The 56288-nt window shown below is 39.8% G+C and carries 65 protein-coding genes and 2 riboswitches (1 of these 67 only partly in view); of the genes, 48 read left to right on the forward strand and 17 right to left on the reverse strand.

Annotated features, from left to right (window positions below):
* The 8 genes from FS458_RS04640 to sufB form a co-directional block, all read left to right on the forward strand.
* A protein-coding gene (locus tag FS458_RS04640; protein ID WP_144698263.1) for a MetQ/NlpA family ABC transporter substrate-binding protein crosses the window boundary here: on the forward strand, positions 1-244 show its 3' end. Its footprint begins 575 nt before the window's first position; 244 of the gene's 819 nt are visible here — the last part of the coding sequence; its start codon lies beyond the left edge, outside the window; its stop codon occupies positions 242-244.
* Positions 245-516: 272 nt separating this feature from the next.
* Positions 517-897: a carboxymuconolactone decarboxylase family protein gene (locus FS458_RS04645; RefSeq protein WP_144698265.1), complete on the forward strand. Its 381-nt coding sequence runs from the start codon at positions 517-519 to the stop codon at positions 895-897.
* Between the two features lie 276 nt (positions 898-1173).
* On the forward strand, positions 1174-1314 hold the full coding sequence (locus tag FS458_RS20565; RefSeq protein ID WP_186320635.1) for a hypothetical protein: 141 nt from the start codon (positions 1174-1176) through the stop codon (positions 1312-1314).
* A 241-nt stretch (positions 1315-1555) separates the two neighbouring features.
* A complete protein-coding gene (gene sufC, locus FS458_RS04650) occupies positions 1556-2341 on the forward strand; it encodes a Fe-S cluster assembly ATPase SufC (RefSeq protein WP_137791773.1) in 786 nt (261 codons plus the stop codon).
* 19 nt (positions 2342-2360) lie between these two features.
* Positions 2361-3659 (forward strand): Fe-S cluster assembly protein SufD, encoded by a 1299-nt coding sequence (sufD, locus tag FS458_RS04655; RefSeq protein ID WP_144698267.1) that lies wholly within the window; start codon positions 2361-2363, stop codon positions 3657-3659.
* Positions 3659-4879, forward strand: coding sequence for a cysteine desulfurase (locus FS458_RS04660; protein ID WP_144698269.1), 1221 nt, complete (start codon positions 3659-3661; stop codon positions 4877-4879). Before sufD ends, FS458_RS04660 begins: the two co-directional genes overlap by 1 nt.
* Positions 4869-5315 (forward strand): Fe-S cluster assembly sulfur transfer protein SufU, encoded by a 447-nt coding sequence (gene sufU / locus FS458_RS04665; protein ID WP_144698271.1) that lies wholly within the window; start codon positions 4869-4871, stop codon positions 5313-5315. The genes FS458_RS04660 and sufU overlap by 11 nt, the downstream gene beginning before the upstream one ends.
* A 54-nt stretch (positions 5316-5369) precedes the next feature.
* Positions 5370-6767 (forward strand): Fe-S cluster assembly protein SufB, encoded by a 1398-nt coding sequence (gene sufB, locus FS458_RS04670; RefSeq protein ID WP_137791777.1) that lies wholly within the window; start codon positions 5370-5372, stop codon positions 6765-6767.
* 78 nt (positions 6768-6845) lie between these two features.
* On the opposite strand, the gene modA is transcribed toward sufB, so the two are convergent.
* Positions 6846-7640, reverse strand: coding sequence for a molybdate ABC transporter substrate-binding protein (gene modA / locus FS458_RS04675; RefSeq protein WP_144698273.1), 795 nt, complete (start codon positions 7638-7640; stop codon positions 6846-6848).
* A gap of 295 nt (positions 7641-7935) precedes the next feature.
* On the opposite strand from modA, the gene nfsA reads away from it, so the two are divergent.
* Entirely contained in the window at positions 7936-8682 is a 747-nt protein-coding gene (nfsA, locus tag FS458_RS04680; protein ID WP_144698275.1) for an oxygen-insensitive NADPH nitroreductase, read from the forward strand.
* A 24-nt stretch (positions 8683-8706) separates the two neighbouring features.
* Positions 8707-9549, forward strand: a complete 843-nt coding sequence (locus tag FS458_RS04685) for a DUF72 domain-containing protein (RefSeq protein ID WP_144698277.1) — start codon at positions 8707-8709, stop codon at positions 9547-9549.
* A 468-nt stretch (positions 9550-10017) separates the two neighbouring features.
* On the opposite strand, the gene FS458_RS04690 is transcribed toward FS458_RS04685, so the two are convergent.
* Positions 10018-10320 (reverse strand): YunC family protein, encoded by a 303-nt coding sequence (locus FS458_RS04690; protein WP_066397323.1) that lies wholly within the window; start codon positions 10318-10320, stop codon positions 10018-10020.
* Positions 10321-10443: 123 nt separating this feature from the next.
* On the opposite strand from FS458_RS04690, the gene FS458_RS04695 reads away from it, so the two are divergent.
* The 6 genes from FS458_RS04695 (at position 10444) to FS458_RS04720 (ending at position 16438) form a co-directional block, all read left to right on the forward strand.
* Entirely contained in the window at positions 10444-11238 is a 795-nt protein-coding gene (locus FS458_RS04695) for a thymidylate synthase (RefSeq protein WP_144698279.1), read from the forward strand.
* Positions 11235-11711, forward strand: coding sequence for a dihydrofolate reductase (locus FS458_RS04700; RefSeq protein ID WP_144698281.1), 477 nt, complete (start codon positions 11235-11237; stop codon positions 11709-11711). The genes FS458_RS04695 and FS458_RS04700 overlap by 4 nt, the downstream gene beginning before the upstream one ends.
* Positions 11712-11782: 71 nt before the next feature.
* Positions 11783-12622 carry a sporulation protein YunB gene (gene yunB, locus FS458_RS04705; RefSeq protein WP_144698283.1) on the forward strand — a complete coding sequence of 280 codons (840 nt, stop codon included), beginning with the start codon at positions 11783-11785 and terminating at the stop codon, positions 12620-12622.
* 104 nt (positions 12623-12726) lie between these two features.
* Positions 12727-12909, forward strand: a riboswitch (Lysine riboswitch).
* 143 nt (positions 12910-13052) lie between these two features.
* Positions 13053-14642, forward strand: coding sequence for a Na+/H+ antiporter NhaC family protein (locus tag FS458_RS04710; RefSeq protein ID WP_144698285.1), 1590 nt, complete (start codon positions 13053-13055; stop codon positions 14640-14642).
* Between the two features lie 187 nt (positions 14643-14829).
* Positions 14830-16332, forward strand: a complete 1503-nt coding sequence (locus FS458_RS04715; RefSeq protein WP_144698287.1) for a sodium-dependent transporter — start codon at positions 14830-14832, stop codon at positions 16330-16332.
* 1 nt (position 16333) lies between these two features.
* A complete protein-coding gene (locus FS458_RS04720; protein ID WP_144698289.1) occupies positions 16334-16438 on the forward strand; it encodes a methionine/alanine import family NSS transporter small subunit in 105 nt (34 codons plus the stop codon).
* Between the two features lie 152 nt (positions 16439-16590).
* On the opposite strand, the gene FS458_RS04725 is transcribed toward FS458_RS04720, so the two are convergent.
* Positions 16591-17592, reverse strand: coding sequence for a M23 family metallopeptidase (locus tag FS458_RS04725; RefSeq protein ID WP_144698291.1), 1002 nt, complete (start codon positions 17590-17592; stop codon positions 16591-16593).
* A gap of 204 nt (positions 17593-17796) precedes the next feature.
* On the opposite strand from FS458_RS04725, the gene lipA reads away from it, so the two are divergent.
* On the forward strand, positions 17797-18681 hold the full coding sequence (lipA, locus tag FS458_RS04730; protein ID WP_144698293.1) for a lipoyl synthase: 885 nt from the start codon (positions 17797-17799) through the stop codon (positions 18679-18681).
* Positions 18682-18722: 41 nt separating this feature from the next.
* Here the strand turns inward: lipA and FS458_RS04735 are convergent, their stop codons facing one another.
* Positions 18723-19334 carry a YhcN/YlaJ family sporulation lipoprotein gene (locus FS458_RS04735; RefSeq protein WP_144698295.1) on the reverse strand — a complete coding sequence of 204 codons (612 nt, stop codon included), beginning with the start codon at positions 19332-19334 and terminating at the stop codon, positions 18723-18725.
* Between the two features lie 121 nt (positions 19335-19455).
* Between FS458_RS04735 and FS458_RS04740 the strand changes: the two genes are divergently transcribed.
* Complete coding sequence (locus tag FS458_RS04740) at positions 19456-19731, forward strand: YutD family protein (RefSeq protein WP_066397303.1); 276 nt, start codon at positions 19456-19458, stop codon at positions 19729-19731.
* A gap of 54 nt (positions 19732-19785) precedes the next feature.
* Here FS458_RS04740 and FS458_RS04745 read toward each other — a convergent pair whose 3' ends face one another.
* Together FS458_RS04745 and FS458_RS04750 are read right to left on the reverse strand one after the other, a co-directional pair.
* Complete coding sequence (locus tag FS458_RS04745; protein ID WP_260858387.1) at positions 19786-20082, reverse strand: hypothetical protein; 297 nt, start codon at positions 20080-20082, stop codon at positions 19786-19788.
* A 93-nt stretch (positions 20083-20175) separates the two neighbouring features.
* The gene (locus FS458_RS04750; protein WP_144698299.1) at positions 20176-20445 is read right to left on the reverse strand and encodes a DUF3055 domain-containing protein; all 270 of its coding nucleotides are present in this window, start codon (positions 20443-20445) and stop codon (positions 20176-20178) included.
* A 103-nt stretch (positions 20446-20548) separates the two neighbouring features.
* Between FS458_RS04750 and FS458_RS04755 the strand changes: the two genes are divergently transcribed.
* The 3 genes from FS458_RS04755 (at position 20549) to FS458_RS04765 (ending at position 22565) form a co-directional block, all read left to right on the forward strand.
* On the forward strand, positions 20549-20989 hold the full coding sequence (locus FS458_RS04755) for a DUF86 domain-containing protein (RefSeq protein ID WP_144698301.1): 441 nt from the start codon (positions 20549-20551) through the stop codon (positions 20987-20989).
* 81 nt (positions 20990-21070) lie between these two features.
* On the forward strand, positions 21071-21727 hold the full coding sequence (locus FS458_RS04760) for a helix-turn-helix transcriptional regulator (protein WP_260858752.1): 657 nt from the start codon (positions 21071-21073) through the stop codon (positions 21725-21727).
* Between the two features lie 70 nt (positions 21728-21797).
* Positions 21798-22565, forward strand: a complete 768-nt coding sequence (locus FS458_RS04765; protein ID WP_144698305.1) for a TIGR01457 family HAD-type hydrolase — start codon at positions 21798-21800, stop codon at positions 22563-22565.
* An 84-nt stretch (positions 22566-22649) separates the two neighbouring features.
* Here FS458_RS04765 and FS458_RS04770 read toward each other — a convergent pair whose 3' ends face one another.
* A complete protein-coding gene (locus FS458_RS04770) occupies positions 22650-23147 on the reverse strand; it encodes a phosphatidylglycerophosphatase A family protein (RefSeq protein ID WP_066397286.1) in 498 nt (165 codons plus the stop codon).
* A 202-nt stretch (positions 23148-23349) separates the two neighbouring features.
* On the opposite strand from FS458_RS04770, the gene yutH reads away from it, so the two are divergent.
* From yutH to argF, 10 genes are all read left to right on the forward strand, one after another.
* Positions 23350-24372, forward strand: coding sequence for a spore coat putative kinase YutH (gene yutH / locus FS458_RS04775; RefSeq protein WP_186320448.1), 1023 nt, complete (start codon positions 23350-23352; stop codon positions 24370-24372).
* A gap of 344 nt (positions 24373-24716) precedes the next feature.
* Positions 24717-25682 carry a 2-hydroxyacid dehydrogenase gene (locus FS458_RS04780; protein ID WP_144698309.1) on the forward strand — a complete coding sequence of 322 codons (966 nt, stop codon included), beginning with the start codon at positions 24717-24719 and terminating at the stop codon, positions 25680-25682.
* A gap of 11 nt (positions 25683-25693) precedes the next feature.
* Positions 25694-26470: an SDR family oxidoreductase gene (locus FS458_RS04785; RefSeq protein ID WP_144698312.1), complete on the forward strand. Its 777-nt coding sequence runs from the start codon at positions 25694-25696 to the stop codon at positions 26468-26470.
* A 148-nt stretch (positions 26471-26618) separates the two neighbouring features.
* On the forward strand, positions 26619-27653 hold the full coding sequence (argC, locus tag FS458_RS04790) for an N-acetyl-gamma-glutamyl-phosphate reductase (protein ID WP_144698314.1): 1035 nt from the start codon (positions 26619-26621) through the stop codon (positions 27651-27653).
* 18 nt (positions 27654-27671) lie between these two features.
* Positions 27672-28898, forward strand: a complete 1227-nt coding sequence (gene argJ, locus FS458_RS04795; protein WP_144698316.1) for a bifunctional ornithine acetyltransferase/N-acetylglutamate synthase — start codon at positions 27672-27674, stop codon at positions 28896-28898.
* 15 nt (positions 28899-28913) lie between these two features.
* Complete coding sequence (argB, locus tag FS458_RS04800) at positions 28914-29657, forward strand: acetylglutamate kinase (protein ID WP_144698318.1); 744 nt, start codon at positions 28914-28916, stop codon at positions 29655-29657.
* Positions 29654-30808: an acetylornithine transaminase gene (locus FS458_RS04805; protein WP_144698320.1), complete on the forward strand. Its 1155-nt coding sequence runs from the start codon at positions 29654-29656 to the stop codon at positions 30806-30808. The genes argB and FS458_RS04805 overlap by 4 nt, the downstream gene beginning before the upstream one ends.
* A gap of 81 nt (positions 30809-30889) precedes the next feature.
* Positions 30890-31942: a carbamoyl phosphate synthase small subunit gene (locus tag FS458_RS04810; RefSeq protein WP_144698321.1), complete on the forward strand. Its 1053-nt coding sequence runs from the start codon at positions 30890-30892 to the stop codon at positions 31940-31942.
* On the forward strand, positions 31935-35027 hold the full coding sequence (locus FS458_RS04815) for a carbamoyl phosphate synthase large subunit (protein WP_144698323.1): 3093 nt from the start codon (positions 31935-31937) through the stop codon (positions 35025-35027). The genes FS458_RS04810 and FS458_RS04815 overlap by 8 nt, the downstream gene beginning before the upstream one ends.
* Positions 35027-35974 carry an ornithine carbamoyltransferase gene (gene argF / locus FS458_RS04820; protein ID WP_144698325.1) on the forward strand — a complete coding sequence of 316 codons (948 nt, stop codon included), beginning with the start codon at positions 35027-35029 and terminating at the stop codon, positions 35972-35974. The genes FS458_RS04815 and argF overlap by 1 nt, the downstream gene beginning before the upstream one ends.
* A gap of 258 nt (positions 35975-36232) precedes the next feature.
* Here argF and FS458_RS04825 read toward each other — a convergent pair whose 3' ends face one another.
* The gene (locus FS458_RS04825) at positions 36233-36478 is read right to left on the reverse strand and encodes a NifU family protein (RefSeq protein WP_066238880.1); all 246 of its coding nucleotides are present in this window, start codon (positions 36476-36478) and stop codon (positions 36233-36235) included.
* Positions 36479-36636: 158 nt separating this feature from the next.
* On the opposite strand from FS458_RS04825, the gene FS458_RS04830 reads away from it, so the two are divergent.
* Entirely contained in the window at positions 36637-36960 is a 324-nt protein-coding gene (locus FS458_RS04830) for a YuzD family protein (protein WP_144698327.1), read from the forward strand.
* Between the two features lie 89 nt (positions 36961-37049).
* Complete coding sequence (locus FS458_RS04835) at positions 37050-37358, forward strand: LSM domain-containing protein (RefSeq protein WP_186320449.1); 309 nt, start codon at positions 37050-37052, stop codon at positions 37356-37358.
* 40 nt (positions 37359-37398) lie between these two features.
* Here the strand turns inward: FS458_RS04835 and FS458_RS04840 are convergent, their stop codons facing one another.
* Positions 37399-38463 carry an NAD(P)/FAD-dependent oxidoreductase gene (locus FS458_RS04840; RefSeq protein WP_144698332.1) on the reverse strand — a complete coding sequence of 355 codons (1065 nt, stop codon included), beginning with the start codon at positions 38461-38463 and terminating at the stop codon, positions 37399-37401.
* 237 nt (positions 38464-38700) lie between these two features.
* Here FS458_RS04840 and FS458_RS04845 point away from each other — a divergent pair, with 237 nt between their 5' ends.
* Complete coding sequence (locus FS458_RS04845; RefSeq protein ID WP_144698334.1) at positions 38701-38937, forward strand: YuzB family protein; 237 nt, start codon at positions 38701-38703, stop codon at positions 38935-38937.
* Between the two features lie 208 nt (positions 38938-39145).
* On the forward strand, positions 39146-40360 hold the full coding sequence (locus tag FS458_RS04850; RefSeq protein WP_144698336.1) for a NupC/NupG family nucleoside CNT transporter: 1215 nt from the start codon (positions 39146-39148) through the stop codon (positions 40358-40360).
* A 303-nt stretch (positions 40361-40663) separates the two neighbouring features.
* Here the strand turns inward: FS458_RS04850 and FS458_RS04855 are convergent, their stop codons facing one another.
* Positions 40664-41242 (reverse strand): ECF transporter S component, encoded by a 579-nt coding sequence (locus tag FS458_RS04855; RefSeq protein WP_225218677.1) that lies wholly within the window; start codon positions 41240-41242, stop codon positions 40664-40666.
* Positions 41243-41429: 187 nt separating this feature from the next.
* A riboswitch (FMN riboswitch) is annotated at positions 41430-41575 on the reverse strand.
* Between the two features lie 99 nt (positions 41576-41674).
* Between FS458_RS04855 and FS458_RS04860 the strand changes: the two genes are divergently transcribed.
* Positions 41675-41917 (forward strand): hypothetical protein, encoded by a 243-nt coding sequence (locus FS458_RS04860; RefSeq protein ID WP_144698338.1) that lies wholly within the window; start codon positions 41675-41677, stop codon positions 41915-41917.
* Positions 41918-41934: 17 nt separating this feature from the next.
* Positions 41935-42801, forward strand: a complete 867-nt coding sequence (gene dapF / locus FS458_RS04865; protein WP_144698340.1) for a diaminopimelate epimerase — start codon at positions 41935-41937, stop codon at positions 42799-42801.
* A gap of 59 nt (positions 42802-42860) precedes the next feature.
* On the opposite strand, the gene FS458_RS04870 is transcribed toward dapF, so the two are convergent.
* Positions 42861-43244 carry a winged helix-turn-helix transcriptional regulator gene (locus FS458_RS04870; protein WP_144698342.1) on the reverse strand — a complete coding sequence of 128 codons (384 nt, stop codon included), beginning with the start codon at positions 43242-43244 and terminating at the stop codon, positions 42861-42863.
* A gap of 147 nt (positions 43245-43391) precedes the next feature.
* On the opposite strand from FS458_RS04870, the gene FS458_RS04875 reads away from it, so the two are divergent.
* Positions 43392-44066 carry an NAD(P)H-dependent oxidoreductase gene (locus FS458_RS04875; RefSeq protein ID WP_144698344.1) on the forward strand — a complete coding sequence of 225 codons (675 nt, stop codon included), beginning with the start codon at positions 43392-43394 and terminating at the stop codon, positions 44064-44066.
* Positions 44067-44106: 40 nt separating this feature from the next.
* Here FS458_RS04875 and mqnE read toward each other — a convergent pair whose 3' ends face one another.
* Positions 44107-45204 (reverse strand): aminofutalosine synthase MqnE, encoded by a 1098-nt coding sequence (gene mqnE, locus FS458_RS04880; RefSeq protein WP_144698346.1) that lies wholly within the window; start codon positions 45202-45204, stop codon positions 44107-44109.
* 312 nt (positions 45205-45516) lie between these two features.
* Between mqnE and FS458_RS04885 the strand changes: the two genes are divergently transcribed.
* Both FS458_RS04885 and FS458_RS04890 read left to right on the forward strand, forming a co-directional pair.
* Complete coding sequence (locus FS458_RS04885) at positions 45517-45696, forward strand: aspartyl-phosphate phosphatase Spo0E family protein (protein WP_144698348.1); 180 nt, start codon at positions 45517-45519, stop codon at positions 45694-45696.
* A gap of 78 nt (positions 45697-45774) precedes the next feature.
* Positions 45775-46131: a HesB/IscA family protein gene (locus FS458_RS04890; RefSeq protein WP_144703288.1), complete on the forward strand. Its 357-nt coding sequence runs from the start codon at positions 45775-45777 to the stop codon at positions 46129-46131.
* Positions 46132-46183: 52 nt separating this feature from the next.
* On the opposite strand, the gene FS458_RS20570 is transcribed toward FS458_RS04890, so the two are convergent.
* From FS458_RS20570 to FS458_RS04895, 3 genes are all read right to left on the reverse strand, one after another.
* Positions 46184-46345, reverse strand: a complete 162-nt coding sequence (locus FS458_RS20570) for a hypothetical protein (RefSeq protein WP_186320450.1) — start codon at positions 46343-46345, stop codon at positions 46184-46186.
* Positions 46346-46483: 138 nt separating this feature from the next.
* On the reverse strand, positions 46484-46657 hold the full coding sequence (locus tag FS458_RS20575; protein ID WP_156499195.1) for a hypothetical protein: 174 nt from the start codon (positions 46655-46657) through the stop codon (positions 46484-46486).
* Between the two features lie 81 nt (positions 46658-46738).
* Positions 46739-47716, reverse strand: coding sequence for an NAD(P)/FAD-dependent oxidoreductase (locus tag FS458_RS04895; RefSeq protein WP_144698350.1), 978 nt, complete (start codon positions 47714-47716; stop codon positions 46739-46741).
* A 373-nt stretch (positions 47717-48089) separates the two neighbouring features.
* Here FS458_RS04895 and FS458_RS04900 point away from each other — a divergent pair, with 373 nt between their 5' ends.
* The 5 genes from FS458_RS04900 to FS458_RS04915 all read left to right on the forward strand — a co-directional run bounded on the left by FS458_RS04900 (position 48090) and on the right by FS458_RS04915 (position 51411).
* Positions 48090-49289, forward strand: coding sequence for an NAD(P)/FAD-dependent oxidoreductase (locus FS458_RS04900; RefSeq protein WP_066397232.1), 1200 nt, complete (start codon positions 48090-48092; stop codon positions 49287-49289).
* Between the two features lie 79 nt (positions 49290-49368).
* Entirely contained in the window at positions 49369-49857 is a 489-nt protein-coding gene (locus FS458_RS04905) for an NUDIX hydrolase (protein ID WP_144698352.1), read from the forward strand.
* Between the two features lie 225 nt (positions 49858-50082).
* Positions 50083-50214, forward strand: a complete 132-nt coding sequence (locus FS458_RS20580; RefSeq protein WP_171005383.1) for a YuiA family protein — start codon at positions 50083-50085, stop codon at positions 50212-50214.
* 81 nt (positions 50215-50295) lie between these two features.
* The gene (locus tag FS458_RS04910) at positions 50296-50619 is read left to right on the forward strand and encodes a YuiB family protein (protein ID WP_144698354.1); all 324 of its coding nucleotides are present in this window, start codon (positions 50296-50298) and stop codon (positions 50617-50619) included.
* Between the two features lie 117 nt (positions 50620-50736).
* On the forward strand, positions 50737-51411 hold the full coding sequence (locus FS458_RS04915) for a 3D domain-containing protein (protein ID WP_144703291.1): 675 nt from the start codon (positions 50737-50739) through the stop codon (positions 51409-51411).
* A gap of 14 nt (positions 51412-51425) precedes the next feature.
* Here the strand turns inward: FS458_RS04915 and FS458_RS04920 are convergent, their stop codons facing one another.
* The gene (locus FS458_RS04920) at positions 51426-52256 is read right to left on the reverse strand and encodes a cobalamin-binding protein (RefSeq protein WP_144698356.1); all 831 of its coding nucleotides are present in this window, start codon (positions 52254-52256) and stop codon (positions 51426-51428) included.
* A 13-nt stretch (positions 52257-52269) separates the two neighbouring features.
* The gene (locus tag FS458_RS04925; RefSeq protein WP_144698358.1) at positions 52270-52752 is read right to left on the reverse strand and encodes a divergent PAP2 family protein; all 483 of its coding nucleotides are present in this window, start codon (positions 52750-52752) and stop codon (positions 52270-52272) included.
* A gap of 112 nt (positions 52753-52864) precedes the next feature.
* Here FS458_RS04925 and FS458_RS04930 point away from each other — a divergent pair, with 112 nt between their 5' ends.
* The 3 genes from FS458_RS04930 to FS458_RS04940 all read left to right on the forward strand — a co-directional run bounded on the left by FS458_RS04930 (position 52865) and on the right by FS458_RS04940 (position 56282).
* On the forward strand, positions 52865-53242 hold the full coding sequence (locus FS458_RS04930) for a DUF309 domain-containing protein (RefSeq protein WP_144698360.1): 378 nt from the start codon (positions 52865-52867) through the stop codon (positions 53240-53242).
* A gap of 81 nt (positions 53243-53323) precedes the next feature.
* A complete protein-coding gene (locus tag FS458_RS04935) occupies positions 53324-54811 on the forward strand; it encodes a leucyl aminopeptidase (protein WP_144698362.1) in 1488 nt (495 codons plus the stop codon).
* Between the two features lie 151 nt (positions 54812-54962).
* On the forward strand, positions 54963-56282 hold the full coding sequence (locus FS458_RS04940; RefSeq protein WP_144698364.1) for a Na+/H+ antiporter family protein: 1320 nt from the start codon (positions 54963-54965) through the stop codon (positions 56280-56282).
* The last annotated feature ends 6 nt before the right edge of the window (positions 56283-56288 follow it).

Below are 56288 nucleotides of genomic sequence, written 5' to 3' on the forward strand. Positions count from 1 at the left end.
GAACGGTGAAGGCGATGCGGTTCTAATCAACACAAACTACGCGATCGATGCTGGATTAAATCCTCAAAAAGATGCGATCGCATTAGAAGGATCTGACTCTCCATTCGTAAACATTATCGCAGTACGTGAAGGAGATAAAGACAAGAAATCTGTTAAAGCGCTAGTAGAAGCTCTTCGTTCTAAAGAGATTCAAGATTTCATCAAGAAGAAATATGAAGGTGCGGTTGTGCCGGTAACGAAATAATTCTTTAAGAGAACTGACTTTGATGTTAAAGTCAGTTCTTTTTTTGAGTAAAAATTGATCAACAACACTTTATAGACCTTCAAACTAACTTATAGACCATGCAATTCCATTTCTAGACCTTTAAACTTTATTTTTAGGCCTACAAATTTTTTTATAGTCCTTTAAAATCATTTATAGGCTTTTCGACAAAAAACTTACGAATGTTTATTACATAACCCACTTCTGAATAACTCATACTAAACCTGTTTACTATTTTGACAGGAGTGAATGAAATGAAACAAGAAGAGCAGCCGTTACCAGGATCGAACTCAACACAATATCACCTAATCCGCTATAAAGAAGGATTAGGAAAATACAATGAGAACATGCCTGAACTTACACATGCTTATAATGAATTTACCCGCCATTGCTTTAAAGAGGGCGAGATTTCAGAGAAGTATAAGCAGTTGATCGCGTTAGGTATCAGCATCTATTCGCAAGATGAGTACTGCATCATCTATCATACAAAAGGATGTTTAGATCAAGGGTGTTCAGAAAATGAAATTCTTGAGGCTATAGGAGTTTCTGCTGCATTTGGTGGTGGAGCCGCTATGAGTCAAGGTGTAACCCTCGTTCAAGAGTGCATTAAGGAACTAAATAAACCTCGTCATTAATGGAATGTCTAATTTCCACACTTTTCATGTTTTGAAATCATCCTAAGAAGGTAATGGAAGTAATGTAGCGCATTTAGCAGGATAACATAGAACGTCACATCTGTTTTCAATAGGAATCATTATGCACGTGTATGCAGGGTGAATTCACTCGGATAACGGATTGAGCAAAATATGTGTTGCTGATACGCTAACATTAGTAAATAACTTTAACTTTGAAAGGATTGATTCATTATCCACCCCATTAAAGTAAAACATACGTCCGAGATGGAAAAAGCAATGCACCAGTCACATGGCTGTGGTTTTGCAGAGTATGAGAGGGATTTGGAAAAAAGGTTAGACGTTGAGAAGGTGCGAGATAAGGAATACAAAAAAGGATTAGAAATAGCGGCAGATGCAAATAGAAACCATACGCCGTAACATATGAACTTAAAATTACAAAAGGCTGATTCATAAGGTGGTTTACTGCCTCATGAGTCAGCCTTTTTTCAAATAGTAAGACTGATGATCAGATATTATGACAACAATGGAAAAGTAAACAGCTCGTTCCCTTGAACATACATTTCATTTGTTATAAGATTAGAATGAGAATAAATTGAGAATGGCTATTTTGTGCCTTTTATCAAAATCTTGAGAATGATTTCTTAATGGAGGTTGTATTATGTCAGCACCTAATTTAAAGATTGAAGATCTTCGTGTGTCTATTGAAGATAAAGAGATTATTAAAGGTTTAGATCTCGAAATAAATGGTGGAGAAATCCATGCGATCATGGGACCTAACGGAACAGGAAAGTCTACTCTTTCTGCAGCGTTAATGGGACACCCGAAATATGAAGTAACTTCTGGTAAAGTTACGTTCAACGGAGAAGATCTTTTAGATATGGAAGTTGATGAGCGTGCGCAAGCTGGTCTTTTCTTAGCTATGCAGTACCCATCAGAAGTAAGCGGTATTACGAACGCTGACTTCCTACGTTCTGCTATCAATGCTAAGCGTGAAGAAGGCGACGAAATTTCTCTAATGAAATTTATCCGTGAGTTAGATAAAAAGATGGATCATCTTGAGATGGACAATGCGTTCGCTCACCGTTACTTAAACGAAGGGTTCTCAGGTGGAGAAAAGAAACGTAATGAGATCCTGCAAATGATGATGCTTGAGCCTAAATTAGCAATCCTTGATGAGATCGATTCAGGACTTGATATCGATGCTCTTAAAGTAGTTGCAAAAGGTGTTAACGAAATGCGCAACCCTGATTTCGGTTGCTTAATCATCACTCACTACCAGCGTTTATTGAATTACATCACTCCAGATAAAGTACACGTGATGATGCAAGGACGTATTGTAAAATCTGGCGGCCCTGAATTAGCTCAACGTCTAGAAGCTGAAGGGTATGACTGGATTAAAGAAGAGTTAGGAATTAAAGACGAAACTGTTGGTCAAGAAGCGTAAGCATTAAGGGGGACTATACATGTCAGTTGATACGAGCCTAAGATTTGATAAGGACTACGTAACCGGTTTTTCAAACAGCAGACAGGAACCCGCTTGGCTGCAGGAACTTCGTTTGCAAGCATTGGAATTAGCTCAAGAGCTTCCGATGCCTAAACCGGACAAAACAAAGATCGATAAATGGAACTTCACAGAATTCAAACATGAAGCAACTGGCACTCCTGTTGCGTTCAATGAACTTCCTGAAGATGTTAAGGCATTGATCGGTTCTGAAGAAGAAGCGAAAAATGTTCTTGTAATCCATAATGGAACACCAGTTTATTTTGCACTTGAAGAGTCTGTAAAGGATCAAGGTGTTATTTATACAGACCTTCTAACAGCTGCAAAAGAGCATGAAGATCTAGTGAAAAAGTACTTTATGAAAGCTGTTGCGGTTGATGAGAACCGTTTACCAGCACTGCATGCAGCACTTTTCGTTAATGGAGCATTTCTTTATGTTCCAAAGAACGTTGAACTTTCTGCTCCAATCCAAGCTGTGTATTATCAAGACGATGAAGCAGCGATCTTCAACCACGTTATCGTTGCTGCAGAAGATAACAGCTCAGTAACCTATGTAGAAAACTACTTATCAACGAACGATTCTACAGACTCAGTAGCAAACATTGTTTCTGAAGTGTTTGCTGGAAGTGGTGCAAAAGTCGTTTACGGTGCTGTAGATAACCTTGCAAAAGGAATGACAACATACGTGAACCGCAGAGGCCGTGCTGAGAAAGATGCTCGCATCGAGTGGGCGCTTGGTCAGTTTAACGACGGAAATACGGTTTCTGACAACACCACTCACTTGATTGGTGATGGATCTTTTACAGATACAAAGACAGTTACAATCGGCCGCGGTGATCAAAAGCAAAACTTCGTAGCGCAAATCTTTAACCACGGAAAACATTCTGAAGGTTATATCCTTACACATGGGGTAATGAAAGATAATGCTAGCTCTATATTTAACGGTATTACAAAAATTGAGCACGGCGCTACAAAGTCTCATGGTGAACAAACAGAACGTGTACTCATGTTAAGTGAAAAAGCACGTGGTGATGCAAACCCGATTCTTTTGATCGATGAAGATGATGTTACAGCAGGTCATGCTGCTTCAGTAGGAAGAATCGACCCTCTTCAAATGTTCTATCTGATGAGCCGTGGTATTTCGAAAGCTGAAGCTGAACGTTTGATCATTCATGGGTTCTTAGCACCAGTAGTTAGTCAGATGCCTTTAGAATCTGTTAAAAATCGTTTAGTCGAGGTTATTGAAAGGAAAGTGCGCTAATGAGTGCAAACGAATGGAGAAAGCTGTTTCCTATCCTGGATCAGGAAGTTAACGGCAAACCTCTCGTTTACCTTGACAGTGCAGCCACTTCACAAAAACCGATACAAGTTATTGAAGCTTTAGATAAGTATTATAAAGAGTACAACTCGAATGTTCACCGTGGTGTTCATACACTTGGAACTCGTGCTACAGATGGTTATGAAGGTGCACGTGAAAAGGTACGCCGTTTTATCGGTGCAAAATCCACTCAGGAGATTATCTTTACACGTGGTACAACAACTGCGATCAATACTGTAGCAAGAAGCTATGGTATGGCTAACCTTTCAGAAGGTGATGAGATTGTGATTACTCCAATGGAGCATCACAGCAATATTATTCCATGGCAGCAAGTGGCGAAAACCACTGGTGCAACGCTTAAGTACATTCCCTTACAGCCTGATGGCACGATTGATCTTGTGGATGTTGAAAATACAGTTACAGAGCATACTAAGATCGTCTCAGTTATGCAGGTATCGAACGTATTAGGAACGATCAACCCGATCAAAGAGATCGCAGCAATCGCACATAAGAACGGAGCTGTTATGGTAGTGGATGGCGCACAGAGCGCCCCTCACATGAAAGTAGACGTTCAAGATCTCGATTGTGATTTCTTTGCCTTTTCAGCACATAAAATGTGTGGACCTACAGGCATTGGCGTGCTCTATGGAAAAAAAGCACTCCTAAACAAGATGGATCCTGTTGAGTTCGGTGGAGAGATGATTGATTTTGTTGGACTGCAAGAATCAACGTGGAAAGAGCTGCCTTGGAAGTTTGAGGGTGGTACACCGATCATCGCAGGTGCGATCGGTCTAGGTGCAGCGATTGACTTCTTAGAGGACATCGGTCTAGATAACGTTTTAAAACATGAACATGTACTTGCTAATTATGCGATGGAGCGTCTTTCAGAGTTAGATGGTGTTACGATTTTTGGTCCTAAAGAACGAGCAGGACTTGTAACTTTCAACTTAGATGATGTTCATCCGCATGATGTAGCTACTGTTCTTGATTCTGAGGGAATTGCTGTTCGTGCAGGCCATCACTGTGCACAGCCGCTCATGAAATGGTTAGATGTTACAGCAACAGCGCGTGCTAGCTTCTACCTGTATAACACTGAAGATGACATCGATGCTTTTCTTAAAGGCTTAACAACAGCAAAGGAGTATTTCGGTCATGTCTTCTAATTTAGATCAGCTATACCGTCAGGTCATCATGGATCATTACAAAAACCCGCGCAATAAAGGGGTTATTGAGGATAATGCCCTGACGATTAATATGAACAACCCAACATGCGGCGATCGCATCCAGCTTACTTTAAAAGTAGAAGATGGAAAGATCGAATCGGCTAAGTTCGATGGTGAAGGGTGTTCGATCAGTTTAGCATCAGCTTCTATGATGACACAGGCTGTTAAAGGTCTTCCTGTCGAAGATGCTGTAAAGCTTGCAAAGATTTTTTATGATATGATGTTAGGGAACGACTATGATGATGAATCCTATGATCTAGGTGACATCGAAGCTCTTTCTGGCGTTTCCAAGTTCCCGGCTCGCATCAAATGTGCCACACTTGCGTGGAAGGCGATGGAGCAAGGAGTAGGAAAGCCTGAGGAAGAGGAAGATTAAGTTCCTTTTGATAATGAGTAATAGAGTGCCAATCCAGTAAGGAGGGATTCTGTAATGGCTAAGAAAATGCCGGATATCGGCGAATATAAATATGGTTTTAGAGATAAAGACGTTTCCATTTTCAGATCGAAGCGTGGGTTAACAAAAGAGATCGTAGAAGAGATCTCTCGCATGAAGAACGAGCCTGAATGGATGCTTGAATTCCGTTTGAAGTCATTAGAGCAGTTCTATAAGATGCCAATGCCACAATGGGGCGGAGACATGAAGGACTTAAACTTTGATGATATTACGTATTATGTTAAGCCATCTGAGAAATCTGAGAAGTCTTGGGATGAAGTGCCTGCTGAAATTAAAGCGACTTTTGACAAGCTAGGAATTCCAGAAGCTGAACAAAAATACCTTGCAGGTGTTTCTGCACAGTACGAATCAGAGGTTGTTTACCACAACATGAAAGAAGACCTTTCTGACTTAGGAATTCTTTTCACAGATACGGATACAGCTTTAAAAGAGCACGAAGAGATTTTCCGTGAGCATTTCGGAACGATCATTCCGCCAACTGATAATAAGTTCTCAGCACTTAACTCTGCGGTATGGTCTGGTGGATCTTTCATTTACGTACCAAAAGGCGTTAAATGTGATACTCCACTTCAAGCATACTTCCGAATTAACTCTGAAAACATGGGTCAGTTCGAACGTACGCTGATCATTGCTGATGAAGATAGCTCTGTACACTACGTAGAAGGATGTACGGCTCCAGTTTATTCTACAAACTCACTTCATAGTGCGGTTGTAGAGATCATCGTTAAAAAGAACGCTTACTGCCGTTATACAACGATTCAAAACTGGGCAAACAACATCTACAACCTTGTTACAAAGCGTGCTGTAGCTGAAGAGAACGCAACGATGGAATGGGTAGATGGAAACATCGGATCTCGTCTAACGATGAAATATCCGGCTGTTATTATGAAAGGCCGCGGTGCGAAAGGTACGATCCTTTCTATCGCGATCGCTGGTAAAGGACAGCACCAAGATGCTGGAGCAAAAGTATTGCACTTAGCACCTGATTGTTCTTCTACAATCGTTTCGAAGTCGATCTCTAAGCACGGCGGTAAAGTAACATACCGTGGTATCGCTCACTTCGGACGTAAATCTGACGGATCTAAATCCAACATTAAGTGTGATACACTGATCATGGATAACCAATCCACTTCAGATACGATCCCGTACAACGAGATTCTTAACAACAACATCACATTAGAACATGAAGCGACTGTATCCAAAGTTTCTGAAGATCAGTTGTTCTACCTCATGAGCCGTGGTGTTTCTGAACAAGAAGCAACGGAAATGATCGTAATGGGCTTCATCGAGCCGTTTACGAAAGAACTTCCGATGGAATATGCAGTAGAGATGAACCGTCTGATCAAGTTTGAGATGGAAGGTTCTATCGGTTAATGAAGAAAAGCCTTGGTGTTAGAATACACCAAGGCTTTTTTTGTGTTGCGCACTATCAGATACTAAATTTTATGTGACCTATTTTTCGATTTTGCTAAACCCGAACTCCATGAAGGTTTTTAAGACTGCGTCATTTTGCAAATAGTTATAGAATCGTTCTGCTTCTTTCTTATGGGGAGTTTCTTTTAATACACCTACAGGATAAATAATGGGTGCATGTGTATTTTCACTTGCAACGCCTACGACTTTTACTCTAGGTGAGATCATTGCATCCGTTTTATAGACAATACCAGCATCGACATTTCCTGTTTCTACGTATGTAATGACTTGACGAACATCTTTTGCATAAACGATTTTCTTTTCAACTTTTTTCAGGAGGTTTAAATGTTCTAAAGTCTCCACTGCGTATTTTCCTGCTGGAACAGTTTCCGGTGTACCAATCGCCAGTTTCTTTACTTTAGGCAAATCTTGAAATCCGTTAATATCTCGTGTTGAATCTTTCCCAACAACTAAGACAAGTTCGTTTCCAACAAGATCTCTTCCTCGTTCCTTTTCAATAAGTCCTTCTTCAACAAGCTGGTCAAATTTATCTTCTGCTGCTGAGAAGAAAAGATCAACAGGTGCTCCGTTAGAGATTTGCTGTTGAAGAGCTCCAGAGCCTCCGAAATTGTAAGTGATTTTAACATTTGGATGTTCCTTTTCATAATTGCTCGCAATTTTATTCAATACATCTTGCAAACTGGCTGCAGCCGAAATCGTCAATTCTACATTGGATTCCTTGTCTGCTGATTTTGAAGATTCATTTTTTGAGCAAGCAAATAAAATCGTTATACACAAGCAAATTAGAAGTAAGGTTAAATGGATTTTCTTCATCTTTCTCTCCTCACGTATCTTTGTTTTCGTGTGTCAGGTAAGAATATATAGAAAAAAGACGCCCGATTGGACGTCTTTTTTGCGTATATTGCGGCGAGAGACAGCACTCCACATAGTGCATTGCCAAAAAAGGCGCGTCAATCTCGTCTTATGCAATTAGCTCATCGCTAGATTAGTATACCACCACTTTGCATTAATGAGAAGAAGAATTAATGAGACTTCAAATGGTTCGCTTTTTTATAGACGAAAAAGATATAATGCAATCAACTATAACTTTAGAGAAGGAGCATTTGTGATGAACGAGATTATAGAAACGATATTAGCTCATCGATCGATTCGAAAGTTTAAGGACAAGTCAATAGATGAAGAAACGGTTAAAACACTTGTACAATGCGCTCAGGCAGCATCGACTTCAAGTTATCAACAAGTTTGCACGATTATAGGGGTAGAGGACCGGGAAAAGAAAGAACAACTAGCTGAGCTTGCGGGTAATCAATCATACGTCGCAGACAACGGCTATTTCTTTGTTTTTTGTATGGATTACAACCGACATCAGATAGCAGCAGATATGAAAACAATAGATATTCACGAAACGATTCAATCGACAGAAGCGTTTATCGTAGGGACAGTGGATGCCGCTCTTGCTGCACAAAACCTGTCTATAGCAGCTGAGTCGCTAGGACTTGGAATCGTGTACATCGGTGGACTTCGAAATTCTCTGGCAGAAGTGTCAGAGCTATTGGGTTGCCCAGACCATGTTCTTCCGTTATTTGGTGTAGCTGTAGGGTATCCAGATGCAGAGCCTGGGATAAAGCCACGTCTGCCAATGGAAGCTGTTTTTCATAAGAATCAATACCAAAGTAAAGAGGAAACTCAAGATCTCCTTCAACAATATGAAAAAGAAACGGCTGAATATTACTCAGAAAGAACAGGCGGAAAACGTACAGAAGGCTGGGTCACGCAGATTACAGCCTCGATGGCGACTCCTAAACGAACGTATATGAAAGAGTTTGTCCGATCAAAAGGATTAAATAAATTGTAACTCATAGGCAGGTGACTTCAGAGAATGATAAAAATCGGTGTAACAGGCTGGGGAGATCATGATTCTCTTTACCCAGATGGTACTCCTGCAAGAGAAAAGCTCGCTGTATATAGCGGCCACTTTCCTGTTGTAGAAGTTGATTCATCCTTTTATGCGGTACAGCCTGTAAAAAACTATGAGAAGTGGGTAGCTTCTACACCAAAGAACTTTTCATTTGTTGTTAAGGCCTATCAAGGGATGACGGGACATTCAAGAGGCAAGCTGCCTTTTGAGTCGGTTAAAGAAATGTATGAGGCATTTATCGAGTCTATCCAACCTGTTATCACATCAGGCAAGCTTGAGATGGTCTTGTTTCAGTACCCCCCTTGGTTTGATTGTAAGAAAGAGAATGTTCAGATGCTTCGCTATGCAAAAGAAATGATGGGTGATATTCCAGTAGCACTTGAGTTTCGTAACCAAACGTGGTTCAGTGATGAGATGAAGAATAAGACGCTACATTTTATCCGGCAAGAGAACTGGATTCATACGGTCTGTGATGAACCTCAAGCAGGACAAGGCTCCATTCCAATCGTCATGCACACAACACCCGAGAGGACACTCGTACGAATGCATGGCAGAAACGTATATGGCTGGAACAATCAAGGTCAACCGAACTGGAGAGAAGTTCGTTATCTTTATCGTTATAATGAGCCAGAGCTTCAAGAATGGAGTGAGCGCATACAACAGCTTGCTTCAGAAACAAAGAATTTAACGATCCTTTTTAATAATAATTCAGGTGGGGATGCTGCTGATAATGCGAAGCAGATGATTGATCTTCTGGATATTCAATATGACTTTTTGGCTCCAAGGCAATTGGATCTGTTTTGAGTTTTCCTTATATTACAAATCCATTTCAAAAAGAAGGAAACGATTCATTTTTCATTGTAGACTGATATACTAATAGGGTGAATGAAATCAGTTTGCTGGATGAAGAAAGTGGGGATCACTTTGAATTTCAAAAAATTGATTCAGATGATGTACTGCTTACAAATTGCCTTTATCGTCAGTGGCGTTTACCTGCTATGTATCTACATATATATCAATGATGAGAAGCGCATACAGTTCTTATCCTTGGTCTTATGCATTAATCTTATTTCATTAAAAATAACAAGAGATCGTTTTAAAGCATAAAGTGAACACCCTCCGCCATTTTGGCAGAGGGTGTTGTCGTTTTATTGCAAATGTCGATAAATTTCATTTTTCGCCGATAAATTTAGAAAGTTGCCGATATAAATGATTTTCTGCCGATAAATTTCGTTTCTTGCCGATATTTTTCAAATCTCGCCGATAAATGCTCTAGATCATTTTTAAAAGTGCTTTTCGCCCTTGCATACCAACTTCAATACCTTTTTCTTTTGCTTCAAGAGTAATAGATTCTAAAGGTGCATCTAACAGCTGTTCGATCGTTCTAACTCCAACAGCGCGTCCTGCGATAATTTTACGGTCTGCTAACTTTTCGTTCAATAATGCCACGTCTAGTGCTCCACACATGATATATCCATTGTCGTTGAATACAGCCATAAAATTCGTTTTTGGCAAACGAAGGGTGACAGCGGTAAACGGATGTCCTTCGATTAAGATCGGGTTCATCTCTAACATGCTTCCACTCCTTTCTTCACTATTATTTTTATGTGTACAGAAGGGAAAAAGTGTTAGGTGTTGAAGCTATTTTTATGACTTTTCGTATGATACGATTAAAAGAAAAATAGGAGGCGATTAGGGATGAAACAATATCTGGATTTTCTTCAAGATATTCTACATAACGGTACAAAAAAAGAGGACCGGACAGGCACTGGGACCGTTTCTGTGTTCGGACGTCAGATGAGGTTTGACCTACAGGAAGGCTTTCCGCTTGTTACGACAAAAAAGCTGCATTTAAAATCAATTATTCATGAATTACTCTGGTTCTTAAAAGGCGATACGAATATTGCTTATTTAAAGGAAAACGGTGTACGCATCTGGGATGAGTGGGCAGATGAAGAGGGAAACCTTGGTCCTGTATACGGTCATCAGTGGCGCTCATGGTCGGCTCCGAACGGTGAGACGATCGACCAGATCTCAAACGTAATCGAAGACATCAAAAAGAACCCGGATTCAAGACGATTAATCGTCTCTGCGTGGAATCCTTCTGATATTCCGAATATGGCGCTGCCACCATGTCATTTATTGTTTCAATTTTATGTTGCGGATGGAAAGCTCTCCTGCCAGCTTTATCAGCGCTCAGCAGACAGTTTCTTAGGTGTACCTTTTAATATTGCTTCGTATGCTTTGTTAACGATGATGGTGGCTCAAGTGACAGGACTTAAACCAGGTGAGTTCGTTCACACTTTAGGGGACGCGCACATTTATACCAATCATCTTGAACAAGTTGAGCTTCAGCTTACTCGTGAGCCAAAGCCGCTTCCGAAGATGAAGATCAATCCAAATGTAACAAGTATCTTTGATTTCACTTATGAAGACTTTGAGCTTGTAGACTACGAAGCGCATCCCCATATTAAAGGTGTGGTGAGCGTATGATCTCGTTTGTTGTAGCGATGGATGAAAATAACGCGATCGGTAAAAACAATGATCTACCTTGGTATTTACCGAACGATCTCAAGCATTTCAAAAACGTAACGATGGGAAAACCGATCGTAATGGGTCGAAAAACGTATGAATCCATCGGGAAGCCTCTACCTGGACGAGAAAATATCGTGGTAACAAGAGATGAACACTATCACGAAGAGGGAACGACCGTCGTTCATTCTGTTGATGAAGTAATAAAAAAAGAAGCAGAAGAACTATGTGTGATCGGTGGGACAGAGATCTTTAAGCTGTTCATGCCAGTTGCAGACCGCCTGTATGTGACAGAGATCCACCATACCTTTGACGCAGATACGTATTTTCCAGAAATCAATCGTGATGAGTGGCGTGAGGTCTCTCGTAAGCCAGGTATCGTTGATGAAAAGAACAAATATCCTCACGATTTTGTCGTGTACGAAAAAAATTAAAACATAAAGTTTGAATGAGCCCCCCTCTTGTCTGCATACATATGTATATGTAGATAAAGGGGGGTTACCTTTTGCTTAAGCGCAGAAAAATGAAACTTCGAAAAGGGCCACTTCCATTCCGATTTGTACTATTGATCTCATTTATTCTGTTTACTTTTATAACGGTTCAAGGGCTGTGGCTTGTAAACAAAGGAATAGAGCCAACACTCATGTTGATTGCGCAAAAGAAAACAGAAGAAATCGCTGCACTTGCCATAAGTGAAGCGATTGACAATGAAATTTTAGGACCTTCAGAAATGAATGACATCATCGAATATAAGACGGATACAGAGGGGAATGTCGTCTTTGCTGGAATCAATCAGAGTGTTGTCAATCAGGTTGCCAACCAGTCACAAAAAGTCGTTCAAAAATACCTGAAGGAGATAGAAGAAGGAAAAGCACACGAAGTAATAAGCAATGATGAGTTAGGTATAACTGCCTATAAGAATGAACCGGGTGTTATTATGGAAATACCTCTAGGGCAAGCAACAAGAAACTCTCTCTTAGCTAACTTAGGGCCAAAGATTCCTATCAAATTTATGTTGATTGGTGAAGCGAACACCGATATCGAAGAGAAAATAGAGAATTCCGGGATCAATAATACGTGGATCAATATTGATATTGTAGTCACAGTCAAAACGAGGATCGTTATTCCTTTCGCAACAGAAACGACAGTTGTGAAACGACCGATAAAAATAACAGCACAGTTTATAAAAGGAGAAGTTCCTGTCTATTACAATCAATCTGGAGATCCGATACAACCTACTGTACCGATTACTCCAGATTTAAAGGAAAAGGAATCTCATGATGAATTGGAGCCTTCTGAGGATAGCCCTACAGAAGGAACGGATGAGGATGAAGCAGCAGAATAAATGTATTTCCTCTATTTAACAAGTCTTGTTTAGGTTGACCATTCGTCCGTGTTTGTTATAATTAGTATTGAATTAATAATTTTATATGTCTTTAAGCCTATCACCGATGGGGTAGAGGAGCGGATTTTATAAGTACTTTTTCAGAGAGTGACGTCTGTGAAGAAAAAGGAAAGGAACTTTCGCCGAAGCAAAAGAAAACCGTCTGTTCACTTTTGCTGGGTTTACACTAAAGAAGTGTAAAACTGTCACTGCTTGGGAATTAAAAGCAGTGGAGGACTACTGATCGATGAGGAAAACCATAAATTACTTAAGTGATTGATAGCAGGTTATTTCCTTGTCTATTGATCGCTTTTTATTTTGTCCTTTTTTCCTCAACGTCCTGTAAGAACTCCTCAATATCGATGGCTGAATGAAAAGAAGGAGGAACATCATGGAATTTGAGAACTCAATTTATTCATTAATACCACCCGTATTGGCAATCTTAATGGTTGTCCTAACGCGAAGAGTGTTAGTCTCGCTAGGAGCTGGAATCATAGCGGGAGCATTACTGCTTCATGATTTTAGTATTGGAGCCACACTGAAAGAGATTGGTACGATTGTAAAAGGGCACTTTATTTCAGACGGTGCATTAAATGAGTGGAATGTTTATATTCTTCTGTTCTTATTAATCTTAGGAATGATGACAAGCATTATCTCGTTAGCCGGAGGAAGCCGCGCATTTGGTGAGTGGGCGATCTCTAGAGTGAAAACAAGAAGAGGGGCACAGGTTTTAACGGTTGTGTTCGGACTCGTCATTTTTATTGATGACTATTTTAATTCTTTAGCAGTCGGAAATGTCAGCAGACCGATCACAGATCGACACCGCATCTCACGTGCGAAACTGGCTTATTATCTTGATTCAACGGCTGCACCAGTCTGTGTGATCTCGCCTGTTTCAAGTTGGGGAGCGTACATCATCGGTATTATCGGAACGATTTTTGCTACACATGAGATCACAAATATGTCTGCGTTTAGTGCATTCATTCAAATGATTCCTATGAATTTTTATGCAGTGTTTGCACTGGTTCTTGTATTTTTCGTTGCGTATTTTCAACTTGATTTTGGACCGATGAAAAAACATGAAGAAACGGCTCTTGCTACAGGTGAAGTGATTTCAGCAGATAAAAAAGCAGCAATCGGAGAGGGTATTAAGCTTGAAGAAAGTGACAAAGGAAAAGTGGGAGACCTTGTATGGCCAATCGTGATATTGATTGTTTCAACGGTTGGATTCATGATCTATACAGGTATTCAAAATGTGAAGGGGCTAGAAGAACCAACGGCCATTACACTTTTATCTATTTTTGAAAATACAGATGTACCAAAATCATTAGTATATGGTGGCCTTCTAGGTTTAGCTTCAGCTATTCTATTCTTCCTTCCAAAAAAGATGGGTGCTGCATCATTGGGCAAAGGACTGGGACGAGGTATTCAGTCTATGATCGGTGCTGTTACGATTTTGCTTTTTGCTTGGACGATTATCTCTATCATCGATAGCTTAGGAACAGGAACCTATCTGGCAGGATTAGTCGATCAGCATATGAATTTAGCTTATCTGCCATTTGTTCTTTTCGTATTGTCAGGGTTAATGGCCTTTGCGACAGGAACTTCATGGGGGACGTTTGGTGTCATGCTTCCGATCGCAGCCGAAATTTCAGCATCAACGAATATTGAGTTAATGCTTCCAGTTCTTGCTGCGGTACTTGCGGGATCTGTTTTTGGTGACCATTGTTCTCCAATATCAGATACTACAATTCTTTCTTCGACAGGAGCAGGAAGTCATCACATCGATCACGTCATGACGCAGCTTCCATATAGCCTGGTAGCTGCAGGAGTATCTGCTGTAGGGTATCTTGCACTCGGATTAACAGAAAGTGTTTGGATAGGCCTTCTTGCATCTGCAGTTATCTTTATCCTCGCACTTTTCATCATAAAAAAAGTGTCTAGTAATAATAGCATGAGTGATCAATCTTACAACGCTTAAACTTGAAAGTGTCTGGTAGTTAACCAGGCACTTTTTCTTATATTTATACGACTTTTTCCCCCTTATTCCGACAAAATAACTAAAAATATTTTGACGGTTTTCATGTTTTGTAATATACTGAACACAGAATTATCAGAAAAAAGTAACAATTGTAAACTTTTCGACTTCAAAAAAGGGGGATACAACAATGGAAAATAGGCAGCAATGGGGAAGCCGCTATGGGTTTATATTAGCAGCGGTCGGCTCAGCTATCGGCCTAGGCAATATCTGGAGATTTCCAGCGGTTGCTTATGAGAACGGTGGGGGAGCATTCTTCATCCCATATCTAATAGCACTTTTAACGGCAGGGATTCCCTTACTGATTCTAGAATTTACGTTAGGTCATAAGTACCGTGGCTCTGCTCCACTCTCTTATTTCCGTCTTCACAAAAAAGCGGAATGGCTAGGATGGTGGCAAGTATTTGTAGCGTTTGTTATATCCACATACTACGCAGTAATCATCGCTTGGGCGATTAAGTACTCCATTTACTCATTGAACTTAACTTGGGGAGACAAGCCTTCTGACTTCTTTTATGGAGAGGTTCTTCAATTAAGTAAGACACCTGGTGACATGGGTGGTATCGTACCAGGAATTTTGATCGCACTTCTCATCGTTTGGGTCGTGACGCTTCTTGTTCTTTATAAGGGTGTATCCAAAGGAATCGAGCGCTTTAACAAAATCTTTATTCCAGCTTTAGTCATTATGTTTACATTAATCGTTATTCGTGCCGTAACGCTCGATGGTGCAGCTCAAGGCTTGAACACGTTCTTTACTCCAGATTGGAGCATGATCAGTAACGGTAAGGTGTGGGTAGCAGCCTACGGTCAGATTTTCTTCTCATTATCTATCGCATTTGCGATCATGGTTACGTACTCGAGCTACCTGCCTAAGAAATCAGATATTAACAATAATGCGTTTATTACAGGTTTCGCAAACTCAGGCTTTGAACTACTAGCAGGGATTGGTGTATTCGCTGCTTTAGGCTTTATGGCGATGCAACAAGGTCTGCCAGTTGATGAAGTTGTAAAAGGCGGAATCGGACTAGCGTTTGAAGTATTCCCAGCAATCATCAACGAGTTCCCAGGCGGAAATGCCTTCTTTGGAACAATGTTCTTCTTAACCCTTGTATTCGCTGGAATGACATCGTTGATCTCGATCGTTGAAACGTATGTGGCAGCGCTACAAGATAAATTTGGAATCTCAAGAACAAAAGCCGTTTTGATGGGTGGAGGAGTAGCATCTGTTATCTCATTACTTTTCGCTACAAAAGGCGGACTGTACATGCTTGATATCGTGGATTACTTCATCAACAACTTCGGGATCACATTAGCAGGTCTTGTAGAAGTAGTCATAGTTGCTTGGTTCGTAAGACAATTGGCTGGACTTCAAAACCATGCGAACGCCATTTCTGACTTACGAACAGGATTGTGGTGGAAGGTTTGTCTAGGTGTGATCACACCGATTCTTCTTGGTTACATGATGTTCGATAACATTAGACAGAACCTTAAAGAAAACTATGAAGGTTATCCTACAGAACTGATCCTTACGTATGGTGTAGCAGTGGCAGTCGGCGTAATCGTACTCGGCATCGTACTCGGTCTAGTGAAGTGGAAATCTGAAGTGGCAGTAGAGAAAAAGGAGGTCAGCTAATATGACAGGCAGTGCGATTACAATGATGGTGATTGGCATGGTGATCCTATGGGGCGGCCTCCTCGCAAGTATTGCAAACGTGGTTCGTGTTTCGAAAAAGAAATAAAGAGTGAAGCTGGTTCTTCTGTTGAAGAACCAGCTTTTTTAATGACGTTGGCGCACGTAAATCAGAGCAAGGCTCGAGATTTACGATCGCTATATGAAAAATACGTGCGCCATATGAAAAAGAAGCCCTAAAGCTTCTTTCTTACACTTTCTTTATCTTCGCCTGTTGCTAATTCGCTCCTGACGTTCCCATGCTCTTAAATAAGGGTATGGGTCGAATGCCCATTCTGTATATCCGTTGTCACGGTACATCCCAAAGTGAAGATGAGGAGGGAATTTCCCAGAAGTTCCGGGAGGACCGTATCCTGAACTTCCCACGTATCCAAGCACCGTCCCAGGTTCGACGATCGTCCCTTTTTCAATTGCTTTATTGAAGCTCCCTAAATGAGCGTAATAATGATACACGTTATTAATATCACGGACACCGATTCTCCATCCGCCAAAACGGTTCCACCCTTTAATTTCAACGATTCCGTAAGATACCGCTTTTACCGGAACCCCGTAATCTGCAAATATATCTGTGCCTTCATGAATACGTAATCCACCAAATCCGCGCCGGTCACCCCAAGTGCTTCGATAGCTATAGTTGGATCTTAATGGAACGATAAAACTGTGTTTGTCTAGAGAAACCGTTCCATAGGTCTCATAGATCTTCGCGTTTTCCATAATGATATCAACGGCTTTATCTCGTTGGTAATAGCTCCAAAGGCCGATTCTGAAATTTTCAATATCATGTCCATGCTTTTGTATGATCTCACTAAAGGTATATAGGATGTCTTCATCATTGTTGCGATCAGCAATTCCGTCATTGTTGCCATCTTTTCCGATGCCTCCAAACATTGAGATACGTTCAGGGTTTGTATCGTCCATCGTTGGATTTATTGGACCAGACCATTGTAAGGGAGAAAAATAAATGCCGACCAATCCTTTTCTGGCAGGTAGATCTCTTCTTGCTTTTCTTACGCTTCTTTCATATTGGTCTACGCCCGCAAAGTAGTGCCATGGAATGAGAGTGACGGATTCCATTTTTTTATAGAGGCTAAGCCTTTCCACATCTTCTTTCGTAAATCGCTCTGCTGCCGTGCTCCTGCTTTCCGGAAGAAAGGTTATTAGAAGGGCTGTCAGAGTGAGGAACAGGACTGTAAATTTCCTCATACGTCCCAATCCACTCCTTTCTTTCATTTATCTATAGTTTGTTGAAGTTATAAAAAAACATGAAGGAAAAATGTTGGAAAAAACTCTTGTTTGGAATTTTGCCCTGTCGTATGGTAGAGTATTGATGGGACAATAATGTTTAAGTAGAAACTAAAATAAGAACGTTCATTATACGAAAGACCAAGAAAATCTGGGGTGATGATGATGGCAAAGAAAGAAGAATATGTACGTAAACCCGAGTGGTTAAAAATAAAGTTAAACACGAATGAAAATTATAAAGAACTCAAAAAGATGATGCGTGAGAAAAAGCTACATACGGTATGTGAAGAAGCAAAGTGTCCAAACATTCATGAATGCTGGGCTGTACGAAAAACAGCAACTTTTATGATCCTTGGAGATATCTGTACACGTGCTTGTCGTTTTTGTGCAGTAAAAACAGGATTACCAACAGAACTCGATCTTCAAGAGCCAGAACGTGTTGCAGAATCTGTTGAACAAATGGGTCTGAAACACGTAGTAATTACAGCGGTTGCACGTGATGACCTTAAAGATGGCGGTGCTCATGTTTTTGCTGAAACCGTTCGTTCTGTACGCGCTCGTAATCCGTTCTGTTCCATTGAAGTTCTTCCATCGGACATGTTAGGTGACTTTGATGCACTGAAAACATTGATGGATGCAAAACCAGATATTATGAACCACAATATTGAAACGGTGCGACGTCTTTCTCCAAGAGTTCGTGCACGTGCAACGTATGATCGAACGATGGAATTTTTGCGTCGTGCAAAAGAAATGAATGCTAACATTCCTACAAAATCCAGTCTGATGATCGGGTTAGGCGAGACGTGGGAAGAAATTATAGAAACAATGGATGATCTACGAGCAAATAACGTTGATATCATGACGATTGGCCAATATCTACAACCTACTAAGAAACATTTAAAAGTACAAAAATACTATACACCAGATGAGTTTAAAGAATTGCGTGATATCGCGTTCTCTAAAGGATTCAAGCATTGTGAGTCAGGACCTCTTGTACGTTCTTCTTACCATGCTGATGAACAAGTAAACGCAGCTGCTCAAAATAGCTAAATAAAAAAGAAAACCAGAAGCATCGAGCTGCTTCTGGTTTTTTATTTGCCTTCCATTTCTCCACGCATATTGTTCGTTTCGCCGTTCATCTCACCGTTTTCATTTTCCCCATAGTTCCACTTCTTGCCTTGAGGCGCTTTTTTCATTTGTAGGATCAGTTGGTCCATGATTCCTTCGATCTCTTCGGTATCATTGTTTAAGGATTGATATTGTTCAATCTTATCGATCATTCCTTTTTCATCTGACACATACACATGATAATATCTTGGTACAACAGAGAAACCAGTCATCTTTACTTGATCAGCAGCTGCATTTCGGTCCTTGCTTGTTGTTTTGTAGCCGATTAAAACTTCTTCATCTGTAACTAATGTACCGACATCTTTAATATTTGGTAATTGCAGAACCATATCAGAGATCATATCGGCAAGCTTTTGACGATTTAAGTATGGAACAGCATTTCCTGTTTTTACTTTGTCCCCTGACATATGACGCATATATCCAAAGTCCCCATAATTCATGTTGTTGCCAATTCGATTCTCATCTTTTACATTCGTTTTAGAAAATTTATATTCTTGCCCCATCTTTTTTTGATCAGCGCCGCCACATCCAGCAAGCATCAAGCCGATCAATAAGAACATTCCTAGTTTTTTCACAGGTGTTTCACCTCCTTATTCTATAGAGTGCCTTAAAGTAGAAGATCTTTACGAAGAAATTGTTGGCTGTAAAGAGCACAAGCATGGTAAAATAAGTATCAGGAAACGAGGTGAAGCATTTTTGATTACAGTTGGTAATTATTCCTATGAAGTGATTGAAGATGTAAAAGAAGCCTTTAACGAGGAACAATTTAAAGCGCGCTATAGTGAAATCTTACATAAATACGATTATATTGTTGGTGATCTCGGTTACGAACAGCTTCGACTTCGTGGGTTCTTTGAAGACAATCATGAGAAGGCTACGTTTGATACGAAGATCAGCACATTGCCGGAATACATTTATGAATATTGTAATTTCGGTTGTCCGTATTTTGTAGTCAAAAAAGTAAACCCCTGAGAAATTCAGGGGTTTTTCTTTGTCTTAGCGATGATCTTCGACTAGCAACAAGCTTTATGAGCCTCGAGAATCTTCATAAGGCTTTTCTGTATGATATTCTGGATCATCGTGTGTAAGATGTGCACCAGGATCTTGTCTTTCCAGACCTTCATGAAGGGTTTTGTTTTCATAGTTAAAGGCGCTATAATAACGCTGTTCTTCTCTCCAAGGAGTCGATTTTCCTAAGGCTCTTTTGATAGGTGAGCCATATGGACCTTCAGGTAAATCCTCAGGAAGTACGTAATTACGACCAGTCTCTACATTCGAAAAATCTGTATATTGTTCTTTTTCTTTTTCGAACAAAAAAACCATCCTCTCTTCGGCCATTTTTAGGATAAGAAAGTATCCTTATCTAAAGTGTCTCCAAGAAAGCATGATTCTTTTTTGGTACATTTTGATTACATCTTAAACAACTTCAGCTAAAAATTCACGAAGCTCCATCGCGTCTTCTTCAGTTAGATTAAACGCGTGTTCTAAATAGCCTTCTTCTTCTAGGTCATCTTGACCGATGATGGCATATGTACTGCCTAACATGTTCAGTACTAATGACTTTCCGTAATGTCTTGTTGTTTTCGTGATGGCAAGATCAAAACGAGTATTACGTCCCATAAAGCTTACAAAGCGCGTTTCTGTTGTTTCTTTATCATCATATAAGAAAAAAGTTTCCTCGTTCATTTTGTTCCTCCTTCGTACTAAGCAAAATTTAAATTTTGAGTCCATATGATTGCTCTTCCTTTATGTTACACTTTACTTGAGAAACTTACAAAAGGTGATGACTATGTATTTTGTTGATCGAAAGAAAATCAATGAACATTTAGTGTATATGAATGAGTTAATCCATACGTTCAAAGAATTATCAGCTCCCAAAAATAAGCTTGAAACACTTGTGGTGGAAAGAATCGGACATATGTTGATCGAATCGATGATGGACGTTGGAAATATGATCATCGATGGATTTATCATGCGCGATCCTGGAAGCTTTGAAGATATTCTTGATATCCTGATTGATGAAAAAGTAATTCCAAACGATGAAGCAGTATCACTGAAACAAGTGGTGAACCTTCGTAAATCACTTGTTCAAGATTATACTTCTGCTGATAGTAAAGTCATATTTGATACCATCGCTTCAAAAGAGAAAGAACTTTCAACGTTCTCATTACACATAAGAAGATATCTAGAGGAAGAGTTGGGGCCAGTTTCTGCATTTTTACCTGAATAAGGATACAAGAGTTTTTATACATTTATATTTAAAAATGTACGTTTACCCTTATTTACGATAAAATGGTGACAAAGGATGGTGATGACCATGAAGAATCACACCTCAACCCGTGATGAAATCATCTATCTTTTAAAAAGAAATAAGAGGATGACTGTTACGGAAATGGCAAAATCCCTCGGAATAACCGAAATGGCTGTTCGTCGTCATCTCAACACATTAGAACGTGACCATGTGATTGAAACGACTCTTGTACGACAGGCTATGGGAAGACCAATCCATTTTTATCATCTTACAGCAAGCGGTGACGAACAATTTCCACGAAACTATTCAGGACTTACCGTTGATTTTTTAAAAGATATAGAAGAAGTGAGTGGCACAGAAACAATTGATGAATTATTTAAACGACGTGAGAATCGTCTGCAGGATAGATATAAAGATCGAATGAACACACTCACAGAGTTTGAACAAAAAGTAAATGAACTGGCTAATATTCAAAATGAAGCAGGGTACATGGTGGACTGGGAAAGAGGAGAAGATCCCGATACTTATGTGTTAACAGAGTACAACTGTCCGATCGCTAAGGTTGCGAATGAATATCAGCAAGCCTGCTCCTGCGAGCTTTCACTCTTTAAGCGCATGCTGCAAACAAACGCTGTTGAGCGAAAGACGTGCATGGCTAAAGGCGGAGATTATTGCTGTTATGTGATAAAAGAAGAAAAGCAAACATCTGAAGTCTAAAACGCTTCATGTGTGTTTTTTTTTTTTGAAGTGGGTAGAATGAGAAGGTACTTAAAAGGAGAGAGCATGGATGAAGGCATATAAAGGATTCTTGATCGACTTAGACGGAACGATGTATCGAGGAACAGAACGAATTATTGAGGCTGTTGATTTTGTAAAAAAATTAAACGAAAAAAACCTTCCTTATTTGTTCGTGACAAACAATTCTTCTAAAACAAAAAAACAAGTGGCAGATGTGCTTGCAGGATTTGATATCCCAGCATCTGCTGAACATGTGTATACGACGAGTATGGCAACAGCCAACTATATTGCGGAACTAAAGAAAAATGCGACAGTCTATTGTATCGGTGAGGATGGAATTAGAGAAGCTCTTCAAGAAAAAGGTCTTGAACTTGTTGAAGAAAACCCTGATTTTGTTGTGGTTGGAATCGATCGCTCGATCACCTATGAAAAGCTAGCAAAAGCATGCCTTGCAGTCCGTAAAGGAGCGACTTTTATCTCGACAAATGGTGATATCGCTCTTCCGACGGAAAGAGGACTTTTGCCAGGAAACGGCTCACTGACTTCTGTCATTACTGTTTCTACGCAAACAGAACCAACGTTTATCGGTAAGCCTGAGTCCATCATCATGGAGATGGCGTTAGAAACTCTAGGAACGAAAAAAGAAGAAACACTCATGATCGGGGACAACTACCAGACAGATATCTTAGCTGGTATTCGTGCTGAAATTGATACGCTGCTTGTTCACACAGGAGTCACAACAAAGAAACACCTTGAAGAAATTGATGTGCATCCTACGTATACCGTTAATGGGTTGGATGAGTGGACGATTCAATAAATCTCTGAATTGAAAATGGCACCGTCAGGTCAAAATAAAAAAGGCTTAAGTCTAAGAGGGTTCTCTTGTTCTTAAGCCTTATTTTTATTCTTCATTTGCTGCACGATGTGCTAATCTGCTCGATGCTGCTGCTGCAATCGCGCCGACGATGTCATCTAAGAAAGTATGAACCATGCCTGTAGACTTATCGTTAAGTTTTTCTAAGATTCCTGGTTTTTGTTTATCGATGAATCCGTAGTTAGTAAAACCAATCGAGCCATATATATTCACTATTGAGAGTGCAATCACTTCATCAATCCCATAAAGACTTTCATCCCGAGCTAATATTTCCTGAAGTGGCTGCTCAAGTTTTTTCTGTTCCGCTAATACATCAAGAGCAATACCTGTGAGGATAGCATTCTGAACTTCACGTTTTGCGATGACTCTTTCAACGTTTTCTCTACATACATCCATTTTTAGGTCAGGATGGTAGGGGACTTGGAGAAAATAAACAAGTTCAGCGATATCGTTTACCGTAACGCCCCGTTCGTTCAGCTGTTTGCGAGCAGTTTCTTCGACTTTTTCCACTTTTTTATTTGGCATCCTTGTACTCCTTTTCTCTGTTAGTCTCCTTAGCTTTGTATAGTATATGTTTTCATAGTAAAGTTATGAATTTACAAAAAGTACTAACCACTTCGCCTATATGGGCATACAATGTTGTATCCAATCATGCGGTGGTGTGCTCAAGTTTGATCTAAAAGAGATGATCTGCCGCTGGAAAGCTGAAGGGGTGGGGGGATCGGCTTTGTTTGAAAGAGATATATTTCATCATTATCAACTAGTTTGTGAAGACAGAAGATCTGAATCGGGTTATCGGACCTTCTATTGCAAAGGAAACCAATACATCGTGATACCACAGCAGCAGATGTCATATGAAAAACTGCAAGAAATGATTTATATCAGTGATTATCTGCAGCAACGAGGAGAGGAGAACATTCCCGTTCTACAGCCAACGATCACCAATATGCCTAGTGCTTATGTTGATGGAGAGTCTGTAATCATCTTTAAAGTGGAACCGAAAAAAGGAGAGCATCGTAGTAGTGAAATGGGCTCTGAGCTTGCAGAGTTTCATAAGCGAGGAAAAGGCTTAGAACAATATTATCCAGTGGAACAAATCGCATACGGACAATGGCCGTTATTATGGATCAATCGAGTGGATGAGATGCATAACCGTTATGCAGAAATTTCGGCGAGAAAACAAAAGAACGATTTTGATCAATTGTTTTTGACGACATTTCCTTATTATGAGGGAATGGCTGAAAATGCGATTCAATATATTACAGATTACCAACTAGAGAGAGGACCTAAAGGAATAGGTTCTGCTGCCATCTGTTACGATCGATTCAGCGAGCGGTCATGGATTCGTACGTCTAACAGTTTTGTTAAGCTGCCTGTTGGCTGGGTGATCGATAGTCCGATGAGAGATCTTGCAGAATGTATCAGAGAAAAGATCTATCAGCCAGAATTCAGAAGTCATGAAGTGCTGCAGTTGATCGACGATTATGAAAAAGTTAAGCCATTATCCAAGGGGGCTTGGAGACTTCTTTACGGCAGACTCATTTTTCCTTCACAGTACTTTGATACAGTTGATGAACATTATAATAATGAGAGAGATATCGGAAAAGAACTATATGTGCGCCGCTTTACTGACTTAATCTCGTATGAAAAGCAAAATGAATATTTCTTAAAAAGCTTTTACAGATCGATCGGTCTTCCGGTCCAAGAGTTAAATATCCCAATGGTCGATTGGCTCGTTCCAATGATCTAAAGAAAGAGGTGGCTCAAAAAGTAAGATTTTTGAGTTATACCTCTTTTTTTGTTGTTTTCGTCTACAGTGTTGTCTTTGAAAGTAGTTGATTTCCGCTCCAGGTTGCTCGCTTTCCATGGGGCGAACGGTGAGCCACTTGCCGCTTTGCGCCATTAAGTGTCTCCACCTGACCGCTCGTCCCATAGGAGTCGGCAACCTTGCGCTCCAATCAACTTGCAGAGGAAGTGAAAAAGAAAAGCAAGATTCTTTTTAGATATCTTGCACAAGAATATTACCAGCATAAGTACCATTTCTTTATTTTCTCACTTTCCCATGAGAAAATAGCAAGCAGGGAGTGAAAGCGTATGCAAAAACCTTATGTTTTTATTACACGAAAATTACCGAAAGAAACGGTTAGTCAACTAGAGCAAATTGCAGAGATCAATATGTGGCCACATGAAGAAAAAGCAGTTCCACGCGAAGTACTTTTAACCGAAATCAAAAAAGCTGATGGATTGCTCACGATGCTTTCAGACAAAATCGATAGCGAAGTATTGAATGAAGCATCTTCACTAAAAGTAATAGCAAATCTAGCAGTTGGCTATGACAACATTGATGTCGCAGCTGCCAAACAAAAAGGTATCACGGTTTGTAACACACCAGATGTATTAAACGATTCAACGGCGGATTTAGCATTTTCTTTAATTCTTGCAACAGCTCGCAGAATCGTTGAATCAGCGAATTATGTAAAAGAAGGAAAGTGGAACAGCTGGGGACCTTTATTGCTTGCTGGAGCAGATGTACATCATAAAACAATCGGAATCGTTGGAATGGGTAGAATCGGTGAAGCCGTAGCGAGACGAGCAAAGGGCTTTGACATGAAAATTTTGTACCACAATCGAAACCGTAAGCCTCATGCAGAAATATCGCTAGACGCAGAATACAAAGAATTTCATGAGCTTTTAAAGCAATCAGATTTTGTGGTCTCCCTTGCACCATTAACACCTGAGACAAAAGGGATGTTTAACCGAGAAGCGTTTCAGAGCATGAAAGATAGTGCGATCTTCATTAATGCAGGCAGAGGTGCGACAGTTGATGAATCTGCCCTTATTGAGGCATTACATAACGAAGAAATCGCGGGTGCAGGGCTTGATGTATTTAAGCAAGAGCCGATTGATGTCGATCACCCTCTTCTGTCGATGAAACAAGTGGTAGCCCTTCCTCACATCGGAAGTGCAAGTGTTGAAACAAGGATGAAGATGGCTGAACTTGCTTGCAGAAACATAAGCAATATATTGAATGGAAAAAGCGCAGAAACGCCAGTTGTATAAGGAGGGACAAGATGTATCGTTCTTTAGCAGGAAGAACAGCCATCGTTACGGGAGCTAGCCGTTTAAACGGAATTGGCGCAGCTGTATGTGTTGAGCTTGCAAGTAGGGGAGCTAATGTATTCTTTACGACTTGGGGGACATATGACACAAATATGCACACAGGCAACCATACAAATGACCCAGAACAGCTTCTGGAGAAACTAAAAAATTCAGGAGTAAAATCTCTGTATGAAGAAATTGACCTTAGCATTTCAGAACAAATTCCAAAACTTCTAGAAAAAGTTGAAAGAGAACTAGGTGCACCGAGCATTCTTATAAACAATGCCTGTATGTCGCAGAATCACAACTGGGAAGATACGACCAGTGAGATTTTAGATGCTCACTATAGGATCAACATACGAGCGACGACTCTATTAAGTATAGAGTTTGCCAAACGTTTTACAGGAAACAGAGGGAGCATCGTTCACCTCACATCTGGCCAGTCGAAAGGTCCGATGCTCGGTGAATTAGCGTATGCTGCTACAAAAGGAGCTGTTGATTCGTTAACGATTTCCTTAGCTGCTGAAATTGGACATAAAGGAATCACTGTTAATGCAGTGAATCCTGGCCCTACAGATACAGGCTGGATCAATCCAGAATTAGAAAAAGTTCTTCTTCCAAAGTTTCCTGGTGGTAGGATCGGGAAACCAGAAGATGCGGCAAGGTTAGTCGCTTTTTTAACAACACCAGAAGCAGAGTGGATAACGGGACAGATCATCCATTCAGAAGGTGGATTCTTAAGACAATAGAAAAATTTTTTGAAACTGACTTTAGTGGTAACTTCGTGTACCCAAAAAGTCAGTTTTTTTATTAAAATTAAATTATTTATAAATATACTATTGAATTAATTTTTATACAGTCCTATAATGAACCATAACTTATTTAAGGAGTGATTGAATGAGAGCAGGAATTATTGGTGTAACCGGATATGGTGGGATGGAACTATTCCGGCTGCTATCTGCACATGCGGAGATTACCGAAGTTGTTCTCTATTCATCCTCTAAAGCGGGTAATGAGCTTTCAGAAGAAATTCAGCATCTGTCTCATGTTCATGATCAGAAGCTGAGATCTCTCGAACAACTGCCAACCGATGGCTTAAATATCGTATTTTCCTCCGCACCGAGCGGCGTTTCAACAGAGTTTCTCCCTTCGCTAGTCGATGAAAATTTAAAAATCATTGATCTAGCAGGAGATTTTCGTTTGAAAGATGCTGACACCTATCGAGCGTGGTACAAAAAAGAACCGCCTCCACAATCACTCGTGAATGAAGCTGTATACGGATTAACAGAATGGAAGAGAGAAGAGGTAAAGAATGGGAAGCTGATCGCGAACCCAGGATGTTATCCAACCGCAGCTCTCATAGGTATTCTCCCGTTACTAAAAGAAAACGTGATCAATCCATCTTCACTCGTGATTGATGCAAAGAGCGGTATTTCCGGAGCGGGTGCTACGCCGGGCAAAGCGACGCATTTTGCACAAGTAAATGATAGCCTCGGTATCTACAAGATCAATCAACATCAGCACATTCCAGAGATCGAGCAAACGATACAGTCTTGTACGGATACTGAAACGAAAATTACATTCAATACACATCTCGTTCCAATGACAAGGGGCATCATGACTACGATGTATGCGGAATTCACAGATCCAGTTACCTCACGATCTGTAAAAGAAATATATGAATCTTATTACGGCAGTGAATACTTCGTCAGAGTTCATAAAGAAAAAGCCAATCTGTTTACTAAGCAAGTATATGGATCAAATTTTTGTGATGTAACGTTTGCCGTCGATGAACGGACAAATCGAATCACAGTGATCTCTTGTATTGACAATCTATTAAAAGGAGCGGCAGGTCAAGCGGTTCAAAATATGAATGTAATGTTCGGAATGGATGAAACGAAGGGATTAAAAGCTTTACCAATGTTCCCTTAACTAGAGGAGGCAAGATAGATGCAGGCAACAAAAGCGGCTATTCAGAAGATAACAGGTATAAACATCGCGACGCCAAGAGGATTCTACGCAAGTGGAATTCATTGTGGAGTGAAACATAAAAAACTCGATCTAGGATTGTTGTATAGTATTACTCCGGCAAACGCGGCAGGTGTTTATACAACGAACCAAGTACAGGCTGCTCCGCTAAAAGTTACTCAGAATAGTATCTCTCAAGAAGGGAAGCTTCAAGCGATCATCGTGAACTCTGGGAATGCAAATGCTTGTACAGGAAAAAAAGGCATGAAAGATGCTGAGCACATGCAGAGGCAGACCGCTGAAAAGCTGGATATCCCTTCGCACTATGTTGGAGTTGCCTCAACAGGGGTGATCGGTGAACATCTGCCGATGGATAAAATATCAACTGGTATTGAAAACTTAGTGCTAGATTCTGAGTTGAAAGGATCGATCGACTTTTCTCAATCCATTTTAACGACAGATACGGTTTCCAAAAATACAGCTTACACGCTAAAAATTAATAATAAAATCATTACGATAGCAGGTACGGCGAAAGGATCAGGAATGATACATCCTAATATGGCTACGATGCTAGGTTTCATCACAACAGATGCAGCTGTCCAACAAGATGATCTCCACGATGCTTTGTCTTTTGCCGTAGAACGTACGTTTAACTGTATTACCGTGGACGGTGATACATCGACGAACGACATGGTACTCATGCTCGCAAACGGAATGGCTGAGAATGAAGAGTTAAACAAAGACCACCCTGAATGGCAACTATTTTTAGAAGCACTCGTACTCGTTTGTGAAGATTTAGGCAAACTTATCGCAAAGGATGGGGAAGGAGCGAGCAAGCTGATCGAGGTTCATGTTAATGGTGCAGCATCCGATAAAGATGCGAGAATCATAGCAAAAACCGTAGTGGGCTCTCCGTTAGTGAAGACCGCTGTATTTGGTTGCGATGCCAACTGGGGCAGAATTCTTGCTGCAGCTGGATATAGTGGAGTTTCGTTTAATCCGGACACCGTAAAAATACAAATCGGCGAACATGAAGTTGTAGTAGATGGAGAACCGGTTCTATTTTCGGAAGAGAAAATTCGTACTTACTTAAAAAGCCACGAGATTCATATCTCGGTTGAACTATCAGAAGGTTTAGGAAGTGGAAGAGCGTGGGGATGTGATCTTACGTATGATTATGTTCAGATAAATGCAAGTTACCGCACTTAAAAGGAGGCGAGTGTTGTGTTTCATGTTATGAAAATTGGAGGAAGTACGCTAGCTAACTTACAGTCTGCTTTTTTTGAAGCTCTTAAAAATAGGATTCAACAAGGCGAAAAGATTGTGATCGTTCATGGAGGAGGGCCGGAAATTAATAAAAAGCTGTCAGAATCCGGGTTGCCTTTAGAAATGAAGAAAGGCATACGAGTAACAAGCACAGAATCACTTTCCTGTGTGAAGACAGCGTTAAAGGACATTACCAATACAAACCTAGTAGAGAGATTAAATAACGAAGGCATATCAGCTCAAGGACTTTCTGGAGCAGAGAATTCCTTACTCACTTGTGATTTTTTAGATAAAGAGAATTATGGATGGGTTGGAAACGTTCAGCAAGTAAATATAGAGATCATCCAAAAAGTGTTAGATGATGGAAAAATTCCAGTCATAGCATCTTTAGGTGTAACAGAATCCGGAGAAACAGTTAATATTAACGCAGACACAGCAGCAGGAGAAACTGCAGCTGCACTATCCGCCGAAACAATCTGTTTTATTACAGATACCCCTGGTGTTTCCGTGAATGGAGAGTGGATGGAATGCTTAACGATCACTGACATTTTAACCAGTATTGTTGAAGGACACATAAGCGGTGGCATGGTTCCAAAGGTTGAAGCAGCTATTAAATGTCTGGACCTAAACATCAAGCAAGTACGAATCACCGATCAAACTCTGTCTGGTACAGAATTGCTGAAGGAGGTACTGATCACATGAGTGCACTTTTTCCAACCTATAAAAGAAAACAAATACAACTTCAAAAAGGAAACGGAACTTATGTATATGACCAAGACAATAAAAAGTATCTTGATTTCACGAGCGGCATAGCTGTAACGAGTCTAGGACATTGTCATCCTGATGTGGTTGCAGCTCTCCAAAAGCAAAGCGAATGCATCTGGCATACTTCCAATCTCTTTGAAAACCAACAGCAAGAGTTGCTCGCAGAGACTCTTGTGAAGCACACACATTTGGATTTAGCCTTCTTTTGCAATAGTGGAGCTGAAGCGAACGAAGCTGCGATCAAGCTTGCTAAGAAATTCACAAAGAAAAATAAGATCATTACGTTTAACGACTCATTTCACGGCAGAACGTTCGGTTCCATGTCGGCGACGGGTCAACAAAAGATAAAAGAAGGATATGGACCGCTTCTGTCAACATTCATACATCTGCCCTGGAACGATATTGAGCAATTGAAGAAGCAGGCAGACAACGACACAGCTGCGATCATGATGGAAGTCATCCAGGGAGAAGGCGGGATTAAAATCGCTGACCCAGATTTTTATAAAGAAGTGCAAGAAATCTGTGAGAAGAACGATATTTTATTAATTATAGATGAAGTTCAAACGGGTATCGGCAGAACAGGAAAGAGATATGCTTATGAACACTTCGGATTAGACCCTGATATCGTTACCCTAGCCAAAGGATTAGGAAACGGTTTTCCGATAGGGGCTATGTTAGGTAAAAGAAAACTAGCCGAAGCGTTTGGACCAGGAAGCCATGGAACGACGTTTGGAGGTAATCCTCTCGCATGTGCAGTCAGCCAAAGTGTTTTGAATATCATCTTCAACGACGAATTCTTAGACGAGGTTGAGAGAAAAGGAAAGAACTTCAAAGCGCAATTAGAAAATCACTTAATAAGTTTCCCTTCCGTAAAGGAAATACGAGGAAAAGCATTATTGATAGGAATTGAATGTGAGTGGGCTGGAGAATTAATAGTGAATTTAGAAGAACAAGGTCTATTAACCGTTCCTGCAGGCGAGAATGTTATTCGATTACTACCCCCGTTAAATGTTACCGATGAAGAACTAACATCAGCGTTAAACACAATTTTAGCAGTGTTTAATAACAAATATGAAAAAGTGACGTAAAAAGAAATCAGATATTTTTTTTACTACGAATGAATAAAAATACATTAAACTATATGTTTTATACAAGGAGTGGAACTTAACATGAAAGGCTGTATAACGGTACCTAACGGTCATACATTTGATGGTGACTGGATTAGTGACAACCAATATGGTTCAGGTGAAGTTGTATTTTATACAGGAATGACTGGATACGAGCAAGTATTAACAGATCCTTCTTATCAAGGACAGATTGTCGTGTTTTCTTATCCTTTTATCGGAAACTACGGATTTGATAATAAGAGTATGGAATCCGCCAAAATTCAAGTGGCAGGAGTAGTTATGGCAGAGTGCTTTGAATTCGCTGCAAAAGATAACCGCCAATCTATCGTTGACTTGCTAAACGCGTATCAAATCCCTGCTCTAACCAATGTAGATACAAGATCTCTTATTCAACAAATTCGAATAAAAGGATCCCTCCCAGCGGTTATGCATGTACCAAGCATCATTCCTGATTCTTTTCAGCTAGAAGAATATTGGCCGACGACATCAATGAAAAAGAAAGGTTCAGGAGACACACATATAGTATTGATCGATTTTGGATATAAGAAGTCAATCGTTGATGCTCTTGTTAACGAGGGATGCAGAGTAACAATTGTTCCTTTTGATCAAGATATAGCCAATATCGAAAAATTGAATCCAGATGGTTTTCTCTTTTCAAATGGTTCTGGTGATCCTATGAGGTTCTCTGCCTATTTTCATCGTTATAAAAATCTAGCGATGCGCTATCCCACGTTAGGCATCTGTCTCGGTCATCAGATACTCGCTTTAGCATTCGGCGGTGAGACGCGAAAGCTGAAATTTGGTCATCGTGGTGCGAATCAGCCAGTTATGAACTTGAAGACAGGGAAAGTATCGATGAGTTCACAAAATCATAGTTATGTCGTTCAAAAAGAAAGTTTAGCAGAAACAGGGTTCAATATTTGGTTTGAAAATGTGAACGATGGAAGTGTCGAAGGATTATGGCATCATTCATTCGACGTTGCGAGTGTGCAATTCCACCCGGAAGCAGCGCCTGGTCCGAACGAACATAAGGAAATATTTCAAAACTTTATTAAAAGTGTACAACATACAGAGAAGGTGAGAAGTTATGCCTAAACAACAAGACATCAAGAAAGTGCTCGTGATCGGATCAGGACCGATCGTAATCGGGCAGGCAGCAGAATTTGATTATTCGGGAACACAGGCATGTAAAGCGTTAAAAGAAGAAGGGATAAAAGTAGTCTTGATCAACAACAATCCGGCTACGATCATGACGGACAACACGTTTGCAGACGTTATATACTTTGAACCCTTAACAGCAGAATATGCTGAACAGATTATCCAAAAAGAAAAACCGGATGGACTCTTAGCCACGGTTGGAGGTCAAACAGGACTTAACTTGGCGATGGAACTTCATGAGAAAGGAATTTTAAAGAAGTATGAAGTTAAACTTTTAGGTACAGATATTCATTCTATACAAAAAGCAGAAGACCGTGATCTGTTTCGATCATTGATGAAGCATCTCGGTGAACCTGTACCAGAAAGTGAGATTGTTACTTCAGTAGACGAAGCGATCTATTTTGCTGAAGTGACCGGTTATCCGGTAATTGTTAGACCAGCATATACGCTCGGGGGATTTGGTGGCGGTATTGCTTCCTCTAAAGAGAAGCTAATCTCTCTAGTTAAACAAGGTCTATCAGCAAGTCCGATTAACCAATGTCTGATTGAAAAAAGTATTGCAGGCTACAAAGAGGTTGAATATGAAGTGATGCGTGACAAGAACGGAACATGCATCACGGTTTGTAACATGGAAAACGTTGACCCTGTTGGTGTTCATACAGGTGATTCTGTAGTAGTAGCTCCTAGCCAGACTTTAACAGATGATGAGTATCAGTCACTTAGAAAAGCATCATTAACCATCATTTCTGCGCTTGAAATCGTAGGAGGTTGTAATATACAGTTTGCACTTCATCCAGATAACTCACAATATTATTTGATCGAAGTGAATCCGCGTGTGAGCAGGTCATCTGCTTTAGCATCAAAAGCAACCGGATATCCGATCGCAAAGATCGCTGCCAAACTTGCCCTAGGTTATAACCTGCATGAATTGAAGAATCCAGTAACCGGAACGACCTTTGCGAGTTTTGAACCAGCGTTAGATTATGTAGCTGTAAAAATGCCAAGGTGGCCGTTCGATAAGTTTCCTCATGCAGACCGAGATCTCGGAACCCAGATGAAAGCGACAGGCGAAGTGATGGCGTTAGAGAGAAACATGGCTTCAGCGTTTCAAAAGGCGATCCGTTCATTAGAGCTGAAAACGAACGGTATGTATTTGAAAGAACTATCTGCATTAGATGAGGACACACTTCTTGATCTCGTCGTATCAGCAGATGATCGTCGTTTTTTCGTGGTGATGGAACTGTTGAAAAGAGGAATAACTGCAGACAGAATTCATGAATTAACACAAATCACACCTTACTTTTTATCCATCTTTCAAGAGATGGTCTCTATGGACAATATGCTACAAAATACGAGTCTAGAAAAAATAGATAAACAACAACTGCAACTGGCTAAAAAGTATGGTTTTTCAGATCAATACTTATCAGAGATCTGGTCTGTTTCAGAGTTAGAGGTACGCAATAAGAGAGTAGAGATGGATATCACACCGACGTATAAGATGGTGGATACGTGTGCAGCAGAGTTCGAAGCAAAAACGACTTATTTTTATTCCAGTTGGAGCGGGAAGAGCGATAGAATCCCAAGCACGAAGAAAAAAGTGGCAGTCATCGGATCCGGTCCCATACGAATCGGGCAAGGTGTTGAATTTGATTATTGTTGTGTGCACAGTGCTATAGCTCTCAATTCTTTTGGATATGAAGCCATCTTGATTAACAATAATCCAGAAACAGTAAGTACGGACTATGAAGTGTCTGACTCCCTATATTTTGAGCCTCTAACCTTTGAAGACATCAATCATGTTTTGGAGTTTGAAGGAATTTCAGATGTCATTCTGCAATTTGGCGGCCAAACATCTATCAATTTGGCTAAGAAGTTAGAAGAGGCGGGGTATTCTGTTCTTGGAAGTCCGGCTGACACCGTAGACCAAATGGAAGACAGAGAGCGTTTTTATCAATTTTTGGACACATTGAATATTCCTAAAGTTCCAGGATTTTCGGCGGTAAGCGAAAAAGAAGTGAAGCTTTATGCAAACAAACTAGGGTTTCCAATCCTTCTACGTCCATCATACGTGATTGGTGGAAGCGGGATGAAGGTGCTTTATTCTGAAAACGAACTTACAGGTTACCTAAATCATGAACAAGTGAATTATCCTGTTTTGATCGATACATTTTTAGAAGGTTCAGAAGCCGAGGTAGATGTTTTAAGCGATGGTGCAGATCTATTCATTCCTGGTATTTTTGAACATCTAGAAGGAACCGGGGTTCATTCTGGAGATAGTCTGACTGTCACACCACCGCAATCCTTATCAAATCATGTGATCGATCAAATAATATCTTTCTCTAAAAAGATAGCACTTAACTTATCGTATAAAGGATTGTTTAATATTCAATTCGCTATTAAGAATGAAAGTGTATATGTTATTGAAGTGAACCCAAGAGCATCTAGAACCGCTCCCATCATGAGTAAGATTACGAATGTAAACCTTGTGCAGAAAGCAACACAATTGCTTCTTGGTCATTCATTAAAGTCATTGAACCTTGAACAAGAGCATAACGGACAACCGGAAGTAACAGTAAAAGCGCCTGTTTTCTCAACTATAAAACTGCCTGGGGTTTCTCCGGTGTTAAGTCCGATGATGCTTTCTACTGGAGAAGTGATAGGAACAGATGCCGATTTTAATGGAGCTTTAGTTAAAGCTTTGAAAGGATCGAGTCTTCAATTGGCTGATTTTTGGAATGATCAAGGAAGTATTTTTGCGGAAGGAACCCTCGCTGAAGCTGCTTCAAAAGCCTGGGAGGAATGTGGATATTCCGTACTTACTGCAAAAAATCTAACATTTGATGAATGGTTAAAAACAGACAATAAAGCCATCTATATAAATTTTTCGAATGACAGCGAAAGCCACAATGCTAAGCGTGCCGTTCTAGAAAGAGTCCATGTACTAACAAGAAAAGAAACATCTAACGCTTATTTAGATGCGATACGCACCTCGAATAAAATGAGAAAGGAAGTGCTGATCTAATGTCAATCGTATCCCCACTTCGCCAAACGCGAACTCAGAAAGATTTCCTAACGCTGATGGATTATTCTACATCTGAGATCATCGACTTATTGAACCTTGCGAAAGACTTAAAAAAACAAGGTCCATCTGCACCACCTTTACTAAAAGGAAAGATCTTAGGAATGATTTTCGAGAAATCATCAACGCGTACTCGCGTTTCGTTCGAGGCTGCAATGCTGCAGCTCGGCGGCCATGCGATCCATCTATCGACTCGTGATATTCAGATGGGTAGAGGAGAATCAATCTCAGATACAGCGAAAGTCTTGTCCGGTTATCTGGATGCGCTAATGATTCGTACGTTTCATCAATCCACAGTTGAAGAGCTTGCACAGAGTGGATCTATACCCGTAATCAACGGACTTACGGACGATTTTCATCCGTGTCAGATACTAGCTGATCTTCTTACAATTTTAGAATATAAAGGGTCGTTCAAAGGGAAAAAGCTGGCGTATATTGGTGACGGAAACAATGTCGCACACTCTTTAATGATTGGAGCCGCAAAAGTGGGCATGGATTGTACTATTATTTGCCCTGAAAACTACGAACCGAAGGAAGAGATTGTTTCTTATGCAAAAGAAGTTGCGAAACAAAACGGTTCTGTTATCGAAGTAACTCATGATCCGATTGAAGGTATTAAAAATAGTGATGTGATTTATACAGATGTTTGGGCGAGCATGGGGCAAGAAGCTGAAGCAGAGGTACGCCTAAAACATTTTAAAGATTATCAAGTGAATCGAGAGCTGGTCTCATATGCAAAGAGTGACTATATCTTTATGCATTGTTTGCCTGCACATCGAGAGGAAGAGGTAACGGCGGAGATTATTGATGGTCCTCATTCTGTTGTTTTTCATGAGGCTGAAAACCGTCTTCACGCACAAAAAGCATTGCTTGTTCGTTTGATGAGTTAACAGGTTAACATAAAATACATGCATAGCTTCTTGTTTTTATTTTTTTGTCTCCTTTGAATAGTTGGTTGTAGTGGAAGGTGGTAGACTCTCGGCTAGGACAGGCGGGCAGGTGAGACACTTAAAAGTAAAACGTACGAATGTGGCTCACCGCCTGCCCCGCGGAAAGCGAGCACCTGAAACGGAAACCAACAGCTTTTAAGCTTACAATAAACATCAAAAAAAGAAGCCGCTCTAGATTGAGCGGCTTCTTCGTTATCATTAAAATACTTGTTCTAATTCAACAACACCAGGAACTTCTTCAAGAAGTGCACGTTCGATACCTGCTTTTAGTGTGATTGTTGAACTTGGGCAGCTACCACACGCTCCCATTAGGCGTACTTTTACTACACCTTCTTCAATATCCACTAATTCCACGTCTCCTCCATCACGAAGAAGGAATGGGCGTAATTTATCAAGAACTTCTTCAACTTGTTCACGCATCTCTAAGTTTTGAGTTTCAGCCATAATAATCAAGGCTCCTTTCTTAAAAAGAACTTACTCTTAGTATACGGGATATGGAATAAAAAATCCATGAGCAAGCATCATGATATTTGCTCCTTTTTCTTTTATGAAAAATAAGGTATGATGAAAGCAAATAAGCGCATACATTGAGGTGATTCTTCATGAGTAACTCATTTAGTATTAAAGTATATGGAGCTGAACAGAAATGTGCCAGCTGTGTTCATCTTCCTTCAGCAAAGGAAACGGCTGAATGGCTAGAGGCAGCAATCTCAAGAAAATTTCCGAACTTATTGTTTAATGTTCTTTATATAGACATGGAAAATACGGAAAATGAGATCGATCAGGCATTTTCAGAAAGAATTGTTGAAGAAGACCTTTTTTATCCTGTCGTGGTGATTGATGGAGAGGTAGTAGCAGAAGGTAATCCGAATTTAAAAACAATCTATGCAATTATAGAACAGAATGGTTATGGCGCTGTAAGTTAAGCGCCTATTTTTTATATTTTGGGTTTGTACACACGCCTTGTACTTCTCTTAAGAATAAGATGTATAGAGAAAAAAGGAGGCAAATTGTATTGTTGAACCCTTTAAAAGGTAAAAGTCATAAAGATGAGTCATCCTCATATGCAGGACATTATCATCATCATTATCATGATCTATGTCTCGAGTACATGGGGCAGAAGGTTACGATCGAACTAAATGATGGAAATGTATATCACGGTCAATTGCATAGCTATGATCAGGATAACATGTATATGATCATGCCAGGTGAGAACGCTGATCGTAATAGCCGTATCATTTTTGTCGGGCCGTTTTTTCCAGGCTTCGGAGTTTTTGGTTTTCCTTTTTACCGAATTCGTAGATTCCGTCCTTATTATTGGTAAAAATACAGAAAAAGACCCATGCAGCTGCATGGGTCTTTTCTTATACTTGATATTTATATAACCAAAGAATTCCTGATTTTAATAAGCGTGGCACTCTACCAATAAGAGCAGTGCTACCCATCGTACCAAATCCGCTCTTCTTACCAAGAGAGCCCATAACACCTTTTAGTTTAATCTCGTTCATCTCAGGAAGAGGCTGCTCGTTCCAACGAGCTAAAAGAACTTGTGAGATCTGTTCGGCTTGCTCTTCTGCTAATTGTGCACTTGGTGCATAAGGGAGGCTCGCGCAATCTCCAACAACGTATACATGCTCTTCAGATGGAAGGTGATGATGTTCAGTTAGAACAACACGTCCTTGACTATCTTTCTCAACATCTAAATCACGAACGATTCGGCTCGGCTGTATCCCTGCCGTCCAAACGATAGCATCACACTCTACCTTTTCGTCATGATTATAAAGAGCACCTTCTTCAACCTTTGTTACATTTGAATTATTGATGACTTCCACACCGTGTTCAACAAACCAGTTTTGTACATAGTTGCTTAATCTCTTCTTATAAGCGGAAAGGATCATATCACCACGGTCAAATAGTTTAATTGTAAGATCAGGACGGCTCTCACGAAGTTCAGATGCCAACTCAACTCCTGAAAGACCGGCACCAACTACTGCAACAACCGCATTAGCGTGCAAGTTGTTTAGAATTTGATACGTTTGACGAGACTTATCAATGGTCTGGATGCTAAGCGTAAATTGGTCAGCACCAGGGACATTATGATATTTGTCTTCACAGCCTAGACCGATAACCAAATCATCATATGAAACCGCATCTTGGTCTTTTAATAGAACTTTCTTTTCTTTTACATCAATTGAAGTAACTTCGCCATATTTAATATTCAGACGTGGGTGGTCTGGAAAAGTTACACGAACATGATGGTCAGATATCGTACCTGCAGCAAGTGCGTAATATTCAGTCTTCAAACAATGATAAGGCACACGATCAATAAGCGTAAGCTGAATGTTTTCAGGGAGGTCTGAGGAATTAAGAAGTCTCTTTAGAACACGCATATTTCCATATCCTCCGCCAAGTAAAACGAGGTGTTTCATTTGTCATTTCCCCTTTTCTTTCAAGACAATTCTTATCTGTTTTTAGAATGCTTTATATAAGTAAATAACCTTAACTCGAAATAAGTAAACGATTACACGTTTTTGACATGTTTAAGTATAGCACTTTGCAACAATTTCACAACTCTTTTATAGAAAATACATAGGAAGAATGAGTGTTTACATTGACTACAACTATAGAAACCGTTAGGATGGATTCATTAAGAGGTGAAGAATTAAATGAGACCGATTATAGAGTTTTGTTTAAGTAATTTAGCGAGTGGTGCACAAAAAGCGCTCGAAGAACTTGAGAAAGACTATGATTTAGACGTAATCGAGTATGGGTGTCTAGGCTATTGTGGACACTGTGCAAAATCGTTGTTTGCTCTCGTAAATGGAGATATTGTTCACGGAGAAACCTCAGATGAACTTGTTAAAAATATATACACTCATATAGAAGAAAACGGAATGTTTTAAGAGGCAGCTATTCAAAAAATGGATAGCTGCTTTTTTCATGGATAAGGACTGTACGATTGGGAAAAATATCTAGCATATAATTTTACGAAAAACGATTGCATTTTTGTCGAAATTTGTTACATTAGAAAAGGGTCAGTCATTGGATGTCTGACAACTAACGTGCTAATAGTAAGCGTTTTCTTCCAAATTACAAAAGGGGTGTACGAATATGCAAATTTTATGGGGATTAGGTGGTATGCTCGTTCTTCTTGTAATCGCATTCTTACTTTCTCAAAATAAGAAAGCGATTAACTGGAGAACGGTAATAGGTGCACTTGCAATTCAAGTTGCTTTTGCATTGGTCGTTCTTAAATGGGATGCTGGAAAACAAGCATTACAAAGCGTCTCACAAAAAGTTTCAAACGTTGTAGCTTACGCAAACGAAGGGATTACTTTCTTGTTTGGAAGTATGATTCCTGCAGAAGGAAAAGGGTTTATCTTTGCGTTTCAAGTTTTAACCGTTATCATTTTCTTCTCTTCTCTAATTTCAGTTCTTTACTATCTAGGTATCATGCAATGGGTGGTAAGAATCTTAGGAGGAGCTTTATCTAAACTTTTAAAAACAAGTAAAGCAGAATCAATGAGTGCTACTGCAAATATTTTCTTAGGTCAGACAGAAGCACCTCTAGTTATTCGTCCATATATGAACCGTCTTACTCAATCTGAACTTTTTGCTGTAATGGTAGGTGGGCTAGCATCAGTAGCAGGTTCTGTATTGATTGGTTATTACCTATTAGGAGTACCTTTAGAATACTTAATCGCAGCTAGCTTTATGTGTGCTCCTGCAGGACTTGCGGTCGCTAAGATCATTGTTCCTGAAACTGAAGAGCCTGAAACAATGGGTGAGATCAAATTAGAACGTGACAAAGATACAGTAAACGTTATCGACGCAGCAGCAAAAGGTGCTGGAGATGGACTTCAGATCGCGCTTAACGTTGGAGCAATGCTACTTGCTTTCATCGCACTTATCGCTTTAGTTAACGGTATCCTTGGTGGAATCGGTGGCTGGTTCGGTTATGAGATCACTCTTCAACAAATTCTAGGTTATCTTTTCGCTCCAATCGCATTTATTATTGGTGTACCTTGGGAAGAAGCGGTTAAAGCAGGAACGTTCATCGGTCAAAAGATCGTATTGAACGAGTTTGTAGCTTACTCTTCATTCGCACCTCAAATTCCAGACTTAATGCCGAAAACGGTAGCGGTTGTAAGTTTCGCACTATGTGGTTTCGCGAACCTTTCATCGATCGCAATCCTTTTAGGTGGTCTTGGAGCAATGGCACCTAGCCGTCGTCCAGACATCGCAAGACTTGGAATGCGTGCTGTAATCGCAGCTACAATTGCTAACTTACTAAGCGGTGCAATCGCTGGTATGTTCATTCTATAAGAATCATTTTAAGATGCTCAAGCCGATGCTTGAGCATCTTTTTTGATAGGGAGTCTGTTTCTAAGCGCGATCTGAAGAATACCAGAGAGGGTATCTTCATCTATAATTAAGTCTGAACGAACAAGATTAGGTTGAAATGAGAGTTAATTAAGCCGTAACGACGCACAATTAGGTCTAAATTCTAAAATAAAGGCATTTCGCTAAATTTCGACAACCGACTTGACATCTAGACAACCGATATACCCCTATGGTGAACAATAAAAAACCGCAGTGGAAATCTTCCCTGCGGTTTGTCTTCTATACTTAAGCCTGCTGAGCGATCTGTTTCATCACCCACGGCTGCATTCGGTTGTATAATGCTACGAATAACAGTGTAATAATTGTACCTTTTATCAAGTTAAACGGTGTTATTCCTTTTAATATAAGATCAAGCATCATCTGGCTAGACATCGGATCAGCACCAAGGAACCACGTATATGCTGGTAAGATGATCAAGTAGTTGAGCAGTCCCATCATAAATGTCATCAAAACCGTTCCTAAGATCAAGCCCGCTGAAAGACGTTTAACAGAATTCTTTTTGCGGAATAAGTAGGATACTGGAAGAATGAAAAGAATACCGGCCACAAAGTTTGCTATTTGACCAACTGGTACTCCTGTAAAGCTCCCAACAATTCCGTAGTGTAGAACATTTTTTATGGCTTCTACCATAATACCTGCCGCTGGTCCGAAAATGATTGCGGCTAGAAGTGCAGGCACCTCACTAAAGTCAATCTTTAAGAATGGAGGTAACCCTGGGAACGGAAAGTCGAGCATCATCAGCACATAAGCAATCGTACTTAGCATCGATACCGCTACCATTTGTTTAATCTTTCCCTTTTGCATTGAAATCTCTCCTCTTTTGTGTTGCGCCATCTCATGATTTCGAATGCAGCACAGCCTGCTTCACACAAAAAATCCTTAGTCAATTAATGAGACTAAGGGAGTTTGTAAGTATGATAAACAGCATGTAAAAGATGCACAAAATGGCATACTTAAACAAAGGGTTCTGATTAGAGTTGAACCGCTGTACCTACATCTTCTCCCATCCAGACTATACTGTCGGCTCTGGAATTACACCAGATCAGCAAAAAAGAAAACTTTTTCGCTCACGGGCTGATGAAGAGGGAATCTTCAAATACCGCCGGTCGGGAATTTCACCCTGCCCCGAAGATGGATCGCTATTGTATTTTGTTACATCACCTATTATACTTTAAAAAATGTAAGTTGTGAACGAATATGCAATAACCATACCTTCCAAATAGAGGATGAACCAATATGAAGTTAACATTTGAATATACATGGCCATATGAAAGAATGATGAAAGATATATATATTTCGGAGTGTCCGTTCTGCCAACAAGACAATGTTTTGACTTCATTTAAAGAAGAACAACTGAGTCTGGCTCAAGAGGGAATCAAGCAAATCCTTATCATGCCTTGCTGTCACGGCAAGTTAACGATACTGAACGCAGACGATGACTATTTTTATACGGACGAAAAACTAAGAGGTCAATCATAAGGAGCAGGGTTAAAGCAATGGATACGTTGAAATTCACAAAGATGCATGGATTAGGCAATAATTACATCTATATAAACATGTTTGAAGAGTCGATTGAAGAGGCTGATCTGTCGAGCTTAGCAACGGCCGTTTCGAATCCTTACACGGGTATCGGATCAGATGGAATGATACTTATCTGCCCAAGCAAGTTAGCGCCAGTTAAGATGCGAATCTTTAATAACGATGGTTCTGAAGCTAAAAACTGTGGAAACGGACTTCGTTGTGTAGCCAAATATTCATATGAAAACGCCTTAGTTAAAGAAAAAGAATTTCAGATCGAAACACTAGGTGGATTAGTAACTGCTATAGTAACAACAGATAACAACAACAAAGTATCACTCGTTACGGTAAATATGGGAAATCCGATCCTACAACCTCAACAAATTCCTGTAACCGGATTTAACCACCTTCAGCAGGTAGTGAATGAGGAAGTATCTTTTGATGGAACACCTTTAAAACTAACTACTGTATCAATGGGTAATCCGCATGCGGTGTTCTTTGTTGATAGCATTGAGGAAGCGCCCTTACATTCCCTAGGTCCTATAATCGAAAAAGATAGCATGTTTCCTGATTGGGTAAATGCAGAGTTTGTTGAAGTGATGTCTAACAGTGAAATGCACTTTAGGGTTTGGGAAAGAGGATCAGGCATAACACAAGCATGTGGTACGGGAGCATGTGCAGCCGCTGTAGCCGCTGTTCTAAACAAAAAAGCAAAAAGAAATACAGACATTACCGTTCATTTAGCAGGCGGTGATCTTATCATTAATTGGAAAGATGATGGAGATGTTTGGATGACCGGTCCAGCTGAAATAATCTGTACGGGTGAATATCATAATAACAGGTAGAGGGTGCAGACGATTAGTTTGCACTTACCAAAAAAAGAAAGCAGAGATGCTTTCTTTTTTTAATCCTTAACCTCAGCCTGCTCACGATGGTGGACGATTTTGTCAGTATGTTCTATTCCCCATTGAAGCATGGATTGAATAATAGGGATCACTGTTTCACCAAACGAAGTTAGAGAATATTCCACTTTAGGAGGGACTTGTTTATATACTTCTCGGTGTATGATTCCATCACGCTCTAATTCACGTAATTGTAGGGTAAGCATCCTCTGTGTAATTCCAGGAACAAGACGCTTTAGTTCATTAAATCGTATCTCTCCATCGATCAAGTGATACAAAATTACGCTCTTCCACTTACCACCGATAATATCTAGAGTCGCTTCAACAGGACATGAGTACCCGTGAGATTGCCAATTGGATAAATCGAATTGCTGTTTACTAGTCATAGAAATGCTCCTTTAGTATAAATAATGATACTATGACACAAAAATGTGCGTACTTTTCATTTTTGTTTTTACTTTTATAATATAGCGTGTAGGGTGACAAAACAACTTAATTACATCTCAGAAAAATTGAAGGAGCGATAAATCACCATGAATAAAGATGCTAAAAAACAAGAGATCTTAGAGGCATTCCAGTTCAGACATGCGACAAAGGAATTTGATCCAGAGAAAAAAATTTCAGATGAAGACTTTGCATTTATTTTAGAAACAGGACGTCTTTCACCGAGTTCATTCGGTTTTGAGCCTTGGCGTTTTGTTGTCATTCAAAACCAAGAGCTACGTGAGCAGTTAAAGCCTGTTTCATGGGGAGCACAAAAACAATTACCGACTGCGAGTCACTATGTAGTGATGCTCGCACGTACTGCAGAAGATATGATGTATGACTCAGCTTACATTGAGTATATGATGAAAGAAGTGAAGAATCTTCCCAAAGAAGCATATGAAGCGATCAGCGGGTTTTACAAGACGTTCATAGAATCTGACTTTAAGCTACTTGGAAACAATCGAGCTATGTTCGATTGGGCAGCTAAACAAGTCTATATTGCACTAGGAAATATGATGACAGCAGCTGCTCAAATTGGTATTGATTCTTGTCCGATCGAAGGATTTGATCAAGCGAAAGTTCAGGCCATCTTGGAAAAAGAGGGAGTGCTTGAAGGCGGAAATTTTGAAGTAGCGGTTATGGTAGGATTCGGTTATCGCGTAAACGAGCCTCGTCCAAAAGTTCGCCAAGATCTTAATGATGTTGTCAAATGGATCAAATAAAAGGAAATATAAAAGTGGAGGCACATTCGCCTCCACTTTTTTAGTATTTTTGAATGATGTTATAGAATGTATCACGTTCTACAGGCACTTTGTTAGCTGTTTTAATTAAATGGACAAGTTCTTTACGCGTGATACCTGATGATGTTAATGCTCCAACTGCATGAGAGATACGTTCTTCGATCAACGTTCCGTGGATGTCACTAGAACCGAACGTTAATGCCATTTGAGTTAACTGAACGCCAATGTTGATCCAATACGCTTTGATATGGTCAAAATTATCTAGCATGAGTCGGCTGATCGCGATTGTTCTCATGTCATCAAAAGCGGAAGTTCTTCTCATCAACCCCATTGATTGTGTACGAGGCTGCATAGCTAGCGGGATAAATACCATGAATCCGTTCGTTGAATCTTGAAGTTGACGCAAGCGGTCCATATGAATGAGACGTTCTTCTTTCGTCTCAATAGATCCGTACAACATTGTTGCATGTGTTTTTAAGCCTAATCCATGAGCGATTTCGTGTGCTTCTAGCCACTGATCAGTCGATGCTTTGTCTGGGCTCATTTTTAAACGGTAGCGTTCTGTAAGAATTTCAGCACCACCTCCTGGCATCGTATCAAGACCCGCTTTAATCAATTCTTCTAATACTTCTTTCATTGAAAGTCCAGCAATTCTAGAGAAGAACTCGATCTCAGCACCTGTATAGGCTTTAACCGTGACTTGAGGATAATGTTTCTTTAAAGTACGAATCGTATCTAGATAATAATCGAATGGCACTTCATGATTATGGCCACCTACGATATGAAACTCTCGAATATTATCGTTCCAGCGTTTTTCAACATAGCTCAACAACTGCTCATCGTTCATTGTATAAGCGCCTTCTTCACCAGGCTTGCGCTTAAATCCACAGAAACTACAAGTGGCTTCACAAACGTTTGTTGGATTGATGTACAAGTTTTCGATAAAATAAACGTGGTCTCCGTTCTTACGCGTGTTTACCTCATTTGCTAAGGAAGCAACGCTCAAAAGATCGTTTGTTTCATAAAGATATAATCCGTCTTCAATAGAAAGACGCTCACCGTGAGTAACCTTCTCAGCGATTGCCTCCATGCGCGTATCTAGCGTTAATATATTTGCCATTACTAATCCCCCTAATTTTTCAAATGAAATGTTCGGATGATGTACACAATTTTTTAAGAGATAGGCATAAAGCGACACTCTCTCTTTACCAAATTTATACGAATACTTATGTATTATGAAAATTCAATACATGTCTTAATTGCATAATCATTATAATCCTATTCAAACTGTACGACAAGGGAAGCTGCTTTTTACAGGTAGGTTGTATGTAAAAAGTTTAGTTTTTTTACGAGCGACTCGTTGTCTAATAAATAGAAAAAATGTAAAATAAAAGGAACGGATATGTTGAAAACAAAGAGTGGAGTGACAAAAATGAAAGCCACAATACCAGCCACTAGACTTGAGAAGATCGAACAATTAGAGGCATTGCGTAATAAAATGATACAGGCGGCGAACGCGCTCGGTCTGCAGCATCCCATGGTGCTAAATTATAGTAGGAAAATTGATGAGACACATAATAAGATCATGGAGATGCAGCAAAGGGATAATTAATATAAAGCCGATTCCTTGAGGGCTTATTTAAGAGTCGTTATACTATAGATATAGATCCTTATTAGAGGAGTGATCATGATGATCGTTGAAATAACAGAAAGTGCAGCGAGTAGAATTAAAGAGATGCTAGCTGATGAAGAAGATCAAAACCAATTTCTCCGTGTAGCAGTTAAAGGCGGAGGATGTACAGGTCTTTCTTATGGTATGGGTTTTGATAGTGATAAGAGTGACTCAGACCAAGAAGAGATCATTGAAGGAATTCGCGTAGTAGTGGATGAAGAAAGTGCGAAAGTTCTAAAAGGAACGGTTGTTGACTTTAAACAGAACATGATGGGTGGAGGGTTTACGATTACAAACCCGAATGCAATCGCGTCATGCGGCTGTGGATCATCATTCCGTACAGCAACAAACGCTGGAACACCAGAAGAGTGTTAAACAAAAGAAAAAGCTCCTGCCTCTAGAAGAAGAGTCGGGAGCTTTTTTTGTTTTAAAGAATATTAAAGATAAACAACACGCCAAGTATATCTGATAAGACAGCAGCACTAATAAGTAAAACTTTCTTTTGCTTTTGTTGCTCTCTTAAACCAAGTGGCATTAAAAAGGTACCTAGTATAAAGAAAACAATTCCCAGTATTAAGTTAGTCTTCATTATGTAATTCTCCTTAACTAAAAAGGGTAAAAGAAAACCCGGCGCGCCAACACCGGGTAAAAATTCATATCAGTCAGCGGCACTTGTCCGCCTCACAAACAATCATAACAAATATGACGTTTGCTATCCATAAGCAATTTATTCCACCGTGTATTTTTCTAGGTCTTGCAATAACTCTGTTAAACGTGGAAGTTCTCTTTTCGTATCTTCTAGAAAGGATTCGTCTGTGATATGTAACTGATTGATGATCCTTTGCATCTCTTGAAGGCAGTCAGCGACATGCATTTCTTCTTCAGTAAACTGTCTGTTCATTTCCTACTTTCTCCTTTAAAACAATAGGTACTTGTTAAAAAAATCAATAGGCGCAGGAACTTTCCCCGCGCCAACTTAAGTTTAGAATAAGCTTGTGCTATGCAAAGGTTGCGTCTTCGCGTTTGGATCGATATAGGATTTAGCATTGTTAATTGCTGTAGGCGCTTCTCCGAAACCAGAAGCGATCAACTTTACTTTGCCATCGTACGTACATACATCACCAGCCGCATAAATTCCTTTAATATTTGTTTCCATTTTGGAATTTACAACAATTGAATTCTTTTGTATATCTAGGCCCCACGTTTTAATTGGACCGAGAGATGAGATGAAACCATAGTTAACGACAACAGCATCCACTTCAACCGTTTCTTTTACATCCCCATTTTCTAAAACAACGGCTGAGATCGTATTTCCATCACCGATCAACTCTTTTATTTGATAAGGTGTTTTAACAGCAACTTTTGAATTCATAAGTTGCTCAACACTATGTTCGTGTGCACGAAACTTATCGCGTCTATGGGTTAAAGTAATTTCTGGACAGATAGGTTCAAGCATTAATGACCAATCAAGAGCAGAATCTCCTCCGCCACAAACTAATACACGTTTTCCTGCGAATGCGTTTAGATCATTTACAAAATAATGCAGGTTTTTGCCTTCGTATTGTTGAGCTGTCGCTAGTTCTAAACGACGAGGTTGAAATGCACCTACGCCAGCCGTAATTAATACTGCCTTACTGTAATGAACATTTTTATCTGTTGTTAATTCGAAGATTTCTTCATTCTTTTCAACGTTTTGAACGGATTCCTCTAAGACCACTGTTGGGTTGAACTGCATCGCTTGCTCTTTCAGGTTATTAACGAGATCTTGAGCAAGTACTTTGGGAAAACCGGCAACATCATATATGTACTTTTCAGGATAGAGAGCAGATAATTGACCGCCAAGTTGAGGCATGCTCTCAATGATCTTCACCTTCATCTGGCGCATGCCACCATAGAATGCAGCAAACAAGCCTGAAGGTCCTCCGCCAATAATTGTGATATCGTAAATTTCTTTTGTCATAACTTTCACCTCTTCTAGATTTATGACTGATGAACATGGAATATGTTCTGACCAGAACGTGCTATCTCTCATTTTACATTCTTGAAGGAAGCCCAAAGTCCTCTTTTGATTGTAGATTTTGACAATCGAAACAATGATAAGAAAGGCATACTCCACAAGAATTTGAAACATCATCATATCGAAAAAAGGGTTGAAAAAACAAGAAAAAAGGAATAAGATGAGGGTGTATGGTTAAAAAATGTCGATATTTCGAACGTTTTTTGCATTTATTTATATCTTATTACGTGAAATATATCACAATCTATTCCTTTCCATCATATTTAATGATTGAAAAGGTCAAACTAAAAAAAATGAGAACTGGAAGTGAATTTAAATGAGTAAGCCAAAAATTCTAATATTAGGCGGCGGCTACGGCGGAATTATGTCAGCTGTACGTTTACAAAAAGAGCTAGGTTCTGACGAAGCTGAGATCACATTAGTAAATAAGCACAACTATCATTACCAAACAACGTGGCTTCATGAGAACGCAGCGGGAACATTACATCATGACAAAACTCGTATCATGATCGATAACATTATCGATATGAACAAAGTGAATTTTGTTCAAGATACAGTTAAGGAAATCAAGAAAGATGAAAAGCTAGTTATCTTAGATAATCAAGAATTAACATACGACTACTTAATTATTGCGCTTGGTTCTGATCCTGAAACGTTTGGTATCCAAGGTCTTAAAGAAAATGCATTCAGCATTCGCAGCATCAACTCTGTTCGTAAAATTCGCGAGCATATTGATTATTCTTTCGCTCGTTACAATAACGAAGGACAACCTGATGAACTTATTACAATCGTAGTAGGTGGAGCTGGATTTACTGGAATTGAATTCGTTGGTGAACTTGCTGACCGTGTTCCTGAGCTTTGCCGTGAGTATGATATTCCTCGTGAAAAAGTTCGTATCGTGAACATTGAGGCTGCTCCAACAGTACTTCCTGGATTTGATGAAGAACTTGTTGAGTATGCGATCAATAACCTAGAACGTCGTGGCGTTGAATTTCTTGTAAGCACTCCGATTAAAGAGTGTAATGAAGATGGTGTAATCCTTGCAAATGGCGAAGAGATCAAAGCTGCTACAATCGTTTGGACTGGTGGAGTACGTGGTAACCATCTAGTTGAAGAAGCTGGTTTCGAAACGATGCGTGGACGCGTTAAAGTCGACAAAGATCTTCGCATGCCTGGATTTGATTATATTTTTGTTGCAGGAGACTGTGCACTTATCATCGATGAGGAAGCAAACCGTCCATATCCTCCAACTGCTCAAATCGCTATTCAACAAGCTTATACAATCGGCCGTAACATCAAAGCATTGATGAACGGTGGAAAGCTTGAAGAGTTTAAACCTGATATTAAAGGTACAGTTGCGTCCCTAGGTAAAGGTGAAGCGATTGGTAAAGTTGGAAACAAAAAATTATTCGGTGCAACTGCATCTGCAATGAAAAAAGTAATTGATAACCGTTACCTGTTCTTACTTGGTGGGGTACCGATGGTTATTAAAAAAGGTAAGTTGAAACTGTTTTAATGGTTAATGGTAAACTAAGAGCAGAAGCGTAAAGCTTCTGTTCTTTTTTTATTACATTAAGAAAGGGCGAGCGTGCTAAATGACGAAAAAAGACAGAGGAAACGTATGGCTTGCAGCGGCTGGCCTACTGATCGACGAGGATGGAAGGTGGCTTGTCGTGAAAAAGAACTATGGTGGCCTTAAAGGTAAATGGTCCATACCGGCTGGCTTTGTAGATGCAGGAGAAACGGTTGACGAGGCTGCTGTTCGTGAAGTTTATGAAGAGACAGGCATCTTTGGAGAAGTTAGTACAATACTTGGTATACGCTCAGGAGTTATAAAAGAAACGATTAGTGATAATATGGTTGTGTTCTTATTGAAAAAAAAGCAGGGAGATCTTTCACAGCATTCAAATGAAATTGAAACTGCTGCGTTCATGAAGCCTGAAGAACTAAGAGCAGATCCGGATACTTCTCTAATGATTCATTACTTTATGGATAGAAAAGTGAAGTTTTTAGAAGATACAATTAATCCTGGGGATGTATTTGGTTATACCACTTATAAGATTATGGATTGCAGACATGAATAGTCAGGTTTTACATAAAGAGAAAGTTTCGATCAGGGCCTTCAGTGTAGCTCTGATTATTTTATAGAAGGAACAACAAAAATGTACGAAATATTCTGAAAATTAAAGAATGTTCATGATGATTACGCTTACATTGCAATATTTCGCTTTAAAACAGGTTTTTCAATCCTTCATTTCCTTGTTATTATTATCTGAAAATTTAAACAAAAAAAGAGGGAGTGTTACAACATGAGAAAACATGCGATTCAGAAAAAACATGATCAATGTCCATACTGTGAGGGAAAAGGTTATTTTCAGCTCTTGCTTGGAGGATCTGAAACGTGTGTGGAATGCTGCGGAAGCGGCAAAAAAAGAGCTTAGAACTGTAACGCTCTCAAACACGATTGACGTATATGCCCCCGTTTAGTAAACTAACTTCAGATATATGGGGGTGTCTACATCATGGATTTGCTATTGCCGCAATTCATTATTTCAATGTTGCTGTTTATGGTTCTCTTCTTTGGAATCGGTTTCTTGTTTAACATGCTCTTACGTGCTACTTGGTTTATGGTTATTCTATACCCAATAGTCGTCATAATGATTGTAGATGACATTCGTTTTTTCGAATATTTTACAAAGCCAGGTACGAGCTTTAAATTACTTGGAAGTGATCTTTTAAATTTATCAGCATCAGATATTACGATACTTGCATTCGGATTAATCGGTGCGATTCTATCCGGAGTTGCTATTAAGATGCTTCGAGTACGCGGTTATCAGATGTTTTAAAAGCCCCTCTTATAGGGGTTTTTTTATTTGCACTTTTTTTCCTTTTATTTCAAACGGGTATACATAACAACCAGCCGGGGAAGGAATAGATAGGAGAGGAGTGGACAATTTTTGTTGATTTTAAGAAAAATTGTAAAGCGAACCACGATCGTTATTCTATTTATTTGTGCTGTATTTACAACATTTCGTTCCATTTCTGGTGTAGAGGCAGATGATCTAGCGACTTGGTTAGATGAAAAACAATCAGACAACATGATTATTGAGACGACACTTAGTGTTTTAACAGAGTCTTTAAAAACTTTGCCTACCATTTATAAGCCTAACCTGATGCTATCATCTGCTGAGGTGAAACAGCGATCTCTTGAAGATGAGATGAACCTTACTCAATATCCTTCTGTTCATGTAACTGCAACAGGCTACACGGCAGGTCAAGAGAGTACAGGTAAGTCGAAAAGTCATCCTGCATACGGAATCACCAAATCAGGTTTAAAGGTGAGAAGAGACCTTTATTCTACCATTGCAGCAGATCCTGCAGTTTTTCCGATCGGTACGGTTCTATGGATTCCCGGATACGGATATGGAGTAGTTGCAGATACGGGATCAGCCATTAAAGGTAACAGGTTAGATCTATTTTATAACACAGTAGACGAAGTGTATAAGAAGTGGGGCAAGAAAAATATTGATGTTTATATAGTAGAGCGTGGAGACGGAAAGATTACAGAAAATGAACTGAATGATCTAAACGAAGAAAAGTCCATGCAAGTGTTTAGGCAGCAATACTTATACAAATGATAAAAGCTTCAGGTTCACGTGACCTGAAGCTTCTTTATGTAGCTCTCTTCTTCCTCTGGTAAGAAAACAGGAAAATCGTTCGGATGTATAAGTGCAGCTAATCGTTTCATACCGATGATTAAGCGTGGTGATGGACGGCAGAAGAGGGACTCCTCAAGTTTGAAGATCTCAGTACGAAGATCAGTCTCCAAATGGTCCCAGCCTTCTCGCTTTTGAATATGTGAAATCTGCATCTTATCTGTTTTCACACCGACCCAAACCATTCCTATGATATCTGGTTTACGGCGAACTACGTCTTCCCATGTTGTTTGTACACTTGCCAGTTCGACGTCTTGAAACAAGTTTTCTCCACCAGCAAGATAAGCGATCTCTGTGAGCCAATTCACTTTACCTGGCGTAAAGATGGGCTTTGGCCACCATTCAAAATATACTTTTTTTCTGTTTTTTATAGAGTTGCTTATTTTCTCGTATTGATTGATCTCATCCTTCATCCATTCAGTTGCCTTTTTAGCTTCTGCCATCTTATTTGTCCTTTTACCAAGATCGAGCAGATCTTTTTGGATATCTGTAAGACTTTGTGGATTATAAATGACATGTGGAATCCTACGTCGTTCCAATTCCTCTATGTTTTTCTCCATTCCTGGTACACTTAAACTGGCTAGTACAAGATCCGGCTCTAGAGATTGAAGTTTGTTCATATCAATCGATAGATCTGGACCTAATCTCGGAAGTTTTTCGATATCCTTTGGCCAATCTGAAAAGTCATCGACTCCGATCAATTGTGAAGTTAATCCTAAATAATGCAACAGTTCGGTGTTACTTGGGCAAATTGAAATGATTCTCAAAGAGAAGAACCTCCTATGATATGAACAACCATGACAAGAGTAATGTTTGAAGAATTCCAAGAAGTCCGCCAAAGAATACTTCACTAGGACGATGTCCAAGAAGTTCTTTTAGTTCTTTTCTTTGTTCTTCCACCTTTTTCTCTTGAAATCTCTCTGATTCTCTCACATGGTTTCTGAATTCTTCTACTAAGTCATTCAATACGGCTGCTTGTTCTCCTGCATGCCAACGGATACCTTTTGCATCGTACATGACGATGATTGCAAACATGGCAGCGATGGCGAAGAGAGTTGAACCCATTCCGTGTAAGGCTCCAACGGCGGTAGCTAATGAAGTAACAGCAGCTGAGTGTGAACTAGGCATTCCTCCTGTACTAATAAATAACTCCCATCTAATTTTTTTAGTATGATAAAAATGGATAGGGATTTTTAAGAATTGTGCAGAAAATACACCAAGTAAAGCTGCTATTAATGGGAAGTTCAATAGAATATCTGGCATGAGGATTATCCTTTCAATAGGGTGGTTTATAGTATGGCTGTTTTAGATAGTTGTTACCCGATTTAGGACTAGTTCAATCTTTGCGTAACATGGATTGAAGGAGGAAACAAGAATGGAGTATTTTCCGGAGGAGTATTATGAATTTTTCATTGTTTTTAACGATGGAGATTATTATACAGGTCACGATCTGTTAGAAGAAGTGTGGCTCACTGACCGCAGTAACCTGTTTGTTAAAGGATTGCTACAGATGACGGTTGCTCTTTATCATTATGAATATGGAAACCTTAAAGGAGCTAGACAAATGATGAGAGTAGGTAAAGAGTATCTAACTCCGTATAAACCAATTCATTGGCAGTTGAATGTGGAGAAAGTACTATTATTTATTGAACAGTGCCTTAAAGTCATCCCTATTGATCTAGACAGAGTGGCATTTGAAGAAGTTGTTCATCTGCCTGTTCTTCCAAAACTTTATTTAAATTTAGAAGAATAAAGAATCGTGAATTCGAAATATTCTAAAAGAAAGAGTATAATGAGATGCAGAGCTTTATAACGAATAAGGGGGAACTTTAACATGTTTACGATTAAACAACTTTGGAATACTAGCGAACAAGAAGAAGTCCTACTGGTCGGTTTATTTCAAGAACCAAAACTTACTGGTGTAATGGCAGATATGGATAAGGAATTAAGTGGAACAATTACTGTTCTTATAAAAGAAGGGGATCTTTCAAATCGCCTAAAAAGCATAAAAAAGCTGAATACACTTGGTCAGCTCGGCACGAAAAGAGTTTATTTTGCAGGTCTAGGAAAGCGTGAAGATTTTTCTTATGACAAAGCTAGAAGCACGTTCGGAAGAGCTGTCCAAGAAATCACAAAAGAAAAGAGAACACACTTTTCTATATTGCTGGATACGTTCCATACGGACCAGCTTTCGATCGAAAAGCTTGCCCATGCTTTTAGTGAAGCAGCGGGTACAGCAGTTTATAAATTTGAAGACTATAAAAAGAAAACGAATGAACCACAAAAGCGGTTAGAATCTGTAACTGTTTATACGGAAAACAGTGAAGTTGAAGCTGGGCTGACGAGCGGATTTGCTTATGCGAAAGGAATTAACTTTGCTCGAGATCTTGTGAACACACCTGCGAACCTTTTGACACCAACAGACCTTGCTGCAGAAGCGATTGATGTGGCGCTTGAATATGGCATGGAATATGAGATTCTTGAAAAAGAAGACATGGAGAAGCTGGGAATGGGAGCTATACTTGCTGTAAGTAAAGGTTCAGATCAGCTTCCTAAATTGATCACGGTAAAATATCAAGGTGGGAAAAAGGAAGATTCTTATGTTGCCCTAGTAGGAAAAGGATTAACCTTTGATGCGGGAGGTTATTCCATTAAACCTGCTCTCAACATGCATGAAATGAAAAGCGATATGGGCGGAAGTGCGGCAGTATTGGGTGCGATGGAGGCAATCGGTCAATTGAAGCCTGAGATTAATATTATGTTTGTGATTCCATCTTCAGAGAACTTGATCAACGGAGAGGCAATGAAGCCAGGAGACGTGATCACTTCACTGAGTGGAAAGACTATTGAAGTTCGAAACACAGATGCTGAAGGACGTCTCATTCTAGCCGATGCGATTACGTATGCAAAGGAACAAGGGGCTAAGTATATTGTGGACGTTGCTACTTTAACTGGCGGAGTGGTCGTTGCACTAGGAGATTGTACAACTGGTGCTCTTACAAACAATGAAGAGTTCTATGAACATATTAAGCAATCTGCAGCGGATGAAGCGGAATTATTGTGGCTCCTTCCAAGTTTTCAGCCATTTAAAGATATGTTAAAAACAAGTGATGTTGCAGATCTTAACAACTCAACAGGCAGACTAGGTCATGCTATTACGGGTGGATTGTTTGTAGGTGAGTTCGCTGAAAATACGCCTTGGGTCCATTTGGATATAGCAGGTACCGCTTATTCTGGAAAGTCCACAGAGTTAGGTCCTAAAGGAGCAACTGGTGTTATGGTTCGAACTCTCGTTAACTTCGTAAGAAATTTTAAAGCCTAATAAGAACGATGAAAAGCTGGTTCTCGCTGTTGAGAGCCAGTTTTTGTTTTGTGTTTGACAAATCCCCTTTATCCATGTTAATTTGTTAAAGGTTTAACATATTAGTGATTTAGCGAAATAAAGCGATAAAGTTGTTTGAGGAGGAAATGAAATGAATGCTGTAGTATTAGCCGTAGCTGTTATGCTAGTACTTAGCCTTTTACGTATACATGTTGTCGTAGCCTTGCTAATTGGAGCCTTAGTAGGCGGATTTGTAGCAGGAATGGGTTTAACAGAAACAATAACAGTATTTACTGAAGGGTTAGGATCAAATGCAGTCATCGCATTAAGTTATGCGTTATTAGGAAGTTTTGCCGTTGCGTTATCTCGCACAGGTCTTCCTAAACTGATGGTAGAAAAAGCAATCGTCTTGGTCGGAAAAGAAGGAGAATCTAAAAAGAAGTCATTATCAAAAGTACTAATCTTATTTATCATCCTTATGATTTCTTCATTCTCACAAAATTTAATTCCTGTTCATATTGCGATCATTCCGATTTTTATTCCACCTTTGCTGCACGTATTAAATGAACTGCAGCTTGACCGCAGGTTAGTTGCGACTGTTATTACGTTTGGATTGATCACACCGTACATGTGGTTCCCGGTGGGGTTCGGAGGGATCTTTCATGAGATTCTTCAAACAAACATGAAAGATAGTGGACTATCTGTAAAGATGGATCAGATTCCTGCTGCGATGACGATTCCGTCTCTAGGAATGATTGTTGGTCTATTGATCGCTGTCTTTATTACGTATCGTAAACCACGTAATTATGAAGATAGAACGACAGGAATGACAAAAACTGACGATGTATCTTATACGGTTCGTTCGATCTTTGTAGCTGTTTTAGCTATTGTGGCTACATTGTTTGTACAACTACAAACGGATTCAATGATCTTCGGAGCATTATCAGGGATAATCGTTCTGTATTTCAGTGGACAGTTAAAGTTAAATGCTTCAGATGCAATATTAACTGAAGGTATGAAAATGATGTCGTATATTGGATTTGTTATGATCTCTGCCGCTGGTTTTGCAGCCGTGATGCGCGAGACAGGGGAAGTAGAGACATTGGTTAAAGACAGTGCTGCTTTCATCGGCAACTCGACGGCTCTTGGCGTACTGTTGATGTTGGTTATTGGATTGCTCGTAACGATGGGAATCGGCTCTTCGTTCTCTACCATTCCAATCATAACAACCATTTTTGTCCCATTAGCTGGAGAATTAGGCTTAAGTGTTATGGCGACAATCGCCTTGATCGGTACAGCAGCCGCTCTAGGTGATGCTGGTTCTCCTGCTTCTGACAGTACACTAGGTCCTACTTCTGGTCTGAATGTTGATAATCAGCATAATCACATCTGGGATACATGTGTACCGACATTTTTGCATTACAATATCCCATTGATCGCTTTTGGATTTATTGCAGCGATGGTTTTATAACGATTC

The organism is Fictibacillus phosphorivorans (assembly GCF_007673525.1).
In the GTDB taxonomy this organism is placed as follows: domain Bacteria; phylum Bacillota; class Bacilli; order Bacillales; family Fictibacillaceae; genus Fictibacillus; species Fictibacillus phosphorivorans_C.

Bases quoted from the DNA above. Each gene is read 5' to 3' on its own strand.
- FS458_RS04645 (WP_144698265.1), top strand. From the start codon at position 517: ATGAAACAAGAAGAGCAGCCGTTACCAGGATCGAACTCAACACAATAT.
- FS458_RS20565 (WP_186320635.1), top strand. From the start codon at position 1,174: ATGCACCAGTCACATGGCTGTGGTTTTGCAGAGTATGAGAGGGATTTG.
- sufC (WP_137791773.1), top strand. From the start codon at position 1,556: ATGTCAGCACCTAATTTAAAGATTGAAGATCTTCGTGTGTCTATTGAA.
- sufD (WP_144698267.1), top strand. From the start codon at position 2,361: ATGTCAGTTGATACGAGCCTAAGATTTGATAAGGACTACGTAACCGGT.
- FS458_RS04660 (WP_144698269.1), top strand. From the start codon at position 3,659: ATGAGTGCAAACGAATGGAGAAAGCTGTTTCCTATCCTGGATCAGGAA.
- sufU (WP_144698271.1), top strand. From the start codon at position 4,869: ATGTCTTCTAATTTAGATCAGCTATACCGTCAGGTCATCATGGATCAT.
- sufB (WP_137791777.1), top strand. From the start codon at position 5,370: ATGGCTAAGAAAATGCCGGATATCGGCGAATATAAATATGGTTTTAGA.
- modA (WP_144698273.1), bottom strand. From the start codon at position 7,640: ATGAAGAAAATCCATTTAACCTTACTTCTAATTTGCTTGTGTATAACG.
- nfsA (WP_144698275.1), top strand. From the start codon at position 7,936: ATGAACGAGATTATAGAAACGATATTAGCTCATCGATCGATTCGAAAG.
- FS458_RS04685 (WP_144698277.1), top strand. From the start codon at position 8,707: ATGATAAAAATCGGTGTAACAGGCTGGGGAGATCATGATTCTCTTTAC.
- FS458_RS04690 (WP_066397323.1), bottom strand. From the start codon at position 10,320: ATGTTAGAGATGAACCCGATCTTAATCGAAGGACATCCGTTTACCGCT.
- FS458_RS04695 (WP_144698279.1), top strand. From the start codon at position 10,444: ATGAAACAATATCTGGATTTTCTTCAAGATATTCTACATAACGGTACA.
- FS458_RS04700 (WP_144698281.1), top strand. From the start codon at position 11,235: ATGATCTCGTTTGTTGTAGCGATGGATGAAAATAACGCGATCGGTAAA.
- FS458_RS04710 (WP_144698285.1), top strand. From the start codon at position 13,053: ATGGAATTTGAGAACTCAATTTATTCATTAATACCACCCGTATTGGCA.
- FS458_RS04715 (WP_144698287.1), top strand. From the start codon at position 14,830: ATGGAAAATAGGCAGCAATGGGGAAGCCGCTATGGGTTTATATTAGCA.
- FS458_RS04720 (WP_144698289.1), top strand. From the start codon at position 16,334: ATGACAGGCAGTGCGATTACAATGATGGTGATTGGCATGGTGATCCTA.
- FS458_RS04725 (WP_144698291.1), bottom strand. From the start codon at position 17,592: ATGAGGAAATTTACAGTCCTGTTCCTCACTCTGACAGCCCTTCTAATA.
- lipA (WP_144698293.1), top strand. From the start codon at position 17,797: ATGGCAAAGAAAGAAGAATATGTACGTAAACCCGAGTGGTTAAAAATA.
- FS458_RS04745 (WP_260858387.1), bottom strand. From the start codon at position 20,082: ATGGTTTTTTTGTTCGAAAAAGAAAAAGAACAATATACAGATTTTTCG.
- FS458_RS04750 (WP_144698299.1), bottom strand. From the start codon at position 20,445: ATGAACGAGGAAACTTTTTTCTTATATGATGATAAAGAAACAACAGAA.
- FS458_RS04755 (WP_144698301.1), top strand. From the start codon at position 20,549: ATGTATTTTGTTGATCGAAAGAAAATCAATGAACATTTAGTGTATATG.
- FS458_RS04760 (WP_260858752.1), top strand. From the start codon at position 21,071: ATGACCATGAAGAATCACACCTCAACCCGTGATGAAATCATCTATCTT.
- FS458_RS04765 (WP_144698305.1), top strand. From the start codon at position 21,798: ATGAAGGCATATAAAGGATTCTTGATCGACTTAGACGGAACGATGTAT.
- FS458_RS04770 (WP_066397286.1), bottom strand. From the start codon at position 23,147: ATGCCAAATAAAAAAGTGGAAAAAGTCGAAGAAACTGCTCGCAAACAG.
- FS458_RS04780 (WP_144698309.1), top strand. From the start codon at position 24,717: ATGCAAAAACCTTATGTTTTTATTACACGAAAATTACCGAAAGAAACG.
- FS458_RS04785 (WP_144698312.1), top strand. From the start codon at position 25,694: ATGTATCGTTCTTTAGCAGGAAGAACAGCCATCGTTACGGGAGCTAGC.
- argC (WP_144698314.1), top strand. From the start codon at position 26,619: ATGAGAGCAGGAATTATTGGTGTAACCGGATATGGTGGGATGGAACTA.
- argJ (WP_144698316.1), top strand. From the start codon at position 27,672: ATGCAGGCAACAAAAGCGGCTATTCAGAAGATAACAGGTATAAACATC.
- FS458_RS04805 (WP_144698320.1), top strand. From the start codon at position 29,654: ATGAGTGCACTTTTTCCAACCTATAAAAGAAAACAAATACAACTTCAA.
- FS458_RS04810 (WP_144698321.1), top strand. From the start codon at position 30,890: ATGAAAGGCTGTATAACGGTACCTAACGGTCATACATTTGATGGTGAC.
- FS458_RS04815 (WP_144698323.1), top strand. From the start codon at position 31,935: ATGCCTAAACAACAAGACATCAAGAAAGTGCTCGTGATCGGATCAGGA.
- argF (WP_144698325.1), top strand. From the start codon at position 35,027: ATGTCAATCGTATCCCCACTTCGCCAAACGCGAACTCAGAAAGATTTC.
- FS458_RS04825 (WP_066238880.1), bottom strand. From the start codon at position 36,478: ATGGCTGAAACTCAAAACTTAGAGATGCGTGAACAAGTTGAAGAAGTT.
- FS458_RS04830 (WP_144698327.1), top strand. From the start codon at position 36,637: ATGAGTAACTCATTTAGTATTAAAGTATATGGAGCTGAACAGAAATGT.
- FS458_RS04840 (WP_144698332.1), bottom strand. From the start codon at position 38,463: ATGAAACACCTCGTTTTACTTGGCGGAGGATATGGAAATATGCGTGTT.
- FS458_RS04845 (WP_144698334.1), top strand. From the start codon at position 38,701: ATGAGACCGATTATAGAGTTTTGTTTAAGTAATTTAGCGAGTGGTGCA.
- FS458_RS04850 (WP_144698336.1), top strand. From the start codon at position 39,146: ATGCAAATTTTATGGGGATTAGGTGGTATGCTCGTTCTTCTTGTAATC.
- FS458_RS04855 (WP_225218677.1), bottom strand. From the start codon at position 41,242: ATGCAAAAGGGAAAGATTAAACAAATGGTAGCGGTATCGATGCTAAGT.
- FS458_RS04860 (WP_144698338.1), top strand. From the start codon at position 41,675: ATGAAGTTAACATTTGAATATACATGGCCATATGAAAGAATGATGAAA.
- dapF (WP_144698340.1), top strand. From the start codon at position 41,935: ATGGATACGTTGAAATTCACAAAGATGCATGGATTAGGCAATAATTAC.
- FS458_RS04870 (WP_144698342.1), bottom strand. From the start codon at position 43,244: ATGACTAGTAAACAGCAATTCGATTTATCCAATTGGCAATCTCACGGG.
- FS458_RS04875 (WP_144698344.1), top strand. From the start codon at position 43,392: ATGAATAAAGATGCTAAAAAACAAGAGATCTTAGAGGCATTCCAGTTC.
- mqnE (WP_144698346.1), bottom strand. From the start codon at position 45,204: ATGGCAAATATATTAACGCTAGATACGCGCATGGAGGCAATCGCTGAG.
- FS458_RS04885 (WP_144698348.1), top strand. From the start codon at position 45,517: ATGAAAGCCACAATACCAGCCACTAGACTTGAGAAGATCGAACAATTA.
- FS458_RS04890 (WP_144703288.1), top strand. From the start codon at position 45,775: ATGATCGTTGAAATAACAGAAAGTGCAGCGAGTAGAATTAAAGAGATG.
- FS458_RS20570 (WP_186320450.1), bottom strand. From the start codon at position 46,345: ATGAAGACTAACTTAATACTGGGAATTGTTTTCTTTATACTAGGTACC.
- FS458_RS20575 (WP_156499195.1), bottom strand. From the start codon at position 46,657: ATGAACAGACAGTTTACTGAAGAAGAAATGCATGTCGCTGACTGCCTT.
- FS458_RS04895 (WP_144698350.1), bottom strand. From the start codon at position 47,716: ATGACAAAAGAAATTTACGATATCACAATTATTGGCGGAGGACCTTCA.
- FS458_RS04900 (WP_066397232.1), top strand. From the start codon at position 48,090: ATGAGTAAGCCAAAAATTCTAATATTAGGCGGCGGCTACGGCGGAATT.
- FS458_RS04905 (WP_144698352.1), top strand. From the start codon at position 49,369: ATGACGAAAAAAGACAGAGGAAACGTATGGCTTGCAGCGGCTGGCCTA.
- FS458_RS20580 (WP_171005383.1), top strand. From the start codon at position 50,083: ATGAGAAAACATGCGATTCAGAAAAAACATGATCAATGTCCATACTGT.
- FS458_RS04910 (WP_144698354.1), top strand. From the start codon at position 50,296: ATGGATTTGCTATTGCCGCAATTCATTATTTCAATGTTGCTGTTTATG.
- FS458_RS04925 (WP_144698358.1), bottom strand. From the start codon at position 52,752: ATGCCAGATATTCTATTGAACTTCCCATTAATAGCAGCTTTACTTGGT.
- FS458_RS04930 (WP_144698360.1), top strand. From the start codon at position 52,865: ATGGAGTATTTTCCGGAGGAGTATTATGAATTTTTCATTGTTTTTAAC.
- FS458_RS04935 (WP_144698362.1), top strand. From the start codon at position 53,324: ATGTTTACGATTAAACAACTTTGGAATACTAGCGAACAAGAAGAAGTC.
- FS458_RS04940 (WP_144698364.1), top strand. From the start codon at position 54,963: ATGAATGCTGTAGTATTAGCCGTAGCTGTTATGCTAGTACTTAGCCTT.